Annotated in this window: 41 protein-coding genes (1 of these 41 running past the window's edge); 26 read left to right on the top strand and 15 right to left on the bottom strand. The window is 60.6% G+C overall.

Translation table 11 applies throughout. The features are described 5' to 3' along the window. Nucleotides 1–11,446 carry the final stretch of a fibronectin type III domain-containing protein gene (locus EDD78_RS05985; protein ID WP_132084320.1) on the top strand. Its footprint begins 18,866 nt before the window's first position, so 11,446 of the gene's 30,312 nt are visible here — the last part of the coding sequence; its start codon lies off the left edge, out of view; its stop codon occupies nt 11,444–11,446. A 270-nt stretch (nt 11,447–11,716) separates the two neighbouring features. On the opposite strand, the gene EDD78_RS05980 is transcribed toward EDD78_RS05985, so the two are convergent. Beyond that, a complete protein-coding gene (locus EDD78_RS05980) occupies nt 11,717–12,214 on the bottom strand; it encodes a COG2426 family protein (RefSeq protein WP_079698337.1) in 498 nt (165 codons plus the stop codon). A 12-nt stretch (nt 12,215–12,226) separates the two neighbouring features. Continuing rightward, nucleotides 12,227–13,075, bottom strand: coding sequence for a helix-turn-helix domain-containing protein (locus EDD78_RS05975; protein ID WP_286170761.1), 849 nt, complete (start codon nt 13,073–13,075; stop codon nt 12,227–12,229). Between the two features lie 186 nt (nt 13,076–13,261). On the opposite strand from EDD78_RS05975, the gene EDD78_RS05970 reads away from it, so the two are divergent. The 7 genes from EDD78_RS05970 to EDD78_RS05940 all read left to right on the top strand — a co-directional run bounded on the left by EDD78_RS05970 (nt 13,262) and on the right by EDD78_RS05940 (nt 21,344). Then, the gene (locus tag EDD78_RS05970) at nt 13,262–14,563 is read left to right on the top strand and encodes a galactokinase (protein ID WP_079698339.1); all 1,302 of its coding nucleotides are present in this window, start codon (nt 13,262–13,264) and stop codon (nt 14,561–14,563) included. A 15-nt stretch (nt 14,564–14,578) separates the two neighbouring features. Next, nucleotides 14,579–15,553: a galactose-1-phosphate uridylyltransferase gene (galT, locus tag EDD78_RS05965; protein WP_132084318.1), complete on the top strand. Its 975-nt coding sequence runs from the start codon at nt 14,579–14,581 to the stop codon at nt 15,551–15,553. A gap of 485 nt (nt 15,554–16,038) precedes the next feature. Continuing rightward, a complete protein-coding gene (gene ilvD, locus EDD78_RS05960) occupies nt 16,039–17,700 on the top strand; it encodes a dihydroxy-acid dehydratase (protein ID WP_132084317.1) in 1,662 nt (553 codons plus the stop codon). A 28-nt stretch (nt 17,701–17,728) separates the two neighbouring features. Then, nucleotides 17,729–18,220 (top strand): HD domain-containing protein, encoded by a 492-nt coding sequence (locus EDD78_RS05955; protein WP_132084316.1) that lies wholly within the window; start codon nt 17,729–17,731, stop codon nt 18,218–18,220. A gap of 312 nt (nt 18,221–18,532) precedes the next feature. Beyond that, nucleotides 18,533–19,933 carry a preprotein translocase subunit SecD gene (locus EDD78_RS05950; RefSeq protein WP_079698343.1) on the top strand — a complete coding sequence of 467 codons (1,401 nt, stop codon included), beginning with the start codon at nt 18,533–18,535 and terminating at the stop codon, nt 19,931–19,933. Continuing rightward, the gene (secF, locus tag EDD78_RS05945) at nt 19,930–20,859 is read left to right on the top strand and encodes a protein translocase subunit SecF (protein ID WP_079698344.1); all 930 of its coding nucleotides are present in this window, start codon (nt 19,930–19,932) and stop codon (nt 20,857–20,859) included. The genes EDD78_RS05950 and secF overlap by 4 nt, the downstream gene beginning before the upstream one ends. A gap of 80 nt (nt 20,860–20,939) precedes the next feature. Next, nucleotides 20,940–21,344, top strand: coding sequence for a hypothetical protein (locus tag EDD78_RS05940; RefSeq protein WP_079698345.1), 405 nt, complete (start codon nt 20,940–20,942; stop codon nt 21,342–21,344). Nucleotides 21,345–21,375: 31 nt separating this feature from the next. On the opposite strand, the gene EDD78_RS05935 is transcribed toward EDD78_RS05940, so the two are convergent. The 5 genes from EDD78_RS05935 to EDD78_RS05915 are packed head-to-tail and all read right to left on the bottom strand — an operon-like array spanning nt 21,376 to nt 26,857. After that, a complete protein-coding gene (locus EDD78_RS05935) occupies nt 21,376–23,391 on the bottom strand; it encodes a bifunctional 4-hydroxy-3-methylbut-2-enyl diphosphate reductase/30S ribosomal protein S1 (RefSeq protein ID WP_132084315.1) in 2,016 nt (671 codons plus the stop codon). Next, nucleotides 23,388–23,990, bottom strand: a complete 603-nt coding sequence (locus EDD78_RS05930) for a lysophospholipid acyltransferase family protein (RefSeq protein WP_132084314.1) — start codon at nt 23,988–23,990, stop codon at nt 23,388–23,390. Before EDD78_RS05930 ends, EDD78_RS05935 begins: the two co-directional genes overlap by 4 nt. Before the next feature lie 30 nt (nt 23,991–24,020). Next, the gene (cmk, locus tag EDD78_RS05925; protein ID WP_079698348.1) at nt 24,021–24,692 is read right to left on the bottom strand and encodes a (d)CMP kinase; all 672 of its coding nucleotides are present in this window, start codon (nt 24,690–24,692) and stop codon (nt 24,021–24,023) included. A 39-nt stretch (nt 24,693–24,731) separates the two neighbouring features. After that, nucleotides 24,732–25,973 carry a BaiN/RdsA family NAD(P)/FAD-dependent oxidoreductase gene (locus EDD78_RS05920; RefSeq protein ID WP_132084313.1) on the bottom strand — a complete coding sequence of 414 codons (1,242 nt, stop codon included), beginning with the start codon at nt 25,971–25,973 and terminating at the stop codon, nt 24,732–24,734. Between the two features lie 11 nt (nt 25,974–25,984). Then, complete coding sequence (locus EDD78_RS05915) at nt 25,985–26,857, bottom strand: MurR/RpiR family transcriptional regulator (RefSeq protein ID WP_079698350.1); 873 nt, start codon at nt 26,855–26,857, stop codon at nt 25,985–25,987. Between the two features lie 437 nt (nt 26,858–27,294). Here EDD78_RS05915 and EDD78_RS05910 point away from each other — a divergent pair, with 437 nt between their 5' ends. The 4 genes from EDD78_RS05910 (at nt 27,295) to EDD78_RS05895 (ending at nt 32,343) form a co-directional block, all read left to right on the top strand. Next, the gene (locus EDD78_RS05910) at nt 27,295–28,563 is read left to right on the top strand and encodes a hypothetical protein (RefSeq protein WP_132084312.1); all 1,269 of its coding nucleotides are present in this window, start codon (nt 27,295–27,297) and stop codon (nt 28,561–28,563) included. Between the two features lie 177 nt (nt 28,564–28,740). Further along, the gene (locus EDD78_RS05905) at nt 28,741–29,127 is read left to right on the top strand and encodes a GntR family transcriptional regulator (RefSeq protein WP_079698352.1); all 387 of its coding nucleotides are present in this window, start codon (nt 28,741–28,743) and stop codon (nt 29,125–29,127) included. After that, nucleotides 29,124–30,026 (top strand): ABC transporter ATP-binding protein, encoded by a 903-nt coding sequence (locus EDD78_RS05900; RefSeq protein WP_079698353.1) that lies wholly within the window; start codon nt 29,124–29,126, stop codon nt 30,024–30,026. The genes EDD78_RS05905 and EDD78_RS05900 overlap by 4 nt, the downstream gene beginning before the upstream one ends. Continuing rightward, complete coding sequence (locus tag EDD78_RS05895; protein WP_132084311.1) at nt 30,001–32,343, top strand: DUF6449 domain-containing protein; 2,343 nt, start codon at nt 30,001–30,003, stop codon at nt 32,341–32,343. The genes EDD78_RS05900 and EDD78_RS05895 overlap by 26 nt, the downstream gene beginning before the upstream one ends. Before the next feature lie 86 nt (nt 32,344–32,429). Here the strand turns inward: EDD78_RS05895 and EDD78_RS05890 are convergent, their stop codons facing one another. Next, a complete protein-coding gene (locus tag EDD78_RS05890) occupies nt 32,430–33,572 on the bottom strand; it encodes a hypothetical protein (RefSeq protein ID WP_132084310.1) in 1,143 nt (380 codons plus the stop codon). A 379-nt stretch (nt 33,573–33,951) separates the two neighbouring features. On the opposite strand from EDD78_RS05890, the gene ligA reads away from it, so the two are divergent. The 10 genes from ligA to EDD78_RS05840 all read left to right on the top strand — a co-directional run bounded on the left by ligA (nt 33,952) and on the right by EDD78_RS05840 (nt 45,690). Beyond that, nucleotides 33,952–35,937, top strand: a complete 1,986-nt coding sequence (gene ligA, locus EDD78_RS05885) for an NAD-dependent DNA ligase LigA (RefSeq protein ID WP_132084309.1) — start codon at nt 33,952–33,954, stop codon at nt 35,935–35,937. A gap of 25 nt (nt 35,938–35,962) precedes the next feature. Continuing rightward, nucleotides 35,963–36,232, top strand: a complete 270-nt coding sequence (gene gatC, locus EDD78_RS05880) for an Asp-tRNA(Asn)/Glu-tRNA(Gln) amidotransferase subunit GatC (RefSeq protein WP_079698357.1) — start codon at nt 35,963–35,965, stop codon at nt 36,230–36,232. Between the two features lie 15 nt (nt 36,233–36,247). Then, the gene (gatA, locus tag EDD78_RS05875; protein ID WP_132084308.1) at nt 36,248–37,711 is read left to right on the top strand and encodes an Asp-tRNA(Asn)/Glu-tRNA(Gln) amidotransferase subunit GatA; all 1,464 of its coding nucleotides are present in this window, start codon (nt 36,248–36,250) and stop codon (nt 37,709–37,711) included. Between the two features lie 14 nt (nt 37,712–37,725). Beyond that, entirely contained in the window at nt 37,726–39,171 is a 1,446-nt protein-coding gene (gene gatB / locus EDD78_RS05870) for an Asp-tRNA(Asn)/Glu-tRNA(Gln) amidotransferase subunit GatB (protein WP_132084307.1), read from the top strand. A gap of 26 nt (nt 39,172–39,197) precedes the next feature. Then, nucleotides 39,198–39,764, top strand: coding sequence for a hypothetical protein (locus EDD78_RS05865; RefSeq protein WP_132084306.1), 567 nt, complete (start codon nt 39,198–39,200; stop codon nt 39,762–39,764). A gap of 17 nt (nt 39,765–39,781) precedes the next feature. Further along, nucleotides 39,782–40,978, top strand: coding sequence for an aminotransferase-like domain-containing protein (locus EDD78_RS05860; RefSeq protein WP_132084305.1), 1,197 nt, complete (start codon nt 39,782–39,784; stop codon nt 40,976–40,978). 24 nt (nt 40,979–41,002) lie between these two features. Further along, nucleotides 41,003–42,028: a tryptophan--tRNA ligase gene (gene trpS, locus EDD78_RS05855; protein ID WP_079698362.1), complete on the top strand. Its 1,026-nt coding sequence runs from the start codon at nt 41,003–41,005 to the stop codon at nt 42,026–42,028. A gap of 112 nt (nt 42,029–42,140) precedes the next feature. Next, nucleotides 42,141–43,535 (top strand): MBOAT family O-acyltransferase, encoded by a 1,395-nt coding sequence (locus tag EDD78_RS05850; protein WP_132084304.1) that lies wholly within the window; start codon nt 42,141–42,143, stop codon nt 43,533–43,535. A 17-nt stretch (nt 43,536–43,552) separates the two neighbouring features. Next, the gene (locus EDD78_RS05845; protein ID WP_132084303.1) at nt 43,553–44,695 is read left to right on the top strand and encodes a DHHW family protein; all 1,143 of its coding nucleotides are present in this window, start codon (nt 43,553–43,555) and stop codon (nt 44,693–44,695) included. Nucleotides 44,696–44,712: 17 nt separating this feature from the next. Next, nucleotides 44,713–45,690 (top strand): type I phosphomannose isomerase catalytic subunit, encoded by a 978-nt coding sequence (locus EDD78_RS05840; RefSeq protein ID WP_132084302.1) that lies wholly within the window; start codon nt 44,713–44,715, stop codon nt 45,688–45,690. A gap of 86 nt (nt 45,691–45,776) precedes the next feature. On the opposite strand, the gene EDD78_RS05835 is transcribed toward EDD78_RS05840, so the two are convergent. The 3 genes from EDD78_RS05835 to EDD78_RS05825 are packed head-to-tail and all read right to left on the bottom strand — an operon-like array spanning nt 45,777 to nt 48,020. Next, the gene (locus EDD78_RS05835) at nt 45,777–46,199 is read right to left on the bottom strand and encodes a DUF2000 domain-containing protein (protein WP_132084301.1); all 423 of its coding nucleotides are present in this window, start codon (nt 46,197–46,199) and stop codon (nt 45,777–45,779) included. After that, nucleotides 46,183–47,097: a DMT family transporter gene (locus EDD78_RS05830; protein ID WP_132084300.1), complete on the bottom strand. Its 915-nt coding sequence runs from the start codon at nt 47,095–47,097 to the stop codon at nt 46,183–46,185. Before EDD78_RS05830 ends, EDD78_RS05835 begins: the two co-directional genes overlap by 17 nt. Further along, nucleotides 47,094–48,020: an AraC family ligand binding domain-containing protein gene (locus EDD78_RS05825; protein WP_132084299.1), complete on the bottom strand. Its 927-nt coding sequence runs from the start codon at nt 48,018–48,020 to the stop codon at nt 47,094–47,096. The genes EDD78_RS05830 and EDD78_RS05825 overlap by 4 nt, the downstream gene beginning before the upstream one ends. Nucleotides 48,021–48,297: 277 nt before the next feature. Here EDD78_RS05825 and EDD78_RS05820 point away from each other — a divergent pair, with 277 nt between their 5' ends. Together EDD78_RS05820 and groL are read left to right on the top strand one after the other, a co-directional pair. Further along, nucleotides 48,298–48,582 carry a co-chaperone GroES gene (locus tag EDD78_RS05820; protein ID WP_079698369.1) on the top strand — a complete coding sequence of 95 codons (285 nt, stop codon included), beginning with the start codon at nt 48,298–48,300 and terminating at the stop codon, nt 48,580–48,582. A gap of 41 nt (nt 48,583–48,623) precedes the next feature. Then, complete coding sequence (gene groL / locus EDD78_RS05815; RefSeq protein WP_132084298.1) at nt 48,624–50,252, top strand: chaperonin GroEL; 1,629 nt, start codon at nt 48,624–48,626, stop codon at nt 50,250–50,252. 89 nt (nt 50,253–50,341) lie between these two features. On the opposite strand, the gene EDD78_RS05810 is transcribed toward groL, so the two are convergent. Then, nucleotides 50,342–50,752, bottom strand: coding sequence for a helix-turn-helix domain-containing protein (locus EDD78_RS05810; RefSeq protein WP_132084297.1), 411 nt, complete (start codon nt 50,750–50,752; stop codon nt 50,342–50,344). A gap of 224 nt (nt 50,753–50,976) precedes the next feature. Between EDD78_RS05810 and EDD78_RS05805 the strand changes: the two genes are divergently transcribed. Continuing rightward, the gene (locus EDD78_RS05805; RefSeq protein ID WP_242942107.1) at nt 50,977–52,257 is read left to right on the top strand and encodes an HlyC/CorC family transporter; all 1,281 of its coding nucleotides are present in this window, start codon (nt 50,977–50,979) and stop codon (nt 52,255–52,257) included. Between the two features lie 71 nt (nt 52,258–52,328). Here the strand turns inward: EDD78_RS05805 and EDD78_RS05800 are convergent, their stop codons facing one another. The 3 genes from EDD78_RS05800 to rny form a co-directional block, all read right to left on the bottom strand. After that, entirely contained in the window at nt 52,329–52,673 is a 345-nt protein-coding gene (locus EDD78_RS05800) for a GIY-YIG nuclease family protein (protein WP_132084296.1), read from the bottom strand. 13 nt (nt 52,674–52,686) lie between these two features. After that, the gene (locus EDD78_RS05795; protein ID WP_079698373.1) at nt 52,687–53,169 is read right to left on the bottom strand and encodes a DUF6530 family protein; all 483 of its coding nucleotides are present in this window, start codon (nt 53,167–53,169) and stop codon (nt 52,687–52,689) included. 181 nt (nt 53,170–53,350) lie between these two features. Beyond that, a complete protein-coding gene (gene rny / locus EDD78_RS05790) occupies nt 53,351–54,913 on the bottom strand; it encodes a ribonuclease Y (RefSeq protein WP_079698374.1) in 1,563 nt (520 codons plus the stop codon). A 627-nt stretch (nt 54,914–55,540) separates the two neighbouring features. On the opposite strand from rny, the gene thrS reads away from it, so the two are divergent. Then, nucleotides 55,541–57,445, top strand: a complete 1,905-nt coding sequence (thrS, locus tag EDD78_RS05785; protein ID WP_132084394.1) for a threonine--tRNA ligase — start codon at nt 55,541–55,543, stop codon at nt 57,443–57,445. Nucleotides 57,446–57,671: the final 226 nt, after the last annotated feature.

Below are 57,671 nucleotides of genomic sequence, written 5' to 3'. Positions count from 1 at the left end.
CTCCGGGAACATCAAGGAATACAAGGTAGTGGTCAAGGCGGGTGGCACCCAGATCGCCTCGGCGACCAAGACCTTGGCCGCCGGCGCGTCCGGCGAGGTGGAGCTCAAGGAAGTCTATGACCACCTGAAGAACAACATCAATTTCAGCCAGAGCTATCAGATCACCATCACCAGCGTGTCCGGCAATACCAGCCTGAGCGCGGATTCCTCGCCGGCGACCAAGAGCGTCCCGATGGTGATCCAGAAGCTGTCCACACCGCAGGTCAAGATCACGGCCTCGGGCGACGGCCAGACCCAGGTGCGCGCCGAGTGGACCCCGCCCACGGCGGAGGTGGCCGACATTGACGGCTACACCGTGACGCTGAAGTATCAGGATAACAGCGGCGGCGCCGAAGTATCCACCGACCTGTCTGGTTCGGTTCTGACCGACGGCGACAAGCGGTACGTCGATCTGAGCGCCCTCACTGCCCAGCCGGGCAGCTACACCGTCGAGGTCACGGCCAAGATTCAGGTGACGGACGGCACCGGCCTGCTCAAATCCGATTCGGATATGGGATCTGCTTCCACCGCGCGTCTTGCGGCGCCGGGTAGCCTGAGCTTCACGCTGCCGGCCGCGGGCGCCAGCGGGGCTGACAATCAGATTAAGGCCTCCTGGAGCTGGGTTGACGGCAGCCGTGAAAACAGCGGCTACACCGTCAAGCTGCAAGAGAAGGACGGTGCCAGCTATGTGGACGTGGCGGGCGAGACGATCTCTGTGGCAAAGGCGCAGACGAGCGCCGACGTCACCCCGACGCTGCGCAAGAGCGCGATCGCGAGCGGTGTATATGCCGTCGCGGTGCGCGCCGAGGGCGACAGCGTAAGCTACGGCTACCTGAGCTCGGCCTGGTCCGAGAGCAGCCCGGAAGTGGAAATCTATAAGACCAAGGTGGAGAGCGATCCGCTGCCAACCATCAACGCGCCTCCCACCACCGAGAACATCACCGAGGCGAAATGGGCCTATACCCCGGCCGACGGCGGGCTGCCGGCCCCGGCGCCCTACAAGGTCGAGGTGCTGCGTGACACCGAAGTGACCGTCACCTATGAAAAGGCCACCGGCGGCACCTGGATCCTGGAAGATCAGGCGATCGACCAGGCGCGCGCCACCCTGAGCCCGTACACGGCACGGGTCACCGCGCAGGAGGATTTGAGCCGTGGGTTTATCCCGTTGAGCACCGCCCCGGTCTCCGGCACCGGGAAGGTCTACGGCGGCAAGCTGCCGCAGGTCGCCCCCTCGAGCGTCAAGCTGGCGCGGGGCGATGCAAATGAGGTCCTGCTCACCTTCTCGCCGGTTACCGATAACAGAGTGCTCGCCAATATCCAGGGCTACAGCGTGACCATCCAGAACAGCTCTGCCCAGACTCTCGTCGGGCCGCTCACCCTGGGGGCCTCGGACGGCGCGGGCTACGATGTGACGGAAGCGGTCATGGGAGACCTGAAAGCCCAGTTCGCGGCGAACCCGGGCCAAACCAGCGAGCAGTATACCGTGCTGATCACCGCCGAGCCTTATAACAGCCTGCTCAACGCCTCTTCCAATGAGAGCAGAATCAGCAGCGGCAACACCACCATCAGCGTGGCCAAGCGGGCGAAGCCCACCGTCACCCTCACAACCGATCCTCTTCAGGGGATTGATCGGACGACTACCGCTTCCTGGACCGGTATTTCCGGGACCACGCCCGCCGACTATAGGCTGAGCGTCAAGCTCGGGGAGAATACTGTGGCCGGCGTGGACTATGTCATCGAGAGCGATGGCAGCGATCCGCCCAAGTACACCTGTGACGTGACCGACGCGCTGAAAAACGCAGGCGAATATCAAGTCAGCGTGGTCGCGCTGGCCGATCCGGACAGCCTGACCGAGGTCGATTCCGACCCGGGCACCGCGAAGATCAGCCGTTACAAGAGGCCGGAGAACGTCTCGTTCACTTCGACCAAGACGAAGATTACCCTCGGCTTCTCGAACGGCTATGGCGATAATCTGCCCGGCCTGACCGAGCAGGATTTCGTTGTCACCCTCACCGAGGGGACGGGCGAAAGCGCTACCTCCCAGACCATTAAGACGGGCATCCAGAGCCTTGGCGGCGGCGCCTACAGCCTGGATGTCACCGATAAGATCAAGGCCGGCGGCGTAGGCAGCTACACCGCTACGGTCCGTGCGGTCAATCACACCAACAATAAGACCTATCTGCCTTCCGTGGAGTCCGTTGTAACCACGAGGCCTTACGTGCTGGGACGCTTCGAGGCGCCCACCAACGTGGAGGTGGATTCGCGGAAAAATCTCAACACCGCGATTGTCGCGGGCTGGACCGGCCCGGCCGGCTATGACCATGTCGACTATGTTGTGACCCGTTACAACTATGTCGGCGAGGGTACCGCCGGGACGCTGGCTGGAACCACGAGTTATAACGTGGCCAATGCCCAGACCAAGGACGTCAGCGGGAAGGGCACCGGCGGAACGGAGCCTAACCGTGTGGTCAATCCCACTGAAACCATGACCTACACCGTCGAGGTCACCATCGAGGAAGACCTCGCCGCGAAGGGCAACCAGGGCATGCTCGCGCCTGAAAACCCGGGCAAGAGCGTGGACAACACCGAGCCCACCAAGCAGCAGGCGGTCTCCGGCAAGCTCAAGACCCCGTCCGGCGGCTCGGCAACGCCTGAAAGCGACGATCTTTCAATTTCCGGCTTCACCACCGACGATCGCGCCGCGCGGTACGACGGCACGATCAGGCGCAACGAAGAAGCGCTTCCCGATGTGACCTGCACAGCGCCGCCGATGGTGTTCTTAGGCGCGGTTAAGACGGATCAGGCATATACCTACAATGTCACCCTCAAGTCGATCGCGCGCAACACCCACCTGAATACCGATTCAGATGTTGCCTCGCTCACCTATGAGATGGGCAAGCTCAACACGCCCGGCGTCACGGTGGAGGGGCTCGCTTCCGACAGCCACGCGACCGTCACGGCGAGCTGGACCGTTCCCGCCACGTTGGAGGAAGGCTTCGACCGCTATAAGGTCGAGCTGTACAACGTCAACGCAGACGGAACCGATGGCACGCAGGTAGCCAATCCTTACACCGGCAGCCTGGAAGCGGTTGCCGGAGGGGAAATTTCGATCAAGCTCAACATTGCGCAGGATCAGGCCGGCGGCGACTACCGGCTCAAGGTTCAGGCGATCTCGAATAAGGCCATAGTCAGCGATTCGGATGTGGCGATTGTCAACATCCGGCGGCTGGCTCAGCCCGCTGCGCCCGAATATGAGGCGGTTTCCGGCTCCAGCGGCCGCAAGATTTCCCTTAAGTATACCGGCGAGGCCGGGCAGAAGTACCAGGCGATCGTGACCTATACGGGTGCGGCCAACGCCGTGGTCGACGAGACCGCAACCGGCGGCGGCAAGATCGATATCACCTCTGACATGGTTGCAAATGCGGTTGAAGGCGTGACCACCCGGTACCTGGCCACTGTACGTGCGCTGGGCAGCCCGAGCACGGGCAGTTCCGCAAACCCGGAGAATTGGGTGATCCTCAATTCCCTGGACAGTGAGAGAGCCCAGCAGGATATTTATAAGGCTCCGGTCATTCCGAACGTAAAGATCGACACCAGCTATGCCGAGGGGCAGACTGCGGTCAACGCGACCTGGACCGGAAACAACAAAGCGCTGAAGTACGAATACAAGTTCGTTAAAAAGGACATCTCCGAGTCGACGGAGACTGGTACAATTAACGCCAAGGATGGCGAAAACCGGCCGGTTACCTCGTTCGACGTAAGCAGCTGGATTAAGCCTGGCGAGGTGCAGCGCGACAACACCTTCTATATCCGGGTGGCGGACGATCTGCCCGAAACCGAAGGTGCAACGAAGGCGGAGTGGATTCTCGGCTCGGCCTATCAGGAAGCTTCGACCCTGACCCCGGTGCGCAGCGGTAAGTTTAAACAGTTTGCACCCAATGATATTGTAACCGCGCTCGACCCCGATACCGGCAGAGTCATGGTCAAGTTCCCGACCGAGATGTCCACCGACAGCAGTAAGCCCTTGGATCCCAAGCAGGTGGAAAGCTATACGGTCAAAATTTATAAGCGCAATTTCGTCGAGGTGTTGGACAGCGTGACGGTGAGGACCGTTGATCCGGATGTGGGAGTCGATATCACCGATATCATCTACTCCCATGTCAACCCCACCTTGGGCGAAGGCGTCGCAGGCCCGGCCGCGGCTCCGGTCACCCAGTTTACGATCAATGTGATTGCCAATCCCTACAACCCGCTGATCAACGCGGCGAATGATTCGACCGATGTCTACTATGATCTGAGCGCCGATCCCTCGATCAAGCAGCTTGATGTACCTAATCTCTCGCTACACACCGAGGAAGCCAACCTCTACGAGAGCAGATCCACCCTGCGGATCGCCAACGGCACGGTTGTCAATGAAGCGATTGCGGCGGGCAAGTTCGGCGGCTACGAGGTGCGGCTCGGCGGCCAGAAGGTCGAGACGGTGAAGAATGCCGACGGCAGTTACTCGGCCGACATCACCGATCTGACCAAGACCGCGGGCGACTACTCGATCACGGTGCGCGCCTTGGCTCAGGAAGGCGATCTCAGCTACTATTCGTCTGCGCTGAGCAGCGTCTTCAAGGTCACTCGTCTGGCGGCGCCGACGCCGGCCGACCCCTGTTTCGTGGGCGACGACGGCAGAAAGACCATTACCATCAACTTCAGCGGCGAGCGCGTTCAGAAGTATAAAGTAAATCTGAGCTTTAAGAACGCGACGATCGGTATGTCCGAGAAGAATGCGGATACCGAAGGCAATGTGAAGTTCGAGCTGAGTGAGGAGACCATCCGGGCCAACGGCGCCGGGACCTATACGGCCAGCGCGGCGGCGGTGGGGAATAAGAGTACCCAGAGCGGTGCGACCCTGACTTCGGACAATTCTGCTACCAGGACCCAAGCGATCCAGAAGCTCGATGCGCCCAGTACGGCCAGCTTCGACATCACCTCCCTGGCGAGTGAGAGCAAGGCCAAGATCAGTTGGTCCGATCCGATCTCGCTGGCCGGCCATACCGGCTATACGCCGAAGTACCAGATGAGGGTCTACGCGCCCTCCGGCGAAAAGCTGAAGATCACCGACGTCCTCGGAGCGAGCAGCCAGTTTGACACCGAGACCGGCGGCGCGTCCTACACCTTCGGCCAGACCAGCCCGGCGATTGATCAGGAGTCGGCGACGAGGGAGAACTACCGCGCGGCGGTTTCCTATGTCGGCAGCTTCGCGCAGTTCCTGCTCGATTCGGACGAAAAAACCACCGGGCAGGTGGACGGCGGTAGACTCGTCAAGCCGGTGCTGACCGAGGCGAACATCAAGACCGACAACGGCATTAACCTGGTCTTTACCCCCGACCGGCGCGCGGCGAGCTACACCGTTGAGCTGACCGATTCTGATGCGGGCAAGAGCTATACCACTCAGCCGGTCGAGGTGCCGGATAACGGTAACATCTCGATCGACATCGCCAGAATCCTGCGCCAGGCGGCGGGCGACGGTATGTCGGCGCCGTATACCTTGAAGGTGAGCGCGACGCCGAAGAACGCGGCGGTCAACGCGACCTATGAGGGCACGGCGGATGTGGACTATACCCAGGACATTACGCCGTTTGAGGCACCGACCATTGTCGTGAACTTTGACCCGGACAACAATGCGACGATCCCGACCGCCAAGGCGACTTGGCCGGAGCAGGAGGGGCGCAGCGCCCAGCTCGAGCTCAAGGTTTATAACAAGGCGGATTACACCCCGGGCAGCTCGGAGGGCTCCGGCAATACACTCGGCACCGTGACCGTGGGTGCAAATGCGGGCGAAACGACCGCTTACCAGCTCACCGCTATGAGCGATCCGGGCGAGTATGTCATCACCGCCCAGCTTGTATTGGTCGGCAGCGATGCCAGCCACACCTCTTCGGCGGTGGTTGAGCAGTACGTCACCCGCCTGGCGGCTCCGCAGAATCTGGAGCAGAAGTGGACGAACACCGACCTGTCCCTCGAGTGGGCCGGCGTGACGGGCAACGGCGGTTATAAGATCGCCTTCTCAAAGCCTGCCATCAATCCGGTTTTGGTCAACAAGATCTCCGATGTGAAGGTAACCCGGTCGATCACCGAACAGCTCAAGCAGATGGACGCCGGCGTGGATACCGCGGTGGACAACACCGTTTCTGTCTTCGCCCGCGGCCAGAGGCCCGTTTCGGACAGCGGTACCATCATGCTGCCCTCAGCATCGGCGAGCACCAGCTTTAAGCTCAAGAAATGGCCGGCCCTGACTGACGTCAAGATCCGCACCGAGGCGCAGACAGATGCTGAAAGGCAGAATGGTGTGGTCAACGCGACTTGGACCCTGCCGGCGAACGTACCGGCCGGGACACAGTATAACCTGAATGTTTATAAGGGTACCCAGCAAGACCGCAAGGGTGAGCTGGTTGCCGGGTCCAGCCAGTTGGTTTCGTCCAATGACGAACCGATTGACAGCTGGGTCGACCCGGCTGTGACCAACCACTACTGCGTGGGCGTTTCCCGCGCCATGCAGCTGGTGGTGGACGGCAATCCCGACGAGCATTACCTCGCCTCCGACGAGGAGGTCAGCCCGACCGTGATGAGCGGTCCGCTGAATACCTTCACCGCGAAGGACGAGCCGGATATGGCCAACAATAAGGCTTATCTCGCCATCACCAACACCGAAGACACCGAGGCGAACCCGGTGGTGAAGAGCTACAAGGTCGACGTTACGGTCAATCCGAGCAGCCCGACCAATTACACGGCTACTCAGGTTACCGGCAACAAGAACCGCTTCGATATCACCGGCAGCGGCACGGCCGGTTTGAAGGCGGATACCGCGTTCAGCTGTACCGTCACGGCCAACCCGGTCAATCCGAAGCTGCGCTCGTCGGTGCAGATCAAGGCGCCGGACAACCGGACTTACAAGTATCCGTTTACCTATCTCGGAGAAAACAAGGCATCCGCGGCGAACCTCGCGCTCTCGGCGGCGGTGGGCGACACCTCCACGGACGATTACCTCAAGGTGACGTCTCCCGTCAATATGACGATGAAGCTCGAGGGTACCCCGAACGACGGCGCGGCCGCCATGCTCAAGGAGTACCGGATTTCCTACTCCGTTGACGGCGGAACGGAAACGACTTTCACGGTATCGCCTAAGGCCGACCTTGCGGCGACGGTAGAGAACATCCGCAGCAGGATCGCCGTCGAGACGCCCGGAATCTATGAGTTCAGTGTTACGGCGGTCCCGAAGGCGGAGAGCATCTTCTTCGTCGAGCAGAAATCCGATAAACCGCTCGCCGTTCAGCAGCTGAGCAAGCCGGCCAGCGCGACCCTCGGCTTCTCCGAGGACAGCGCGAAACTTTCCTTCGATCTGGACAGCGCATGGACCTACCAGGTCGACAAGGAAACCAGCGGGTCGCTGGCAGCCGAGATTGTTGAAAAGAACATCACGAGCACAACGGCCTATCCGATCGATGTGACGAGGCATATCTCGGAGGCTACCGGTTTCCGCCTCGGTGTGCGTAAGTCGGGCGATAAGCAGAGTGCGCCGGGTACCAGCCGGAGTATTATCAAGTTGACCTCCGACATTACCTACGCGAACGCGGCGACCTCCTTCTCTAAGGAAGCCACCCCGATCGATCTGTCCATCGACATCACCCCGCTGAACATCACCGGCGGCAGGGCGGTGGCCCATTGGACTCAGAGTGGCGCTGTGGCGCCGAGAAGTTACGAAGTTATCCTATATAAGGATGACGTTAAGTTCGGCGATCCGGTGACAGTTGCCAGCGGTGTGACCGAGCTCGACCTGACCACGGTCAGCGGCTACCTCGACAACCAGAACGAGCACAGCTACGGCTTCCAGGTCGTCGCCAAGGGCGACTTCACCAAGCAGACGGTGGATTCCGATCCCACTGCCTTGGCGCAGGAGGGTACCGCCGGCGCGCTGACTATGAACCCGGTGAAGTCAGTGCTGCTACCCAAGCCGGACGCTTTGGTGACGAATACCGACGAAAGTTATACCCTCAGTCTCACCAACACTGATAAACGGGTACATTCCTATGAGATTGTGGTCAAGGAACAGAATAACGATGCGGTCAAGTATACGATCAAGACCAGTGCCCATGTTGACAGCGTGGATGCAATTGATTGGACCGACTGGACCGATACAGCGGGTAAGAATATCACCATCGACATCAACAAGTACCTCGACCTGCCGGGCACCAAGACCTATGAATTCCATGTCACCCCTGTCGCGTATAACAGCGCGCTCTACGGCGTGCAGAAGGCGCAGACCAGTGTCGAGGTGACCCGCAACCCGGTCGCCAAACCGACTGACTTTACTCTGCAAAACGGCACCATCACCGATGACGGCTCTAACGCGAATACTCTCCCGAGTGTCACCGCGAGATGGAAGCCTGGCGTAGCCAGCGGCAATACTGCGGCAGCGGCCTCCCACGTAGTGGAAATCAGCTACGTCGTGGACGGCGATACAAAGACTGAAAAGGTAAGCGGACCTGCCTCTGCGGGCAGTGATGGCTACATGTCGGTGGACATCACCGCGCAGACGACGGCCGCGCGCGACTACAGCGTCAAGGTTGTCGCCCTACCGGACAGCAGCAACATTTCCCAGTTCAGAAGCGAGACGTTGCCCATCCGGGCGTTCCGCTACAAGGCACCTGTTGCCGCTGACCCGGCCTTCAGCACCGACGCTGACGGCAAGCAGTACTTCGTCAACTTCACCAGCGACGTGACCAACGGCAACAACGTCCTGGTCATGCGCCAAGGGACATCGAGTCCGATAGACAGTGCACGGAGCAGCGGGATGCACAGTCCGGCGCGGATCGATAACCTGATCTCCAACGCCAACCAAAGCGCAAGCATTGCGGCACCGTTCGACGTCTACCTGCGCACCATTGGCGATGCCACCCCGATTGAGGCCGGCGGAGAAATTCACCTGACCTCGGCGGCCGCGACGGTCACCACCGAAGCGCTGACCCCGGTCTCGCCGGTACAGAACCCGTGGTTCCAGATGACCAACAACGGCACAAACGACCAAGTTAAGGCGCAGTGGACCAGTACGGACAGCAACGCCACCCGCTTCAAGCTGACGCTGAGCGGGAACAGCGGCAAGGTGCTGGAGGAGGAACTCGAGAACGTCAGCGAGTTCGATCTCACGGACAGCGTGGATAACGGCTCGGCGGACGCCGGAAAATCGAACCACCTCTACACCTTCCAGCTCGAAACCCTGAATGACTTCAGGGCTGGCAAAGCCCACTTCGTGAGAACAGTCACCGGCCTGAAGGATACCTCTTCGAAGGTCCTGGACGGCAACACCGAGCTGACGATCGACGGCGTTGCGGCCGGCACCCTCGACGCGGGCCGTTTGGCCGCGCCGACGCCGCCTGCCGGTAAGACAATCGAGAAGGACGGCGCCAAGCTCAAACTGCCGATCACCACCGACCCGAGAGCCAAGAGCTATTCTGTTGAAATGCGCTTCAAGGCCCTGGACGGGGCAGACTATGGCGAATATGCGAAGATCGGCGAGAACATTACCAATGCGCAGATTTCCGCAGCCGGTAACTACATCGAGATCGACAATGTCTTCTCGCAGAAGGGCAACTATCAGTTCAAGGTTACGGCCCATACCTATAACAGTGCGGTCAACACCGAGAACGTCAGCGACGCCCACAACCGGCTGTACAACGCCACCACTCTTGAGGCACCGAAGAACGTCAACCTGACGGCAACCAACAACAACAAGAACGGCATCGCCGACTTTACGCCGGAGGTGAAGGTCAACTGGGATATCGTGGCCGCTAACGAGAATGAAATCACCGGATACGAAATAGTCCTCAAGTGGACCTCGGATGGCACAAATTGGCTCGATTACCAGACCATTCCGGTTGCCGGACAGGGCACCAAGCAATACGTGCTGCCGATTGCGGAGATGTTTAAGAATGCGGCGACTACGCCGAACCTGGCCTACCAGGTAAGCATGCGGACCAAGGCGGATACGGCGCTCAAGGATAAGTACGAGGATTCCGCCACGACCGCTCCGATAGGCCTTTCTAAGCTCAGCACACCGCAGATCAACGAGCCGGTCTATGAGACCGATAAGGTCACGCTGGGCTGGAATGCGATTTCCAATGTGGACGCTTCCAATTCCTACTACACCCAGTTGCAGCACAAAGCGAACGCAGAGTCCGGAACGACGGCCGACGAGGTCGTGGCCCGCAGAATTACAGCGACGAGCTACGATGCGGCGTCCGACATCGAAACCTATGCACAGCAGCATCCGGACGGCAGCGCGAGCGGCGTGTATGTGCTCAATCTGAGGGCGCTCGGTACGCCGGACAACACAGGCGTCACCACGGGCAACACCCTCTACTTGACCTCCGACCAGCGCAGCAAGACCACCAAGACGTTCGTCCAGCTCAAGGCAGCGGACATCACCTTCCCGGTCTACCCGCTTGACGACGCGAGCGCGGCGGTCAAGACCAGCGGCATCGACGGGTCTACCGATCCGGCGACAGCCAACTGGACGGTGGAATACACCGGATCCTTCGCGGGTAACTTCATGCTCAAGCTCTATAAGAGTATGGATGCCAAGGCAAACTTTAGTGTTGTAACCAATACGGATGGTTCAGAAGTCATCGTAGAGGTTACCAACGAGACCGATAAGAGCTACAGCATTCCGCTCAACGACCCGCAGAGGCAGTCGGAAGGAGTGGACGATGCCCGCACGAGCGGCCTCGACAGAGTGGGTAAGCCCAATGCCTCCGGCACGCACGACCCGTTCTACTACAAGTTCAGCGTCCAGGTGAAGGGAGACTACACCAAGGATCCGGCAGTTATCGGAACTGGTGAATTTGACTCCGGTTCGCCCGAAGCCCAGACCGGTATGCTCGACGACTTCTCTATCGGGGACATCTCGACGGGCACCGACTCGGCAAGCGCTGCGAGCTACAGCCTGCTCGATTCCCCGAGCTACAGCAGCCGTTCGCTGTATGTCTTCACGCCTCCTGAGGAAGAAATTCCACAGGAGGACGTGAGCAGCAGCTCGACGGACGAATCCAGCTCTTCCGGGGATGAATCCTCGAGTTCGCAGGACGAGAGCTCCTCGAGCTCCGGCAGTTCTTCGGACAGCAGCACATCCTCGGATGGCTCGTCCTCCGACAGCAGCTCGTCCTCGAGCGGATCGGAGAGCAGCTCCTCCGGTGGAGGCGAGAGCTCAAGCAGCAGTTCCAAGCCGGATGTGATCGTACCTGACGACATCTGGGACTTCGGCAGCAGCTCGAAGGACGAGGAGGAGGATTCCTCCTCCGAACCCGAGCCGCCGCCCGAGGAACCGCAAGACCCTGAAGACATCCCCGTCGCGCTGCCCTAGCGGCGGCGCGGGGGAACCCTCCTAAAACCATCCGCGGCGGTGTAAGCCGCCGCGGATGGGCGGGATGGGGCAACCATTGTTTCAAGGTACACTTCGGGTACATCCCCCCGTATCCGAAAACCCCGTACTTTGAAGATAAAAAAACCACCTGTAAGCTGCAGGTGGTTTTTTGTATGGATAGGCCCCCGGCAAAGCCGGGGGCCTACTTTGCGATGCAAAACCGCCGCCCTGATTACAGGGCGGCGGGCACTTTTAATCAATGATGTTGTTTTACGACAGCACGGCTTGCAGCACGCCGAGCAGCCCAAAGGAGGCGAAGCCCATGATCACCCCGGCGAGCAAGACCCCCAGCGCGATGGCGAAGAAGGCGTACAGCGGGCGCAGCCGCAGGAGGGTGGCGATCACCGAGCCGGTCCAGGCGCCCGAGCCGGGGAGGGGGATGGCGACGAAGATCATGAGCCCGAGCAGCTCCCATTTGCCGATCTTGTGGGCCTTTTCGTCCGCCTTGACGAGGATCCGCGAGAAGAAGCCGCCGATCTTGGGGAGCTTCGCACACCAGACCAGCACCCGCTCCCCGAAGAGGAGCAGGAAGGGGACGGGAAGGAGGTTGCCGATGACGCAGACGAGATAGGAGGAAGGGAAGGGCAGCCCGAGAGCCGTGATGGCTGCGATCATCCCGCCGCGCAGCTCGATGATCGGCAGCATGGAGATCAGAAAGACATAGAGATAGGGGTAATCCTGCAGGGAGCTGAGCAAAAAATCCAGCATGATGAAACTCCTTTATGTTTTGTTGGCCTGGCCGGCATGTCCTTTTTGATAGTCGCGTGGGGACAGCCCCATCAGACGCTTGAAGACGCGGGAAAAATAGAGCGGGTCCTCGTACCCGACCGAGCTTGCCACCGAGCCGATGGGGAGGCGGTGCCCGCCCAGCAGCTCGCAGGCCTTTTCGATCCGATAGCGGGTGAGATACTCGTTGGGGGTCACCCCAAGGTTCTGCATAAAAACGCGGTAGAGGTGGCTGCGGCTGACGCCGATCTCCCGGGCGATCTGGGAGACGTCGATCCCGGCGGAATAGTTATAGGCGATGTAGCGCACCGCGCCGCCCACATAGTCGAAGCCGTCCTCGGGACGGTCGGCGGTGCGCGAGAGCTCGAGCAGCAGGGCGAGGAATTCGTACAGCCGCCCGATCATCCGGGTCTGGTCGCACAGCCTGCTGCCCCGCGCCTCGATGATGGCGGCGAGTGACTGCGGGATCCGCCTGTCCTCATAGTGCAGCACCGGCTGCTGCGGGGAAAAGTCGGTGCGCCCGATGAGGAAGCGCGCCTCGCTGCCCGCAAAGCCCACCCAGTCGTATTCCCAGGGATCGACCTCGTCCGCCCAGTATTTGACGGTATGGCCGGGATAGACGATGAACAGGTCCCCCTGCCCGAGGGAATAGAGCGTGTCGCGGGCCTTGTAGTAGCCCTTGCCCGAGACGACGTAGTGGATCAGGTAGTGGTCCCGCACCCCTTCGCCCCAGCTATAGGCCCCGGTACACTTCTGCGCGCCGCAGTTGTAGACGCCCAGCGTCAGGCTCTCGCGGGTCTTGTCCTTATAGGAGAGCTTGAAATAGTCCTTTTGCTGCGCCAAACGCGCACCTCCTCCCGGCGGATACGGCCCCGCTTTTCTATTCTTTGCCATTATACACTATGAAATGCGGGTTTTGCAACAGAAATCCATATTCTCGGAACAATTTCAAATTGCATCTTCCCGGGCGGGAGGGTAGTATAGAATCAGATAACAGACGGGAGCAGACAGAAAAAGGGAGGAAGCGTTATGGAGAATCTGGAGCGGCTTAGCGGCAGGATCGGCGGCGGGGAGTACGACCGCGCCTTCAGCTACCTTTATGGGTGTGAGGAGCGGACCCTGCTCGCCCAGCGCCGGCGGTATCTCGACCTCATTCGCACCTTCGGCGAGCGGTACGGGCGGCAGGAGTGCGCGCTCTTCTCCTCGCCCGGGCGCACCGAGGTGGGGGGGAACCATACCGACCATCAGCACGGGCGGGTGCTCGCGGCGGGGGTGGACCTGGATGTGATTGCCGCGGCCTGCCCGAATGATGAGGGGATCATCCGGATCAAGTCGGAAGGGTACCCCGAGGACGTGATCGACCTGCGGGAGCTGGCGGAAAAAGACAGTGAGCGGGGCCGGTCCGCTTCCCTGGTCCGCGGGATCGCGGCGCGCTTTATGCAGCTGGGGCTGAAAATCGGGGGTTTTGACGCCTGCACTACCTCCGATGTGCTGGGCGGCTCGGGGCTATCCTCCTCCGCCGCCTTCGAGGTGCTGGTGGGGACGATCCTGTCCGGCCTCTATAACGGCGGCGCGCTCGACCCGGTGCTGATCGCCCAGATCTCCCAGTACGCCGAGAACGTCTATTTCGGCAAGCCCTGCGGCCTGATGGACCAGACCGCCTGCGCGGTGGGCGGGTTTGTGACCATCGACTTTGACGACCCGCAAAAGCCGGTGGTGGAGAAGGTGGACTTTGATTTCGCCCACAGCGGCAGCCGGCTGTGCATCGTGGACACCAAGGGGGACCACGCCGACCTGACCGACGACTACGCCTCGATGCCCGCCGAGATGAAATCGGTGGCGGCCCAGTTCGGGAAAGAGGTGCTGCGCGAGGTGCCGCCCGAGGAGTTTTATAAGGGCCTCGGCCAAATCTACGGCAAGGTGAGCGACCGCGCCATCGTGCGGGCCGTCCACTTCTATGCGGACAACGACCGGGTGCCCCGCCAGGTAGCGGCGCTGCGGGAGGGGGATTTCCCCACCTTCTGCCGGCTGGTCATCGAATCGGGCCGCTCCTCGGCGATGTACCTGCAAAACCTTTTTTCCTGCAAGGACCCGGCCCGCCAGGGGCTGACGGTGGCCCTGGCGCTATCCGAGCGCCTGCTCGCAGGGAAGGGCGGGGCCTGGCGGGTGCACGGCGGCGGGATCGCCGGGACCATTCAGGCGTTCGTGCCGGAAAGCCTGCTGGACGGATACCGCGCGATGATTGATGGGGTGTTCGGCGCGGGGAGCTGCCATGTGCTCTCCATCCGGCCGGTCGGGCTATGCGAAGTAACCACAGGTTTGGGAAGATAGATAGGAGAGTGTGATATGGCTGAACTGAGATGGCATCCGCTGATCGGAGACTGGGTGATGATCGCCTCCCACCGGCAGGCGCGCCCGCAGATGCCCAAAGATTGGTGCCCCTTCTGCCCGGGCTCGGGCAAGGTACCGCAGGACTATGAGGTTTACGAATACGACAACGATTTCCCGGCGCTCTCGCAGGACCCGCCGGCACCCGACGACGTGGCCACCGACTTTTTCAAGGTGAAGGAGGCCTATGGCAAATGCGAGGTCGTCCTCTACTCGCCCGGGCACACCACCGTGCTGCCCGAGCTGTCGGACCGGCATATGCGTAAGCTGGTCGAGCTGTGGTGCGAGCGGTTTGAGGCGCTCTCGCAGGACGAGAAGATCAAGTACGTCTTCATCTTTGAAAACCGCGGGGACGTGGTCGGGGTCACCATGCCCCATCCGCACGGGCAGATTTACGGCTACAGCTTCGTGCCCAAGAAGCTCGAGCTCGAGCTGCAAAACGCCAAGGCCTATCAGCAGGAGCACGGGGCCTGCCTCTTTTGCGATATGCTGAAAAACGAGCTGGACTTCCAAAAAAGGATCATCTTTCGCAACGAGCATTTTACCGTTTTCCTGCCCTTTTTCACCGAGTACCCCTATGGGGTTTACATCTTCCCGAACCGCCATGTGCAGTATATCACCGAGCTCGACGACGCGGAGCGCCAGAGCCTGGGGCTCACCATCCGGGACACGGTCGGCATGCTCGACAGCCTGTTCGACTACAAATTCCCCTATATGATGTGCATGCACAACGCCCCGGTCAACGGCGAGGACGCCGGCGGATATTATCATTTCCACATCGAGTTTTTCCCGCCGATGCGCAGCGCGGATAAGCAGAAGTTCAATGCCTCCAGCGAGACGGGGGCCTGGGCGCACTGCAACCCCACCTGCCCGGAGGATACCGCGCAGGAGCTGCGGGAGGCCTATGCGCGTTATATGGAAGGCAGGAAATAAGGAATTCTCAAGGGTCTAAAGCGCCGATGGCGCCATACCCTTCTGGCGGGTGCGGGCAGCTGGGTGCACGCATTTTTGGTGCCCGACCAAAAATGCTGCACGCTGGCGCGTGGTCGCGCGCGAGGGGTACATAAAAAGAGGGGGATACTTCCCCCTCTTTTTCGTCTTTTCGGAGCCCTTTTCTTTGAAAAGGGCTTAACCTTCTTCCACGTGGAAAAGAGGACTCGTCGTGCGGGGGCCGTTGCCTCCCTCGGAGGCATTCACCCCACAATCTCTCCCCGGCCTGCGGCCGGTGAAAAGGTGAGGCGCGCAGCCGGGTAGGCTCTGCGGCCACCGGCCGCCAAAAAACTGCCGCCTGCGGGCATGCAGGCAAACTTTTTGATTGACAAAGCCTCCCACAGGTTTTAAACTGAAAGAATAGAAATTTTGAGAAGTTTCGGCCCGGTGCGGGGTAAGCCCGCGGGGAAGAGTAGGGAGGAAGAAGTTTGAACAGCGATCAGATCAAAACAGGCTACCAGCGCGCACCCCACCGCTCGCTGCTGAAGGCGCTCGGCGTGACCGACAGCGAGATGAAACGTCCCTTTATCGGTGTGGTGAATTCCCACAGCGAGATCATTCCGGGACATATGCATTTAAACGCAATCGCAAGGTCGGTCAAGGACGGCATCCGCAACGCGGGCGGCGTCCCCTTCGAGTTTTCCACCATCGGCGTTTGCGACGGGATTTCGATGAACCACCGGGGGATGAAATATTCCCTGCCCTCCCGCGAGCTGATCGCGGATTCCATTGAAGTGATGCTCACCGCCCATCCGATGGACGCGGTGGTCTTTATCCCCAATTGCGACAAGATCGTGCCCGGCATGCTGATGGCGGCCTGCCGGATGAACCTGCCGTGTATCTTCGTCTCGGGCGGCCCGATGATGGCCGGCACCTTCCAGGGCAAGCGGGTCGGCCTCAACGAGACCTTCGAGGCCGTCGGCGCGGTCGCGGCCGGGAAGCTGGACGAGCGCGAGCTCGAATCCATGGAGAACACCGCCTGCCCGACCTGCGGCAGCTGCTCGGGGATGTATACCGCCAATTCGATGAACTGCCTGACCGAGGCCATCGGCCTGGCGCTGCCGGGCAACGGCACCATCCCCGCGGTGATGTCCGCGCGGCTGCGCCTGGCCAAGGAGAGCGGCGAGCAGGTGATGAAGGTGCTGGAACAGAATATCCGCCCGAGCGACATCATGACCCCCGAGGCGTTCGAGAACGCCCTGCGCTCGGACATGGCGCTGGGCTGCTCCTCCAACACGGTGCTCCACCTGACCGCCGTGGCGCACGAGGCGGGCGTGCCGATCAGCCTTCAGGACATCGACGCCGTCGGCCGCAAGACCCCGCAGATCTGCAAGCTCAATCCGGCGGGACAGGTCTTTATCCAGGATCTCGACGCGGTGGGCGGGATCCAGGCGGTCTTAAAGGAGCTCTACCGCGGCGGGATGATCCACGACACCCTGACCGTCAGCGGCAAGGTCAGCGAGCGGATTGCCGCCGCCCCCGCGCCGGACGGGAAGATCATCCACACCCTCGAGGAGCCGGTGCGAAAGGACGGCGGGATCGCCATCCTCTTCGGCAACCTCGCCAGTGAGGGCGCGGTGGTCAAGCAGGGCGCGGTCGCGCCCGAGATGATGACCTATACCGGCTGTGCCAAGGTCTACGACTGCGAGGAGGACGCCTCCGCCGCCATCCTGGCGGGGGAGATCGTCCCCGGGGATGTGGTGGTGATCCGCTACGAAGGGCCGAAGGGCGGCCCCGGCATGCGGGAGATGCTCGCCCCCACCGCCTCGATCGCCGGGCGCGGGCTGGACGCGCAGGTCGCCCTGATCACCGACGGGCGCTTCTCAGGTGCCACCCGTGGCGCCGCGGTCGGGCATATTTCGCCCGAGGCGGCGGCCGGCGGGACCATCGGGCTGGTGGAAAACGGCGACAGGATCCTCATCGACATCCCGAACCGCAAGCTCGAGCTGCTGGTGGAGGAGGCTACCCTCGCCGAACGGGCCGAGCGCCGCTCCCACCCGCAAAAGAAGGTGGAGGGGTATCTGGGCCGCTATGCGCATTTCGTCACCTCGGGCAGCCGGGGCGCGGTCTATGGGGACGAGGAGAAATAGGCCTGATCAAGAGACAGGGGGATATTTCATGACAACCGGCGCGCTTGTGGAAAAGATGATCGCGTTTTATAACGGGAATCTGCATGACATCAATCATTTTTTGAAGGTCCACGCCTATGCCAAAACGATCGGCGAGCTGGAGGGGCTGGACCCCCTCATGCAGCGGACATTGGAAGTCGCCGCCATCGTCCATGACATCGCCTGCCCGCTCTGCCGGGAGAAGTACGGCAATACGAACGGCAAACGCCAGGAGGAACATGGGGAGGCCCTTGCCCGGGAGTTTCTGGATGGGACGGGCTGCCCGGACGGGTTGGTGGAGCGCGTCTGCTATCTGGTGGCCCACCACCACACCTATACCAATGTGGACGGCATGGATTATCAAATCCTGCTGGAAGCCGATTTTTTGGTCAATGCCGATGAGAGCGGGATGGGCGAAAAAGCGATTTTAAACACCTTGCAAAAGGTGTTTAAAACGAGGAGCGGCATCCGCCTGCTGAAGGAAATTTACCAAGTGGCATAGAAAACGGGCTTGGCGGGAGCAGGAAAGCCGATTTAATTGGGCCGGAATGGATTAAAAGATTGACAGAATGTGCAGATTTTACTATAATAAACTTTATGAGTGTCGCATCTTTATGGCTCCTGAAGGGGAGCGGTCCCCACAGTGGAACCGCTTCGCGGCGGGGCTGCGGGAGGTGTGTCGCCGCGCCAAAATGGACAACCCGTAAAAGGGGCGGCCAATTTCCAGCTGGGCGCGGCGTCCTTTGGCGTTTATGCGCCCTTGGACGATTCTAAAAATATATGGGAACCCCATATATCAAACGGAGGCTTTCAGATGAAAAAAGTTGGCAAACCCGTGTTTTTCATAGTCGCTTTGCTGATTGTGTTTCTGACGTACACCTCATTCTTCGGTATCTCCACCCAATACGGCGACGTGACCAAGACCTGGATCAAGGGCGCGGACACGATTCGCTGGGGGATCGACATCCGCGGCGGCGTGGATGTCACCTTTACCCCGCCCGAGGGAGTGGACGCGACCGAGGATGAGCTGGCGGCGGCGCAGGCGGTCATCGAGACCCGCCTGATCAATCAGAACATCGCGGACTATGAGGTCTACAAGGACACCGCGAAAGACAGGATCATCGTCCGTTTCCCCTGGAAGGAAAACGAGACCGACTTCAACCCCGAGGAAGCGATCCAGGAGCTGGGCGAGACCGCGCTGCTTTCCTTCCGCGAAGGGATGGAGACCGATGAAAACGGCCTTCCCGCCGGGATCACCGCCGAGAATGTGATCCTCTCGGGCAACATGGTCGAGAGCGCGCAGGCGGTGGTGGACCAGCAGGGTCTGCCGCTGGTTTCCCTAAAGCTCACCAGCGAGGGGGCCAAGGCGTTCGACGAGGCGACCGGACGGCTCTCGCAGGAGAGCCCGAAGGGGCGGATCAGCATCTGGATGGACGAGCTGATGATCAGCGCGCCCGAGGTGCAGGCCCACATCACCGACGGGAACGCCGTCATCTCGAACATCGGGGACATCGAAGAGGCGAAGGATCTTGCCAATAAGATCAACGCCGGCGCGCTGCCCTTCAAGCTCGAGACCGAAAACTACAACTCCATCTCGCCGACGCTCGGCATGGGCGCGCGGGATGCCATGGTGCTGGCCGGGGTGATCGCGTTCATCCTGATCGCCATCTTCATGATCCTTTACTACCGCCTCAACGGCGTGGTCGCCGTGATCGCCCTGATGGGCCAGGTGGCGGGCATCATCATCGGCGTGACGGGGTACTTCCCGGCGATCCCATCCTTTACGCTGACGCTGCCGGGCCTTTGCGGTATGATCCTCTCGATCGGCATGGGCGTTGACGCCAACGTCATCACCGCCGAGCGCATCAAGGAGGAGGTCCGCGCGGGCAAGACGCTCGACGGCGCGATCGACAGCGGCTTTGAGCGCGGCTTTGCGGCCATCTTCGACAGCAACATTACCATGATCATCGTGGCCGTTATCCTGATGGGCTCGTTCGGCCCGACCGACAGCCTGTTCGCCAAGATGCTCAGCCCCATTTTCAGCATGTTCGGGCCCGCGACGGCCGGCAATATCTATTCCTTCGGCTACACCCTGCTCGTCGGCGTGATTCTCAACTTCATCATGGGCGTGACGGCGACCCGCCTGATGCTCAAATCCATTTCCAAATTTAAGCCGTTCCGCAAGCTCTGGCTCTATGGGGGGGTTGACGAATGAAACAGATAGCATTCATGAAAAACCGGAAGATTTATTTCGGTATTTCCATCGGCCTTGTCGTCCTGACGGTGCTGGCCACCCTGATCTTCGGGGTCAATCTCGACATCCAGTTTAAGGGTGGTACCATCATCACCTATTCGCATGCCGGCGACCTCGACGGGGGCGCCTTCCAGAAGGCAATTGAGGAGAAGCTCGGCCAGAAGGTCAATATCCAGGAGCAGACCAACGTGGCCACCGGGAATATGAACTACGTCGTGTCCCTGACCAGCGCCGACGGCCTCTCGGTCGAGGACCAGGGCGCGCTGACCGAGTCGCTGCAGCAGCAGTTCCCGGACAATGCCATTGAGACCTTCGCGGTCAACAATGTCAACCCCACCATCGGTAAGGAATTTTTCGCCAAGTGCCTGGTGGCCGTGGCGATCGCGGCGCTGCTGATGGTCGTCTATATCGCCTTCCGCTTTAGGCGGATCGGCGGCTGGAGCGCGGGCGTGATGTGCGTGGTTGCCCTGCTGCACGACGTGATGATCGTCTATCTGACCTTCGTGCTCTTCAAGTTCCCGATCAATGACAACTTCATCGCGGTGGTGCTCACCATCCTGGGTTATTCGATCAACGCGACCATCGTCATCTACGACCGGATCCGGGAAAACAAGAAGCGCTACGGCTCCAAGGCGAACATCGGCGAGCTGGTCGACAAGTCGATCAACCAGTCGATGACCCGTTCGATCAACACCTCGCTGTCCACCGCGACGGCGATGATCGTCATCTGCATTGTGGCGGTCGTGCGCGATGTGAACTCGATTCTGACCTTCGCGTTCCCGCTGCTGATCGGCATTATCGCCGGCTTCTATTCCTCCACCTTCCTGTCCGGCCCGCTGTGGGTCTGCTGGCAGGAGTATAAGAAGGCGAAGAAGGCTGCGAAATAACCCGAGCGTTGTATAAGTAGAAAAAGGGCCGGTTGAAAACAACCGGCCCTTTGTTTTTCCTCAATGGAAGGGGGAGGCATATGAAAAAATATCTGCAGGCGGCCGGGATCTGGGCTTTGATCATCCCGCTGGCGATTCTGAACGGAGGGCTGCGGGAGGTTGTCCTGGCCGGGCTCGGCAGGCTAGCACTTCCGCTGAGCGGCCTTATCCTGAGCGGGGCGATCCTTCTGGTCGCCCGCCTCCTCATCCCCCGGATCGCCGGGTGCAAACGGAGGGACTATCTTGTTTTCGGGATCCTCTGGTGCGCGCTTACCAACCTGTTCGAGCTCGGCATGCTCCTGATGGCGGGCGGCGGGCTTTCGGACTACCTGGAATCGTTTAACTTTCTCGATGGGAACCTGTGGGCGCTGGTGGTGTTGACCACCCTGCTCGCCCCTCTGGCGGCCCAAAGGTGGAAGGAAAAAGACAGAAAAGAGGCGGTGTGATGAATCACACCGCCTCTTTTTTAATTGTAAATTATTCGGCGTCCTCAGCCGGAGCCTCTTCCTTCTTTTCAGAGGGGGGAGCCGCCTCATAGACGGTGGGAGCCGCATCCTCGTTTTCCTGCTCCTGCTCGGCATTTTCCTCCAGCAGGGCGCGAATCGAAAGGCTGACGCGCTTGTTCTCAAAGTCGATCTCGGTGATCTTGACCTGGACCTCCTGGCCGACCGACAGCACGTCGGAGGGCTTGCCGATCCGCTCATTGGCGATCTGGGAAACGTGGATCAAACCGTCCACACCCGGGATCAGCTGCGCGAAGGCGCCGAAGGTGGTCATCGAAACGATCTTGACGGTGGCGACGTCGCCCACCTGGTACTTGTTCTGGAGAATGACCCAGGGATTGTCCTCGGTCTTCTTGTAGCCCAGGGAGATCTTCTTCTTCTCGGGATCAATGTCCTTGACGTAGACGTCAACCACATCGCCCTCCTTGACGACCGCAGACGGATGCTTGATCCGCTGCCAGGAGAGCTCGGAGATGTGGATCATGCCGTCCACACCGCCCAGGTCGACGAACGCGCCGTAGGAGGTCAGGCTCTTGACGGTGCCCTGGTAATGCTTGCCGACCTCGACCTCGGTCCAGAACTTCTCCTCGAGCTCCTTGCGCTTCTCGGCGCTGACGGCACGGATCGAGCCGACCGCACGGCGGCGCTGGCGGTTGACCTCGAGAATCTTGAACTCGACTCTCTGCTTGAGAAGAGTGTTCAGGTCCTGGCCGCGGGACATGGTGGCCTGGGAGGCCGGGATGAACACCTTAACCCCGTTGGTGAGCGCGAGCACGCCGCCCTTGACGACCTCCACGACAACGCCCTCGAGAACCTCGCCGGTGTCGACCGCGTTCATCACCTTCTCAAAGCCCGCGATCGCATCGAGGCGCTTCTTGGAGAGCATGACGGTGCCTTCCACGTCGTTGACCCGGACCACCATCAGTTCGAGCTCATCGCCCTTGTGTACCAGTTGGGAAATGTCGGCCTGCGGGTCGTCGGTAAATTCCGATACCGGCAGGTATCCGGCGTGCTTGGTGCCGATATCGACCGAAATTTCATTCGGCGCAATGCCGGTCACAACGCCTGTGACCTTCTCTCCCGTGTATGTACTTTTAAAGGACTGGTCAAGCAGCTCCTCAAAGCTCAGTTCTTCCTGGTTGTTCTGGTTCTCACTCATTGTTTTTTGTACCTCCTTAATAATGCAGGCCGGTGTGGACGCCCCCGCCGTAATCCCTACCTTACGGACGCCGGCCATGGTAACACCCGAAAGCTCGTTTGCATCCTCGATGAGCACCGCGCGGGTAAACTGTGAGGCGATCTCATAGAGCTTTTTGGTGTTTGAACTATGCCTGCCGCCGATCACGACCATCAGCTCGCTCTCGCGCGCCAATGATTCGGCCTCCTGCTGACGCATAGTTGTAGCACTACATATTGTATCAAAAATTGTGAAGCGTGTACATACCTTTTTTAGAATTTCTTCGCATTTCTGCCATTCGTTGCGGTTAAAAGTTGTCTGTGCGACCATTATTTTGGGGGCATCGGGCGGAAATTTACAATTTGTTAATAAATCTGCGAGCTCCTGCGCGCTCTGGAAGACAAACGCCTCGGAGGAAGCGTGCCCCACGATCCCCTGCACCTCGGGATGCTGCGGGTCCCCGGCCACCAGGATGACGGTGCCGGGTTCCTGGGAGGAGACGATCTTATGGATCTTGCCAACGAATGGGCAGGTCGCGTCCACCGTCTCGATCCCAAATTGCGCAAGTTTACGGTAAACGTCCTTCCCAACGCCGTGGGAGCGGATGACCACCGTGTAGCCGCAAAGGCTTTCGTCAATTTTGTCGGCTACCAGCACGCCCCGGCGGCGGAACTCCGCCACGATCTGGGGGTTGTGGATGATCTCCCCGAGGGTCGCCACCCGCTTTCCCGCGCCCAGCTCGCTTTGCACCATGCGCACCGCCCGGTCCACCCCAAAGCAGAATCCCGCGCTCCCCGCCACCGTGATCGTCATGGGCGGTCCTCCGCACTGTCGAGCAGCTCCTGGATCCGGCTCATGATCAGCCGGCTGGCCGCCTTGATGGTGGCGGGGGAGGAGGCCGAAACGCCCAGCTCTTCCCGGGAAATCGGTTTCCCGAATTTGACGGTAATATGACTGCGGAAACGCAGCTTCTCCCCAAAGCAGACGGCGGTCGGCACCACGTCGGCGCCGCTGGCCCCGGCGATCAGGGCGCAGCCGGACTTGGGGCGCAGCAGCTTGCCGTCCAGCGAGCGGGTCCCCTCGGGGAACATGGCGAGGATCTTCCCCTCCTCCACCGTTTTGATGGCGAAGTCCACGGCCCCGGTGTCCCCCTTGCCCCGCTCGACCGGGAAGGCACCCAGCCAGTAGAAGAGCCGCCCGATCACCGGGAGCTGGAACAGCTCGATTTTGGCCATGAAGGTGAGGTTGGGCTTTAGCATTACCCCGATGAAGATCGGGTCGCAGTTGGATCGGTGGTTGCTCGCCACGATGAAGCCCTTGTCTTTCGGCAGGTTTTCGCGCCCCTCGGCGTCGATTTTAAAGGCAAACCAGAAGAAAAAGTGCAGCAGGTTGCGGGCAAAACGGTAAAACATAGACTCGACTCCTTTGTGTTTTCATAAAGCCTAGAGTGCGGCGAGCTTCTCCTCGATCACGCTCCGCAGCTGCGACACCGACTGCTCAAAGTCGTTGCCGGTGGTGTCCACCGTCACCGCATCGGGCGCCGGACGCAGCGGGGCGATGGCCCTGGTCGAATCGTTGCGGTCCCGCTCGATCACGTCGGCGAGCACCTGCTCATAAGCCACGTCCTTGCCCTTCGCCAAAAGCTCCTGGTACCGGCGCCGGGCGCGCTCCTCGCTCGAGGCGGTGAGGAAGATTTTGACCTGCGCGCCCGGGAGCACCACCGTGCCGATGTCCCGCCCGTCCATGATGACGTTCTGCTTCGCCGCGATGCCTTGCTGCAGCTCGAGCAAAAAGGCGCGCACCTCGGGGATGGCCGACACGCCCGAGGCCGCCATTGAGACGGCGGGGGTGCGGATCTCTTCTGAAACGTCCCGGCCGTTTAGATAGACGTGCTGCCCGTCCTGCCGGTGGCGCAGCTCGAGCGTGATCTGCGGCAGCAGGGCGGGCACCTTCTCCCGGTCGGTGGGCTCGACCCCGTGCTCGAGGGCGTACAGCCCGATCGCGCGGTAGAGCGCCCCGGTGTCGATATAAACATAGCCCATCTGCCCGGCCAGGGACCTGGCAATCGAGCTCTTTCCGGCGCCGGACGGCCCGTCGATGGCAATTGCGATCATATTGTTACCTCCTGTTATTTTTGTATGCAGTCCCCGCCCTTATGCACCGAGGATGTCCTGCGCGGCGAGATAGGCGGTGGAAAAGGCAATTTGCAGGTTGAACCCGCCGGTGAGCGCATCCGCGTCGATCACCTCGCCGGTAAAGTAGAGCCCTTCCGCCAGCTTGGAGCGCATGGTGGAGGGCGCGATCTCGGAGAGCTTGACCCCGCCGCGGGTGATGATCGCTTCCTCGAGCGGGCCCGGGGCCTTGATGTGCAAGGTCAGCCCTTTGACGGGCCCGATTAGCGCTTCGCGCTGCGTGCGGGTCAGCGAATGGACCTTGGTCTCGGGCGGAATGCCCGTCAGCCGCACGATCACCGGGATCAGGCTGCGGGGCAGGAGCGCGTCCAGGGCGTTGCAGAAGTCCCGGTTCTGCCGCTCCTCGAAGTCCCGCAGCAAGCGCCGGTCCAGCGCCGTCCGGTCCAGCCCGGGCTTCAGGTCGATCGCCACCGAAAAATCCGAGGCGCGCGCAGGGTCGAGCAGGCTGCAGGCGGTGAGCACCAGCGGCCCGGAAAGCCCGGTATGGGTGAAGAGCAGCTCGCCCAGCTCCTGAAAGACCGGCTTCTTCGGCTTTTTTTGGTCCCAGAGCGAGAGGGTCACGTTGCGCAGGGAAAGCCCGGCGAGCTCGCGCACCCACGGCTCTTTCGTATCCAGCGGCGCCAACGCGGGCGCGGGCGGCGCCACCGTGTGCCCGAGCGCGCGAGCGAAGCGGTAGCCGTCGCCGCTCGAGCCGGTCGCCGGATAGCTCATCCCGCCGGTGGCGATCACGATATTATCAGCATAATAGCGCTCCCCGGCGGCGGTGCGCACCCCGCGCACCCTGCCCTCCTCGCAGAGGACCTCCGCCACCGTGGCGCAGCGTATCTGCGCCCCCGCGTCCTTGACCGCGCGCACCAGCGCGTCCACAACATCCATCGCCCGCTGCGAGGCGGGGAAGACCCGCTGGCCCCGCTCGGTCACCAGCGGAACCCCGAGACCCTCGAAATAGGCCATGGTGTCCTGCGGGGTGAAGGCGGCGATGGCGCTGTACAAGAAGCGGCCGCCCCGTATGCAGTTTTGCAAAAAGGCGTCCCGGTCGCAGTCGTTGCAAAGGTTGCACCGGCCCTTGCCGGTAATCAGCAGCTTGCGGGCGGGGCGCTCGCGCTTTTCCAGCACCAGGGTGCGCTTGCCCCCGGCGGCCGTATGGGCGGCCAGGAAGAGCCCGGAAGCGCCCCCGCCCACCACGATCACATCATATTCCAAAGTTTCTCTCCTCACTGGGCGGTTGGCTGGGGCTTCTCGTAGACGTCGTATTCCTCCCAGATGTTTTCCAGGTCCTGATAGGTTTTGAAAATCTCGCCCCGCTTGCGCATCCCGACCGCGACGATCAGGGCGTTGATCAGGCTCAGGGGGGCCACCAGGGAATCGACGAAGGAGACCATGTCGCTGCGCGCGCAAAGCAGGTTGTCGCAGTACGGCGCGATGGGGGAGTGGTCGCTGTCGGTGATTCCGATCACATGCGCGCCGGTGGACTTGGCGAACTCGGTCGCCTTGATCGAGCGGCGCGAATAGCGCGGGAAGGTGATGGGGATGAAGACGTCCCCCTTGCCCATGTGGTAGATCTGCTCGAAGACCTCGCTGGCGCTGCTCGCGCTCACCAGGCGCAGGTTCTTGAAGATGTGGTTGAAGTAAAAATAGAGGAAGTTGGCCAGAGAGGCCGAGGAACGTATCCCCAGGATGTAGATTTCCTGCGCGTCGAGGATGGCGTCCACGGCGGCCGAAAAGCTCTCGGGGTTGACCGACTCGGCGGTGCGGCGGATGCGCTCGATGTCCAGTGAGAGGACCTTTTGCAGGATGTTGCTCTCCCCGATCTGGTCGCTCGTAACCTCCATGCGCTGGGCGGAGGTCAGCCGGTTGCGGATCAGCTCCTGCAGCGCGCGCTGCAGGCGGGGGTACCCGTCGAAGCCGATTTCATAGGCGAAGCGCACCACGGTGGATTCGCTCACCCCGACGGCGGCGCCCAGCTTTTGCGCGGTCATGAAGGCGGCGCGCTCATAGTGGTTGACGATGTAATGGGCGATCAGGCGCTGCCCTTTCGAGAGCTTGCCGTTCATCGCACTGATTTTGGTCAGCAGGTCCTGTGTCAAGATGTACCCTCCCACCGCCGGGGGAACCCCCGGCGAAACGATGAATAACCGCCCGCGCTTTTTGCGCAAATTGCCCGGCACATTGAAAGAAGGGGCGCGGCGGCTTTCTTCCTATATCTTATTATAGTCCCCGGGAGGCAAAAATCAATCGGGAATATCCCCAAAATGCAGCGTCAGTTTGCAGGAATTGCAGCATGAAGGTGCAAACCGGATGCTTTTACGTTCAAAAAGACCGCAAGCATAACCAGCTTGCGGTCTTAATTTTGTGTTTTTTCGCGTCAGGGTGGAGCAAATGTTCCAATCCCTCCCATTGTTTCCCTAATTATATCCTGTTTTGGCGAAAAATGCAAGGGGAAATAGCGGTTTAAGAGGGCGTCCCGCAGGGGATCGGACCCCCAGCTGGTTATGCTGGCGGTCTTTCTTGGGAGGGTGTAAATATGAAAAAGAAAGGGTTGCCGGCAATTTGGGCCGCGCTGGCGTTTATTCTGCTGTTGGCCCGCACGGGATACGCCGCGCCGAGCTCTTCCGGGGTAACGGTTGCGCCGGAGGGCGGCTATCAGTGTGATTACGGGGTGGATATCCCCTTTACCCGTTCGCCGCTCACAGGCAGCTACACCTTTGCCCTCTATCCGGGCGAAGGCGTCGCCGGACCGCCTGAGATGACGGCCAGGGTGGAGGTTGTCCCCGCCTCGCAGGTCAACGTCCACCTGCCGCTACAGTTTGATCCTGCGGCGCCCAGCGCCTGGACGCTGAGGGTAACGGCGCATGCCGCGCCGGGCCGGGAGGGGCTCGACCGGGAAGCATCGGCTGTCAAAACCTTTACCACCAAGCCGGCCTGCGGGTGCCCCGCCGGGACGGCGGGGGTCTACTATGCGGGGGCGGGTACGGCGCAAAACCCGTTTTTGGTTGCCACGCCCGGGCAGCTGCAGCATATTAACACCCACTTGCAGGGGAAGCATTTTAAGCAGGCGCGCGATATCGACCTGTCCTCCTGGGGGCAGTGGACCCCGATTGGGGATTTTGTTACCGGCGTTGTAAGCAATCCCTTCACCGGATTTTACGACGGCGACGGAAAAACAATAACGGGCTGCAAAATAAACGGCAGCTTCCTGCGCGGCTCGCTTTTTGGCTGTGTCAGCGGCCCGGGGGCCGGGGTCAAGGACCTGTCCGCGCAGGATTTCTCCATCGACGTTTCCGGCGTTAAAGCCAGCGATGCCGGTGCGATCGCCAACTATCTGCGGGACGGGGCCGCCGTCTCGGGATGCCGGGTGCTCGGCTCCACCATTTCCTGCCAGCTTTCCGGAGCGGGGGTCGTTGCCGCCGTCTTCGAGGGCGGCAGGGTGGAAAACTGCTATGCCGACGGCAACACGGTTACGGGAGCTAGCGTGGGCGGCATCACCAGTTGGATGGAAGGGGACGGAACCGTTAAAAACTGCTTTTCCTATTCCAACCGGCTGGCCGACACCGGCGGCGCGTGCGGTGGCATAGCGGCGAACACCTACAGCGGCGCGCCCGTCCTATCCGGAAACTTTTTCCTTGGCACCACCGCCTCCTGCGGCGGAGGCAACCCCGCCATCAACACGGGCGCCGCTCCGATCACCGCCGGGGCGTTCAAAAATTCGTCCACCTTCTCCGGATGGGATTTCTCCGACGTCTGGTATATGCCCCCGGACGGGGACTATCCCATGCTCCGGTGTTTTTCGTGATTGACCAGCGCCCCGGCCTAAAAGCAGGCCGGGGCTTTTTTCTTTTTTTCGGGAAAAACCTTTCTATGGCTGTTGACAACCCTTCTGGGATATGTTAACATGAGACTGTACTAATACACATAATACGGTTAGTACGGTTTGGTGATACGGAATTATCAAACGAAGGGGTGAATGATTTTGATTCGGATCGATCCGTACAGCCGCTCGCCGATCTACGAGCAGGTGATCCACCGCATTTCAGAGCTGATTATGGTGGGGGATCTGAAAAACGGCGACAAGCTGCCCAGCGTGCGCACCCTGGCAAGGGACCTGGGCGTCAACCCCAACACGGTACAAAAGGCGTATGCGGAACTCGAACGCCGCCGCATCATCTATACCGTTTCCGGCAAAGGGAATTTTGTGGGGGAGCGCGACGTCGTCTCCCGCCAGGTGAGCGACCGGCTTTTGGAAAGCCTGCGCGAGGCTGCGGTGGCCGCGCGCAACAACGCGATTCCCTATCAGACGGTGGCGACGCTCGTCGAGCGCGTCTATGACGAAACAGACGGGGAGGGGAAGGACGAATGATCAAAGCGGCAAACGTCGTCAAGTTCTTTGACGACACCCGGGCGCTGGACCACTTTTGCACCACCATCGAGGACGGGTCGATCTACGGCCTGATCGGCTCGAACGGGTCGGGCAAATCGACCTTTCTGCGGCTGATCGCCGGCGTCTACCGCCCGGACGAGGGGCAGGTGGAGATCGAGGACGCCCCGGTCTTTGAAAACCCGCTGATGAAGGACAAGGTGTTCTTCGTTTCGGACGAGTTTTACTATTTTCCGCAGTCCACCATGGACGAGATGGCCGCCTTCTATGCGAAGATGTACTCCGGGTTTTCGTGGGAGCGCTACCGCAAGGTGGGCGGCATGTTCCCGATCGACCCCTCGCGCAAGATTAACACCTTTTCCAAGGGCATGCAGCGCCAGACCGCCCTGATCCTGGGGCTCAGCTCCCAGGCGCAGTATCTGCTGCTGGACGAGGCGTTCGACGGGCTGGACCCGATCATCCGCACGGCGCTGCGCAAGATCCTGGCCGACGACGTGGCGAGGCGGGGGGCGACGGTGATCATCACCTCGCACAACCTGCGCGAGCTCGAGGACATGTGCGACCACGTGGGCCTCATGCACAAGGGAGCGATCGTCTTCGAGCGGGAGCTCGACGAATTAAAGCTCGGCTTTTGCAAGGTGCAGGCGGCCTTTAAGCCCCTGCCCGACATGGACCGGCTGCGCGGGGAACTGGAAATCCTCCAGCTCGAGACGCGCGGCAGCCTTCTGAATATGGTGGTGCGCGGCGAAAGCGGGCGGGTGCTCGAAAAGCTGTCGGCCTACGATCCGCTCTTCGCGGAGAGCCTGCCTCTCACACTGGAGGAAGTATTCATCAATGAAATGGAGGCGATCGGGTATGATTACAACAACGTCATCTTCTAATCGCGGTAAACTTTCCGGCCTCTACCTCTCCATTCTGCGGCGCAACTTCGGCGTTACGCTGTTGTATTTTATCTTTCAGTTTTTGTTTTTCCCCCTGCAGTACATCCTGAGCGCGACCGACGCGCTGAAGAACCAGAACGCGGCGGGCCGCATCCATTTCATCGGGATGGGCGGGATCTACACCGGGATTTCCCTGTTCTTCTTCACCGCAATGGTGATCGTGGCGCCCATCCTCTTCACCATGATGCAGTACAGCTTTTTGCATCAGAAGCGCTCGACCGACCTGTTCCACGCCCTGCCGATCCGGCGCGAGCAGATGCTGCTGGTCAATTTCGCGGCCTCGGCCACCATGATCCTGGTGCCGATGGCGCTCAACTATGCCGTCACCATCATCGCGGCGGCCTCCTTCGGCTTCCCCGGCTTTTCGCTGCTCGGGGCGCTCGCGGATGCCTTCTCGGCCTTCTGCCTGACGCTTGGGCTCCTGGCCGTCACCACCCTGGTCTCGGTCTCCACCGGGACGGTGTTCGACAACCTGGTCTACACGGTGGGGCTACTGTTCGGGGTCCCTTCGGCGATCTTCCTTTGCTTGGGGTATGCGGCGAACGACCTGTTCGGCTGCACCCTGCCCGACTGGTCCCAGTACCTCTTCCTGGCCTCCCCGGCGACCGCTCCGGCTTATCTGCGGATCGCGGCCCAGGGGGAATTGGAGCAAATCACCTCCACCCCCGGCTTTCTGCTCGGCGTATCGCTGGGGTGGCTGGCGCTCGCGGGAATCTTTTTGCTGGTGGACATCGGGGTCTACCGCCGCCGGGGGAGCGAGCTGGCGGGCAAGACCGGCTACAGCAGCGTGCTCACACAGCTTGTCAAGCTGACCGGCGCGCTGATCGGCGGGGTCTGCTTCACGCTGCTGGTGCGCTCGGTGGCAAACTCCGAGGGCCTGCTGCTCAGTGCCGTTTCGGCGGCGGTGGGCGGGGCGCTCATCTACTGCGTGGCTGAATGCGTGATGTCGCGCGGCTTCAAGACAATCAAAACATCCGCCCCCTACCTGGGCGCGGGGCTGGCGCTGCCGGTGCTCTTCGTGCTGATGGTCGGGCTCGGGTGGTTCGGCTATGAAGGCAGGGTGCCCACGCTCGATAAGATCGAGAGCGTCGAAATCAATTTTACGGACCGCTACGGCTTTACCCACTATGATTTCGACGCCAGCCGCAAGAGCCTCGAGCGCATGCAGAAAAACGGCCGCAACGCATACGATTACTATTCGCTCGAGACCATCAACGAGATCCTGCTGGCCGACGAAAAGGCCAGGGAGCTGGTGCACGACATCCACCAGGACATCGTGAACGGGCATGAGCAGGAGGAAAAGAACGTCTCCGGCGCATACATTACCCTGGAATATAAGCTCAAGAGCGGCGGCTCGCTCAAGCGCAGCTATTACGGCATGCCGCTGCTGGCGGGGGAGAAGTACAACGAGCTCAACGCCTGCGAGGAGGTCAAGGTGCAGACCCACCCGGTCTATAGCCTGAAGCCCTCCGATGTGCGGGAGATTACCCTGCTCAACCGCCTGATGGGCAATGTCACCCCGGTTTCCTTCTCGGAGGGACAGATTGGCCGGCTGATCGAGGCGCTGCGCGAGGACATGAGCGCCGAGACCTATGAGCAGATGGAAAACGGGCGGGAGCTCGGCTATCTGGTGCTCACCCCCAAATACGGCGCCGAATACTTCAGCTACACCTCCATGCGCAAGCCGGGCTTCGTCCTGCCCGACGAGAGCGACGGCTACGACGCCTGCTACGTCCTGTTGACCGAAAACTATGAGAGCACCCTGGCGCTGCTCGGCGAATTCGGTTACGACGGGTTTGAGCGGGTGGATTACGACAACATCGAACGGGCATATATCACGCTCGACGCCTACTACAACCGCGACAACGTCATGCGCATCCAGGGGCCCTACGGCTTCGACCGCTCGGATCTTGCGCAGAACGAGGAGATGCTCAGCTATAACCGCGGCAATACCGAAATCACCGATCCGGCCGTGCTGCGCATCCTCGCCGAAGCGGTGCGCGGCAACGCGCAGAACGCCGTCGTGCAGGTGGACGGAAGCGACAAGCAGCCCTCCTGGGGCGGCTCGATCACTTTGATGGTCACCTTCGTAAGCAAAGACGGCAGCAACCTGATCCACACCTTCGCGGTCAACCCGAAGGTGCTCCCCGAGGCGACGCTCCTGGAACTCAAGGACAGCTTCAACCGCCAGTGGAGCGATGAAAACGTGGAGGACCCCTTCACCCTGGTGCTTGAGCGGATCCGCTCGGAGCAATAAATCTGCGTATCACTTAAACCAAACCATAAACCGCCCAAGGGCCCGGCAGCGAAAGCTGCCGGGCCCTTGGGTAATCTGGCTCCCTGTTAAAACCCCTTGAGAGCGGGATAGCTGCCGTCGGCGATCTCCCAAACGGAGGTATCCCAGTTTTGGTAGGTCGAGGCGGCTTTGAGCTGTGCGTCGGACAGGGCGGTGCCCTTTCCGTTGTTCCAGGCGGAATTGCTCAGAAAATAGCAGTCCGTGACCGTTCCGCTGAACGCCTCGTCCCCCACGATCCCGCCCGGCTGAATCGGAGAGGAGAGCGCGGCCGGGACTGACCAGCAGTACGAGATTGTGCCGCCATGGCAGGAGCCCACGATTCCGCCCGCGCTGTGGTCCGGAGTGGGCGCGCGGAAGGTGCAACCCAGAGAATAGCAGTTGCGTACGGTGGCTCCTGCCTGTAAAACGCCCACCAGCCCCGCCGCGAGGCTAGAATCGACGGTACAGCCGCTGACATAGCAGTTTTCGATCAAGCCGCCCTTGGTCAGGTGACGGGTGATTACTCCGCTGGAATAGCCGTTGAGAGCGGAGACGGTGAAATTTTCCAGCCCCAGGTTTTTCACCGTGCCCGAAATTTCCATCATCCAGGACGGACTGGTCTTGGCGTTTCGCACCACATGGTAATCCCCGTCGTACACTCCGCTGAAGGTGCCGCTGGGGGAGGCGAGCGCTTTTTCGTCGAAATCGAAGTCGCTGCATTGGATGAAGTGGGCGGTCAGATGGCTTTTAATATGATCGAACTGCGCGGGCGTCGCGACCAGATAGGGCGCGGCGGCACTGCCGTCCCCCGCGAGGAATCCCCCGGCGGCGGGGGTGTGCCCGCAAGAGCTTGTTTTTCCGGTGGTGAAGGCGCTCGTGCGGCTGGCGGCGGAATCCAACCCCTCCCGCCCCGGCAGGGGGTAGGCGGTCACCCGCAGGGTATAGTCGTGCTCCCCGGCGGGGTCGTAGAGAAAGGGGAGAAAGACCGAGGACTGGTCCGGCTGTGCCTGCAGCTCCCGGCTGGCGAGCGGCTGGTCGGATGAAAGCTGGGGGTCAAAGACCTCGAAGCGGTAGCGGGTGGTGCGTGAAGAGGGGGTAAAGGCGATATTTATGCCATAGCTGCCCAGTTCCTCGGCCCGTGCGGCGGATACGGGCAGGCTCAGCAGGGCGCAAAGCGCGGTGCAAACGAAGGCGCGGCTGATTCGGTTCATGATATTTCCTCCTTTGGTAACCGGAAAAAGACCTATAGCAAAGCTATCTGGCGGTCCGCCCGCCCGGGCGCAGGGGTGGGAAAACGGGGGATTCCCTTGCAAAAGGAGGAAAAACAGGGTATAATTAAGGTAACTTTTCCAGGACTTGGGATACTTCTGGAAGGGACAGGAAATTTAAATAAGACCGGTGACCGCCAGATAGCTTTTCTGGCGGTCATTTTGCTGAAAGCGGCGTTTTCCCGAAAAAAAGAGGCCGCTCTTTTGCGCCCGGAAGGCAGAAAAACTTGGCATAAGCGGTACAAAACAGGTGAAGGATATGCTATAATAAAATGTACATGCGCGGGGGCAGTCCCTGCGCGGGAAAGGGCGGTCGTTTTCTGTGGAACTCAAGGAAGCCGAAAAGCGGGTCCGCCAGCTGCGGCGCGAGATCGAGCGCTGCAACCGGCAGTACTATCTGCTGGATGACCCGGACATTTCGGATTATGAATATGACAAGTTGACATTGGAGCTGCGCCGTCTCGAAGCGCAGTTCCCCTCTCTCGATTCCCCCGACTCTCCGACCAAGCGGGTGAGCGGGGTGGCGAGCAGCACCTTCGAGAAGGTGGAGCACACGGTCCAGATGGGCTCGCTGCAGGATGTGTTCAGTGTCGAGGAGGTGCGCCAGTTCGTCGAAAAGGTGCTGGATGCAGAGCCCTCGGCGCAGTTTGTGGTGGAGCCCAAGATCGACGGGCTCTCGGTCTCGCTGGAGTACCGCGACGGGCTCTTCGTGCGCGGGTCCACCCGCGGGGATGGGCAAGTCGGCGAGGATGTGACCGAAAACCTGCGCACCATCCGGTCGATCCCCGTGCATCTGAGCGAGGAGCTGCCCTATCTCGAGGTGCGCGGCGAGGTCTATATGCCAAGCACGAGCTTCGAGCGGCTGCTAAGGAGCCAGGAGGAAAAAGGCGAGAAGCCCTTTAAGAATCCGCGCAACGCGGCGGCGGGCTCGCTGCGCCAGAAGGACCCCAAGGTGACCGCCAGGCGGGAGCTGGATGTTAAAATCTTTAACCTCCAGCAGGTGCAGGGGCGGGAGTTTTCGTCCCACACCGAGACCTTCGACTTCATGAAGGGGCTGGGACTGCCGGTCAACGTTTCCTACAACCGCTTTTCGGACGCCGATTCGGTGGCCGACGAGATCGAGCGCATCGGCGCGCAGCGCGACAGCTACCCCTTCGACATCGACGGCGCGGTGGTCAAGGTCGATTCCCTCGCCCAGCGCGAAATTCTGGGTGCGACGAGCAAGTTCCCCCGCTGGGCGGTGGCCTTCAAGTATCCGCCCGAGGAGCGGGAGACCGTGCTCAAGGACATCGAAATCAACGTCGGGCGCACCGGCGCTTTGACTCCCACCGCGGTCTTCGACCCGGTGCCGCTGGCCGGGACCACCGTCTCGCGGGCGGTGCTCCACAACCAGGACTTCATCGACGAGAAGCAGATTTCGATCGGGGATAGGATCGTGGTGCGCAAGGCGGGCGAGATCATCCCCGAGGTGGTGCGCGTCGCCTGGCACGACGGGACGAAGCCTATTTATCACATTCCCGAATACTGCCCCTCCTGCGGGACCAGGACGGTGGTGGACGAGGAGCAGGCGGCCATCCGCTGCCCGAACCTGCACTGTCCGGCGCAGCGCTACCGCTCGATCGTGCATTTCGCCTCGCGGGACGCGATGGACATCGACGGGCTGGGGCCGGCCATTGTGGACCAGCTCCTAAATGAAAAGCTGATCGCCACCCCGGCGGATCTATATACCCTGGAGTTCGACCAGCTCAGAGACCTCGAGCGCATGGGCGACAAGAGCGCGCAGAACCTGCTCGACGCCATCGAGCGCAGCAAGGGGCAGGACCTCGGGCGGCTGCTCTTCGCGCTGGGGATCCGCAACATCGGCGCGCGGGCGGCCTCGCTGATTGCTAGGCACTTCGGCAGCCTGCAGGCCGTGATGGAGGCCGGTGAAGAGGAGATCGCCGCCATCGACTCGGTAGGGGAGGTTATGGCCAGGAACGTCACCGAATTTTTCGCGGATGAGCGCAACCGCGAGGAGGTGCGCCGCCTCATGCAGTACGGGGTCAACCAGCGCTCGCTGGCGGCCCCGGTGGCCGATACCCTCGGGGGGAAAACCTTCGTGCTGACCGGCACCCTGCCCACCCTGTCCCGCGCGCAGGCAAAGGCGCTGATCGAGGCGCAGGGCGGCAAGGTCAGCGGCAGCGTTTCGAAGAAGACCGACTACGTGGTGGCCGGGGAGGACGCGGGCAGCAAGCTGCAGCGCGCGCAGCAGCTCGGGGTGGCCGTGATTGATGAAGATGAGCTGCAGGCGCTGCTGGGACAAAAATAGGAACACCGAAAGGAGTCAGACATAGATGAAGATTGACATTGAAAAGATCGCGCGGCTTGCGAAACTCAAGATCGAGCCGGATAAGCGGGGGATGTTTGAGACCCAGATGGAGCAGATTGTCGCCATGGTGGAGAACCTGCCCGAGATGAGCGAGCGCTACGTCGGGGTGGACCCGGAGAATCCCATGCGGCTGCGCGAGGACGAGGTTCGCCCCTCGATGCGCCGGGACGAGCTGCTCCAAAACGCCCCCAAGGTTCAGGCGGGGTGCGTGGTCGTGCCCAGGACCGTGGAATAGGGAGGGGGAGCGAAAATGCAGTTATATGAAAAGACCGCCGGCGAGTTGCACGATATGCTGAGAAAGAAGGACTGCAGCGCCAGCGAAGCGGTGGAGTCCCTCATAGAGAGGATCGACGCGGTGGAGGGCAAGGTGCACGCCTACCTCACAAAAACGCCCGAGCTCGCGCGCGAGACGGCGAAGAAGGTCGACGAGCGCCTGGCCGCCGGGGAGGAGCTTTCCCCGCTCGCCGGTATTCCGATCGCGATCAAGGACAACATCTGCACCAAGGGGGTGCGCACCACCTGCGCGTCCAAAATGCTTGAAAACTTCGTGCCGCCCTACAGCGCCACGGTGGTCCATAAGCTCGAGCACGCGGGCACGCCGGTGCTCGGGAAGCTCAATCTGGACGAATTCGCCATGGGGTCCTCGTGTGAAAATTCCCATTTCCAGAATACCGCCAATCCCCACGACCTCGGCCGGGTGCCGGGCGGCAGCTCGGGCGGCTCGGCCGCCGCGCTCGCGGCGGGGGAGTGCACCCTGGCGCTCGGGTCGGACACCGGCGGCTCGATCCGCCAGCCGGCCTCCTACTGCGGGGTCGTCGGGCTCAAGCCTACCTATGGCTCGGTTTCCCGCTATGGGCTGGTGGCCTTCGCCTCCTCGCTCGACCAGATCGGGCCGATGGGGCGCAGCGTCGAGGACGTGGCGCTGCTCTACGAGGCCATTAGAGGAATGGACGAGCGGGATTTGACCAGCGCACAGCGCGAATATGAACCGCTTCACGGTCAGCTGGACGGCGGGGTGCGCGGCATGCGCCTGGGCGTGCCCGAGGAGTACTTCGGCCCTGGCGTGGAGGATGAGGTCAAGGAGGCGGTGCGCGCGCAGATAGGGGAGCTTGAACGCAGCGGCGCCGTCATCGTGCCGGTGAGCCTGCCGAGCACCGGCTATGCGCTGTCGGCCTATTACATCATCTCCTCGGCCGAGGCCTCCTCCAACCTCGCGCGGTACGACGGGGTCAAATACGGCTACCGCAGCGAAAACGGGAGCTCGCTCGAGGAGCTCTACCTCAATACCCGCAGCGAGGGCTTCGGCGACGAGGTCAAGCGCCGGATCATGCTGGGGACCTTTGTGTTAAGCTCCGGCTACTTCGACGCCTATTATAAAAGGGCGAAGATTCTGCAGGGACGGATCGGCCAGGAGTTTGCAAGCGCCTTTGACGCGTGCGACGCCATCCTGACCCCGACCGCGCCCGACACCGCCTTCCGGTTCGGCGAGCACACCGCCGACCCGCTCAAGATGTACGCCAGCGACATCTGCACCGTGACGGTGAACATCGCGGGTCTGCCCGCGGTGAGCGTGCCCTGCGGCAAGGATAAGAATGGCCTGCCGATCGGTATGCAGATCATCGGGCGCAAGTTTTCGGAAAAGACCATCCTCACCGTCGCCAAGGCGGTCGAGACGCTGCGCGGGGGCTATCACTCCCTCCCGCAGATCGGTTAAGGAGGTGCGGGACAATGAGTAAAACGGATTACGAGATGGTGGTGGGCCTGGAGGTCCACGCGGAGCTTAGCACCGACACCAAGATATACTGCTCCTGCAAAAACTCCTTCGGCAGCGAGGTCAACTCCAACTGCTGCGAGGTCTGCACCGGCATGCCCGGCACCCTGCCCACCCTGAACCGCAAGGTGGTCGACTACGCCATCAAGATGGGGCACGCGCTGCACTGCAAGATCAACAACGTCTGCAAGCAGGACCGCAAGAACTATTTCTATCCCGACCTGCCCAAGGCCTACCAGATTTCCCAGTTCGACATCCCGCTGTGCGAGCACGGCTATGTCGATGTGATCCTGGACGAGGAATGTCATCAAAAGCGGATCGGGGTTACCCGGATCCATATTGAGGAGGACGCGGGCAAGCTCATCCACGACGACAGCTTTTCGGGGTCGCTGGTGGACTTCAACCGCTGCGGCGTGCCGCTCATCGAGATCGTCTCCGAGCCCGACCTGCGCTCGCCGCAGGAGGCCAAGGCGTATCTCGACACCATCCGCTCGATTTTGCAGTACCTGGACATCTCGGACTGCAAGATGCAGGAGGGGTCGATCCGCTGCGATGTGAACGTCTCGGTGCGCAAATGCGGCAGCGGGGAGTTCGGCACCCGGTGCGAGATGAAGAACGTCAACTCCTTCTCGGGCGCCATGCGGGCCATCGAATACGAGGCCAACCGCCAGATCGAGGTGCTGGAAAGCGGCGGGACCATCACCCAGGAGACGCGGCGCTGGGACGATCACAGGGGGCAGAACTTCCTGCTGCGCTCCAAGGAGGACGCGCAGGACTACCGCTACTTCCCCGAGCCCGACCTGCTGACCATCGTGGTGCCCGAGGAACGGGTACAGCAGCTGAGGGAGGAAATCCCCGAGCTGCCGGGCGAGAAGCTGCTGCGGTATGTAAAAGACTTCGGGCTGCCGTATTTCGACGCCAATCTCCTGTGCGAGAGTGGGGAGAAGCGCGCGCTCTTCGAGGAGATCGCGGCGAAGGGCGGCATTGACCTCAAGGCCGCCGCCAACTGGCTCAACGGCGATATCACGCGGATTCTCAATGAAAAAAACAAGACGCTAGCCGAGAGCTCTCTCTCCGCCGACAAGCTGATCGGGATGATCTCGATGATCGAGCAAGGGACCATCTCGAACACCGCGGCCAAGACGGTGCTCGAGGAGATGTTCTGGCAGGATAAGGAGCCCTCCGAGATCGTGGAGGAGCGGGGCCTCGGGCAGATCAACGACGACAGCGCGCTGCAGGCGATCGTGGGGGACGTGCTCCAAAAGAACGAGAAGGTCGTCATGGACTATAAAAACGGAAAGACAAATGCATTGGGCTTTTTGGTGGGCCAGTGCATGCGCGCGACCAAGGGGCAGGGGAACCCGGCGGCGCTGCGCGAGCTGCTTTTAAAGCAGCTGGGCTGAGGGGATAGAAAAGTAGGGGGATATCATTGAAAAGGATTTTGGCAGTATTGGCGGTGCTGTGCGTATTGGGCGGGTGCGCGCGGGTGGCGACGCCGGTTGACCCGCAGGCCACCATCGAGGACCCCCTGCTGCAGGAGGAAGATTCTTTTGCATCGCAGGACGATGCGCAGGCATCCGTGCCGCAGGAGGAGTTCGGGGTCAACGAGGCGGGGGAGTACCAGTATCAAAACGGCGCCATGGGCTTTAAGATCACCGTCTACGGCGACATCGCGCGCAATTTGCAGGTGCTCAAATCCACCGCCACGCGCTACGACGCGGTGGTGCCGCAGGTCCAGTTCGACTACACCACCGCCAACGGCGACATCACCACCATCCTCACCATCCAGAAGCTGCCCAATTCGGTCTATTACCGGATGATCAAGGACGCTTCGATCGACGAGGGGATCATCCCCTTCGACAAAACCACCGACACCCATGTGTTTATCTACTACGCCATCGGCAACGCCATGCTCGAGGACGAGCGGGACAGCCTGTACATCAAGGGCTTCCTCGACAACCTCGATGAGACGGTGGCCAGCTTCGAGTTGATTTAAGAAAGGTGTGAACCGATATGAATTATACGTTTTCAAACAAGATTTCCGGCGTCAAGCCCTCGGCCATCCGTGAAATCCTCAAGATGTCCTCCGACCGCTCGGTGATCTCCCTGGCGGCGGGCAACCCCTCCCCGGATGCGTTCCCGGTGCAGGCGGTGCAGAAGATCAGCGCCGAAATTCTCAGCGAGGACCCCATCCTGGCGCTGCAATATTCGGTCAGCGAGGGCTACACCCCGCTGCGCGAGAAGCTCTGTACCCTCGCGCGCGAGCACTACCACGCCATGGGCGCGGAGGACGATCTGATCGTCGTCTCGGGCGCCCAGCAGGGGCTGGAACTCAGCTGCAAGGTGCTGTGCAACGAGGGGGACACCCTGATCTGCGAGGACCCGAGCTTTGTGGGCGCGCTCAACGCGTTCCGCACCTACGGGGTCAACCTGGCGGGCGTTGCGATGGAGGAGGACGGCATCTCGATCGGGAAGCTCGAGGAGGCGCTGAAAAAAGAGAAGAACGTCAAGGCCCTTTATGTCATCCCCAATTTCCAGAACCCGTCGGGGATCACCATGAGCCTCGAAAAACGCCGGGCGGTCTACGAGCTCGCCTGCCGCTACGACGTGATCATCCTCGAAGACAACCCCTATGGGGACCTGCGCTTTGAGGGGGAGGCGCTGCCGCCCATCAAGTCGATGGATACCGAGGGGCGGGTCATCTACTGCGGCAGCTTCTCGAAGATCCTCTCGCCCGGCCTGCGCGTCGGGTTCGTGTGCGCCAACAAGGCGATTATCGGCAAGCTGGTCGTCGCCAAGCAGTGCGCCGACGTACATACGCCCATCCTCTCCCAGCTGATCTGCGACCGGTTTTTAAGCGAATATGACCTTGGCAAACACATCGAAATGCTGCGGGATATCTATCGCAAAAAGTGCGCGCTGATGCTCGGCGAGATCGAAAAGCACTTCTCTCCCAAGGTGGCCTATACCCGCCCGCAGGGAGGGCTCTTCGTCTGGTGCACCCTGCCGCAGGGGAGCGACATGCCCGAGTTCTGCCGGCGCGCGGTGACGGATTACAAGGTCGCCGTGGTGCCCGGTACCGCTTTTTTGGCCGACGAGAGCGCGCCGACCACCTCTTTTAGGCTCAACTACACCACCCCGCCCGACGAGCAGGTGGTGCGGGGGGTCGAAATCCTCGGCAAGCTGACCCGCGAATTCTGCGCGGATTGATTTTATCTTTAAGGGGGGCTCGGCATGTCTGAGCAGGTCGCGCCGCAGGAAGCGGCGCAGAAAAAGAAAATCATCTTTTCCGGGATCCAGCCCACCGGCGTGATGACGCTGGGAAACTATCTCGGGGCGGTCAAAAACTGGGTGAAGCTGCAGGAGGACTACGACTGCATCTACAGCGTGGTCAACATGCACGCGATCACGGTGCGGCAGGACCCGAAGGCGCTGAGAGAGAACACCCTGCGCGCCTTTGCGCTGCTGCTGGCCTGCGGGCTCGACCCGGAAAAGTGCCTGATGTTCATCCAAAGCCACGTGAAGACCCACGCGGAGCTCAGCTGGGTCCTCGGCTGCCACACCCAGTTCGGCGAGCTGTCGCGCATGACCCAGTTCAAGGACAAATCGCAAAGGAACGCTGACAACATCAACGCCGGCCTCTTCACCTATCCGGTGCTGATGGCGGCGGACATCCTGCTCTACCAGGCGGATATGGTGCCGGTGGGGGCGGACCAAAAACAGCATCTCGAGCTCAGCCGGGACATCGCCATGCGCTTTAACAACCTCTACGGCAACACCTTCCGGGTGCCCGAGCCCTACATCCCGGAAAATGGTGCGAGGATCATGTCCCTGGCCGAGCCGCAAAAGAAGATGTCCAAGTCGGACGACAACCAAAACGCCTTCATCGCCATCCTGGATAGCGAGGACACCATCATCAAGAAGTTCAAGCGCGCCGTCACCGACAGCGATATGGAAGTCGCCTACCGCGAGGGGAAGGATGGGATCAACAACCTGATGACCATCTACTCCGCCGTGACCGGCAAGAGCTATCCCGAAATTGAGCGGGAGTTCCAGGGCAAGGGCTACGGCGACTTCAAGGTGGCCGTGGGCCAGGCGGTGGCCGACCACCTGCGCCCGGTGCGGGAAAACTTCGAGCGCTTCTACGCCGACAAGGCGTATCTGAAGGAAGTCTATACCGCCGGGGCCGAGCGGGCGCTGCGTCTGTCCGGGCGCACGCTGGAAAAGGTCTACAAAAAGGTCGGATTCCTGCCGGCGTAATGCCGGGCCCCCGCGCCTTCCTCGGCCCGTGTGCATAGGAAAGACGGACCGAGCCAAACATGATAGACGTAAGGCCGCCCGGCGGCCAAGTGACAATAGGAGGTAGCGCCCCTTGCTGTTCAGCAGTCTGCTGTTTTTGTTCCGGTTCATCCCGGTGGTTTTCCTCGTTTATTACATCCTGCCCTTTCGCTATAAGAATTTCTGGCTGCTGCTGAGCAGCCTGTTCTTCTATGCCTGGGGGGAGCCGAAGTATTTCCCAATCATGCTCTCCTCCATCCTGGTAAACTACGTTGCCGCCCTGCTGCTCGAGCGCTTCCGGGAGCGGAAGAACCTGCGCCGGGGCGTCTTTATCGTCTCGCTGATCTTCACGGTCGGGTGGCTGCTGCTCTTTAAGTACACCGACTTTTTCATCCAGAACATCAACGCCGTCACTGGGCTTGCCATCCCGCCCTTCCTCTCAGGGCCCGGCGGCAAGGTCATGCTGCCGCTGGGGATCAGCTTCTACACCTTCCAGATCCTTTCCTACACCATCGACGTCTACCGCGGAAAGGTACGGGCCGAGCACAATTTCGTGAACTTCGGCACCTTCGTCACCCTCTTCCCGCAGCTGATCGCCGGGCCGATCGTCAAGTATACCGACATCAATGAGGAGCTGCATACCCGCACCGTCACGCCCCAGATGCTCGGCGACGGGGTGCGCCTCTTCATCATGGGGCTGGGCAGCAAGGTGCTGCTGGCCAACAATGTGGGCGCGCTCTGGGACACCGTCACCCGCCTGGGGTACGCCGAGGTCTCCACGCCGCTTGCCTGGCTTGGGCTGATCGCCTATTCGTTCCAGATTTATTTCGACTTTTCCGGCTATTCGCTGATGGCCATCGGCCTTGGGAAGTGCCTCGGGTTTAACTTCCCGCAGAACTTCAATTACCCCTATATCTCGAAGAGCGTGACCGAGTTCTGGCGCCGCTGGCACATGACGCTGGGGTCGTGGTTCCGCGAATACGTCTATATCCCCCTGGGCGGCAACCGGGTGGGGCGGGTAAGACTTTACCTCAACCTGTTTGTCGTCTGGTTTTTGACCGGCTTCTGGCACGGGGCCAACTGGAATTTCATCTTCTGGGGGCTCTATTTCCTGGTGCTGCTGGTCATCGAAAAGACCTTCCTGCTGCGCCGCCTGGAGCGCAGCCGCGTCCTGTCGCGCTGCTATCTGCTTTTTGCGGTGGTGATCAGCTGGGCGCTCTTCGCGGTCAGCGACCTCAGTAGCCTCGGGGCCCTCTTCGGACGGCTCTTTTCGCTGCACGGCGGGGAGGACTGGGTTTATTACCTGCGCAACTACGGCGTGACGCTGCTGCTGTGCGCCTTCTTCTCCACCCCGCTGCTGAAAAAATGGTACGAGCGGATCCAAAACCGCCGCTGGCTCATCACCGCGGGGCTTGCCGCGGTGCTGAGCCTGTGCGTGGGGTACCTGGTGGACGCGACCTACAATCCGTTCTTGTACTTTAACTTTTAGACGAGGAGGTACCCGCCATGCTCAAAAAGACCCTGCGCGCGCTGAGAGAATACCCGTGGGTGATCCTCTTCGCCCTGTTTATCCTCTCTTATACGGTGCTGGACATGTCCTTCACCAACAAGAGCTATTCCGAGCTCGAGAACCGCCCGCTCAAGACCCGGCCCAAGATGAGCTTCTCCGCCCTGATGAGCGGGGACTACGACGAGAAGTTCGACGCTTACATCAACGACCAGTTCTTCGGACGGGACGGGTGGATCACCCTCAAGTCCCGCACCGAGTCGGCCCTGCTCAAGACGGAAAACAACGAGATCGTCTATGGGAAGGACGGCTACCTTTTCAAGAAATATGACCGGATCGACGGGGAGAAGTACCAAGCGAACGAGCGGTACATCCGCGAATTTTTCGAGAAATACCCGCAGCAGGAAATCACCTTCTGCGTGGTGCCCAATTCCTATGAGATTTTAAAGGACAAGCTGCCGGCAGGCCTCTCGCTGGTGGACGAGGCCGCCGAGATCGAGCGCCTCTACGCCGGGCTGCCGGATAATGTCACGGCGCAAAACGTTTACCCCACCCTATGGGAGCACAGGGACGACTACATCTACTACCGCACCGACCATCACTGGACCACCTACGGAGCCTATCTGGCGGTGTGCGCCTACGCCGGGGAGCGGGGGATGATCCCGCCGCCGCTCGAGGCGATCGACTCGCAGAAGGTGCCGAACTTTTACGGCACCTACTTCTCCAAGGCCAAGAAGGCCGGGGCCAAGGCGGATGTGATCACCTATTACGAGGTGCCGGTCCGTTCGGTCACGGTGGCGGATGAGGAGCGGGACGGGCTTTATGACCTGCAAAAGTTCGAGACGCGGGACAAATATGCCGCCTTTTTGTGGGGGAACAACAACCGTACCGTGATCGAGAGCGACCAAAATCTCAATAAGGTCGAGGGGAAAAAGACCCGGGTGCTGCTGATCAAGGACAGCTATGGCAACTGCTTCGCGCCGTTTTTGTGCTACCTCTACGACGAGGTGGTAATCGCCGACCTGCGCTACCTGCCGAAGGCGAGTGACCTGATGGAAGACGGGCAGTACGACGACGTGCTGCTGATGTATAACTTTGAGTCCCTCGCGAGCGACGGCTATCTCGCGAAGCTGCGCTACTAAAAGAGGAGTGTGACGACATGGAGCCCTTCAAGCTGATCCCGGCCTACAAGGACTATCTCTGGGGCGGGAGCCGCCTGCGCGACGAATACCACAAGGAAACCGGCCTTTTCCCCCTGGCTGAGAGCTGGGAGCTCTCCTGCCACCCCGACGGGCCCAGTGTAGTGGGGAGCGGCCCCTGCGCCGGGACCAGCTTCCCCGAGCTGCTGAGCCGGCGGGGGGAGTCGCTGTGCGGCGCGCGCTGCGCACGCTTGCCCTTCTTCCCGGTGCTCATCAAGCTCATCGACGCCAAGGCCCCGCTCTCGATCCAGGTACACCCGAGCGATGGGTACGCCCTGGAGCATGAACACAGCTACGGCAAGACCGAGATGTGGCTGATCCTCGACGCCGAGCCGGGGAGCTATATCTACTACGGCACCGCCCGCGAGCTCCAAAAGGACGAGGTGCGCGCCGCTGTCGCCGCCGGGACGATGGAACGCCTGCTGCAAAAGCGGGCGGTAAGGCCCGGGGACGTGGTCTTTATCCCCGCCGGGACCCTGCATGCGCTGGGGGAAGGAGTGGTGCTCTGCGAGATCCAGCAGAACTCCAACCTCACCTACCGGGTCTATGACTACAACCGCCGGGGGAAGGACGGCAAGCTGCGCGAGCTGCACCTTGAAAAGGCGCTGGAGGTAGCGGACCTTCATCCCGCCGCGGGCAGCTTCGCCCCGAAGAGGGAGGCGCAGGAGCTGGGCGGCGGCGCGATCGTCACCGGGCTCGCCGCGTGCGAATACTTCCGTGTGCGCCGCCTGGCGCTCTCACACGGCCGCTACGAGGCGGCGGCGGATGGGCAGACCTTCTGCTGCGTGGTCTGCATCGGCGGCGAGGTGGAGCTCGTCTGCGGCGGCGAGACGCTTACGCTGCGAAAGGGCGAGAGCGCCTTCATTCCCGCCGACGCGGGGACATACGCCCTATGTGGGAGCGGGGAATGCGTGCTCACCGAAATGCCGGAACAATAAAGTGCCGAAGGGCCGCGCCCTTCATGAACGAGCGGGCTGTAGATACTTCTACAGCCCGCTCGTTTGTTCCCGCAGGAAAACGGATTTTATCTCAGCAGCGGCAGGTTCCCGGTCAGCTTGTTGACGAGCTTTTTATCGCCGCAGATCCCGAGCCCGAAGTAGGCGAGCGCGCCCTCCTCGGTGTTGGCCGCCTTCTCGGTGAACTCGCCGTAGTTCTTGCAGCCTTGCGCCACGTCGGAAAAATCGACCGCCGTCAATTCCGAGAATTGGGGCTGGTAGAGCTGCTCCCGGATCGCCCGGATTTTCTCCCCGTCGGCTTTTAAAACGGGCACCGGCAGCGCGACGATCCCGAGATGGGCCCGGCCGCTCTGGTCCTGGACGTCCGGCCCCACGGTTTCGGGATTCAGCTTCCCCAAGGTCATCCCCAGGATGCCCGCCGTATTGGCGATCAACCCGAGCGGCAGGGCTTCGTCGATGATCATGACACATTTTTTATTTTGCAGTTCCAACGTGTTCGCACTCCTTTTTTGCTCCTTTGTTTTCCGATAAGAACAGGCCGGCCAGGGTCAGGACGATGCCGCATACCATGCGCAGGGTGATTTCCTCGTGAAGGACCAGGGCCGAGGTGGCCGCCGTGACGACGGGCACCATGTAAATATAGGCGCTCGTTTTGACGCAGCCCAGGATTTTCACCGCGAAATTCCAGGTCACGAAGCAGAGCGCGGAGGCGCCCAGTCCCAAAAACAGGATGTTCAGCAGGACGGCGGGCTCGCAAAACTCTGAGAGGCTGACCTCGAACCCCATGAAATACAGGGCCGGGAGCATGAGGAGCAGGCCGTAGAAAAAGGTGCGCCGCGTCGCCTGGATCGTGTTGCAGCCGAAGGTGCTGATCCGTTTGGTGAGGGTGGAATAGGCGGCCCAGATCACCGCGGCGATGATGGCCAGCAGGTCGCCCAGCGGCCCCAGCCGCAGCGCGCCGCCCTTCCCGAAGTGGATCAGCGCAATGCCGGCCATCGCGATCAAAAAGCCCAGGAAGAAGCGGGCGCCGGGGCGGGGGGCGCGCAGGAACAGGCAGGAGAAGATGGCCGTGAAGAACGGCGCGATGGAGATGATCACCCCGACGTTGGAGGCCAGCGTATAGGTGAGGGCCATATTTTCAAACAGGTAGTACAGCGTCACGCCGCAGAGCCCGGCCGCCAAAAAACAGAGCTCCTGGCGCCTGTCCTTGATGGCCAGCGGGTGCGGGAAGGCGCACCACAGCGCAAAATAGCCGATGGCGAAGCGCAGCAGCAGGATTTCGCTTGGGGTGAAGACGCGCAGCAGCACCTTGGTCGAGATAAAGGTGGTGCCCCAGATCAGGGTGGTGACGAAGGCTGCCGCATGCCCGGCGAAAGGGGAGCTTTTCATTTTTGTGACCAATCCTTTTTCATAAGTTTTTTGCCGCGGCACAGGCCGCCGCGAGCCCGGCGGGTGGATTGTTGGGGCGCTTGCCCATCCGCGCCGGGCGGCGCGTCGGTGAATATCCGCTGGTACTGCTTGGGCGTCAGGCCGATGAATTCCTTAAAGAAGTTGGTAAAATGGCTCTGATCCGAAAAGCCGGCCATGCTGGCCGCATCGATGGGCGCGACCCCCTGCTCCAGGAACCGCTTCGCCCGCTCCAGGCGCACGGTCTGTAAATAGCGGTAGGGGGAGACGCCGACCTGCCGGGTAAAGGTGCGGATCAGGTAGGACTTGCCGAAGCTCGTCATGGAGAGCAGCTCGTCCAGCGTGACGTTCTCGCTAAAATGCTGCTCCATATAGGCGCAGAGCGCCTGGACGGTCTGGTCGGGGCCGGGGGTGGCGCTTTCGTCCAGGGGCGCTGCATAATCCCGCAGGACCTGCTCGAGCAGGAAATAAAAGGCCTCCTCCTTTTGCAGCCTCGGGGCCTGGGAGAGGATCGCGCCGTAAACCTCGCCGACCGATTGGGCGAGCTCGCTTTGAAAGACGACGTTCCTGGTAAAGACCGGGGTAAAGGCCGTCCCGGTGATCTCTTGGGCCGCGGCGCGCATCACCTCGGGCTGGATGTTGAGGGCCCGGTAATCCAGAACCTCGCCGCCGAGCGGCGCGCAGAAGTGGTTGTCCCGGGGGCTGAAGAGGATCAAATCCCCGGCTCCCAGGTCGTATTCCTTCCCCTTGCACCAGAGATGCCGCTTCCCGCCCTCCACGAAGCCGATCACATAGAATTCGTGAAAGTGGTTGGGGAATTTCTGAACGATGCCGCTCAGGTTATAGGCCTCGATCCGAAGATCGCGGTCGAAATAGGCGTGCCGCTGTTCCTGTTCGATGGGCATCCGGCGTCCCTCCTTGCTGAATGTTCTGACTGTTATTCTACCACCTTACAGCAAATTTTTCTTGAAGGATATGACACAATGATACCAAAACGGCAGGGGAACTTCCTTCCAGTATTTGAACAATTTGTTAATATTGCGGTGTTGGGCCGGGTTTTTTGCAAAAGGTACTTGATTTTTTTCAAAAAATCAATACAATAGTATTTAGCACTCAGGTTATTTGAGTGCTAACAAAATGTTCATAATTCTCATAGAATCATTTTACAGGAGGTAGTTTATCATGACAATCAAACCACTTGCGGACCGTGTTGTAATCAAGATGGTTGAAGCGGAGGAGACCACCAAGAGCGGGATTATCCTGGCGGGCGCCGCCAAGGAGAAGCCCCAGGTCGCCGAGATCATGGCAGTCGGCCCGGGCGGCGTGGTCGACGGCAAGGAGATCAAGATGGAAGTCAAGGTCGGCGATAAGGTGCTTATCAGCAAATATGCCGGCACCGAGGTCAAGATCGACGATGTGGAGTACACCATCCTGCGCCAGTCCGATATTCTGGCGGTCGTAGACTAACGAAGGAAGCAAGATTAGAGATTGGAAAGGGTTGATTTATCATGGCAAAGCAGATCATCTACGGAGAAGAAGCCAGAAAAGCGCTGCAGATCGGCATCGACAAGCTCAGCGATACCGTTAAGATTACACTCGGACCTAAGGGCAGAAACGTTGTTCTTGATAAGAAATTCGGCGCGCCGCTGATCACCAACGACGGCGTGACCATCGCCAAGGAGATCGAGCTCGACGAGCCGTTCGAGAACATGGGCGCCCAGCTGGTCAAAGAGGTTGCCACCAAGACCAACGACGCGGCCGGCGACGGCACCACCACCGCGACCCTGCTCGCCCAGGCGCTGGTGCGCGAGGGGATGAAGAACGTGGCGGCGGGCGCCAACCCGATGGTCCTCAAGAAGGGCATGAAGAAGGCCATCACCACCGCGATCGACACCATCGTGGGCAATTCCAAGAAGGTCGCCGGCTCGGACGACATCGCGAGAGTCGCCACCGTATCCTCGGGCGACGAGACGGTCGGCAAGCTGATCGCCGAGGCGATGGACAAGGTTTCCGCCGACGGGGTCATCACCATCGAGGAGTCCAAGACCGCCGAGACCTACAGCGAGGTCGTCGAGGGCATGCAGTTCGACCGCGGCTACATCTCCCCGTATATGTGCACCGATACCGACAAGATGGAGGCCGTGCTCGACGACGCCTACATCCTGATCACCGATAAGAAGATTTCCTCCATCCAGGAGATCCTGCCCTTGCTCGAGCAGATCGTGCAGTCCGGCAAGAAGCTGCTGATCATCGCCGAGGACATGGAGGGCGACGCGCTGGCCACCCTGATCGTCAACCGTCTGCGCGGTACCTTCACCTGCGTTGCGGTCAAGGCTCCGGGCTTCGGCGACCGCCGCAAGGAGATGCTGCAGGATATCGCCATCCTGACCGGCGGCCAGGTCATCAGCGAGGAGCTCGGGCTCGAGCTCAAGAGCGCGACCATGGAGATGCTCGGACGCGCCCGCCAGGTCAAGGTCCAGAAGGAGAACACCATCATCGTGGACGGCGCCGGCAAGAGCGAGGACATCAAGGCGCGCATCGCCCAGATCAAGACCCAGATCGAGACCACGACCAGCGACTTCGACCGCGAGAAGCTGCAGGAGCGCCTGGCGAAGCTGTCCGGCGGCGTTGCGGTGATCAAGGTCGGCGCGGCCACTGAGGTCGAGATGAAGGAAAAGAAGCTGCGCATCGAGGACGCGCTCTCCGCGACCAAGGCGGCCGTGGAAGAGGGAATTGTCGCCGGCGGCGGCGTGGCCTTCGTCAACGCCATGCCCGAGGTCGAGAAGGTCATGAACGGCCTTTCGGGTGATGAGAAGACCGGCGCTGCCATCGTGCTCAAATCGCTCGAGGAGCCGATCCGCCAGATCGCGCTCAACGCCGGCCTCGAGGGTTCGGTCATCATCGATAAGATCATCTCCTCCGGCAAGGTCGGCTACGGCTTCGACGCTTACAACGAGAAGTACTGCGACATGATCCAGGGCGGGATCGTGGACCCGACCAAGGTTTCCAGAAGCGCTCTGGAGAACGCTTCCTCAGTCGCCTCGATGGTTCTGACCACCGAGAGCCTGGTCGCCGACATCAAGGAGAAGGCCCCGGCCGCTCCCCCCATGCCCGACGGCGGCATGGGCATGATGTAAGCCCCCTGAATATGTGAGTAAGAAGGCTGCAAGCATAGCTTGCAGCCTTCTTTGCGTGCAAAATGAAGCGCCTGCGCGAGGCATTCGGGTCAATCACTTTTACTTTTATCGGAAAGAAGGGAGATTCCCACACAGCTTAAACCAAGCCCCAGCATGAAAAAGCCGGAATACAGATCAATGGCTTTTAAAATGGACAGGACCATAACCGCGATTCCCATGGCCAGGGAAACCGCTTTGAAAACAAGGGGGATTATGGCGTTTGCGCCCTTCCTGCTCGGACCGGTCTGGTCTTTCAGTTTGATTTGCATGAGCTGGTCCACCGACACGCCAAAAATGTCCGCCAGCTTCGGCAAGGAATTGATATCCGGATAGGATAAATCCCGTTCCCATTTGGACACCGCTTTATCGGTAACCCCCATTTTTTCGGCCAATTCCAGTTGCGTCATCCCATTTTCTTTCCTCAGTGATGCGATCATTGCTCCAAGTGTTTGGTTTTTCACCGGGCCACCTCCGTTTGTCTGATAACTGTATAGTACCACCCGCTCTTAGTTTTCTCAACCGACCGGTGGTTTAGTGTGATAAACCTGTAGTTTACCTGCCGTATACGCATACATGGCGCAGCAATACCCGACGAAAAAGGGGGGAGTGGCCGGCCGCTTGATTTTTAAATTCCTTTTTGCTATACTATTCCATAATATTTTGAACATATGGAGTTGATCGCACTTTGGACAGTACCGGCTGGCTATGGATCACACTAATCGTTTTGCTGGCATTATCCGCCTTCTTTTCCTCGAGTGAGACCGCATTTTCGACCATCAACCGCATCCGGATGAAGACCCTGGCCGCCTCGGGCGATAAGCGTGCCCAGAAGGCGCTGGACGTGTCCGAGGACTACGACCGGATGATCTCCTCCATTCTGGTGGGGAACAACGTGGTGAACATCGCCGCGGCCTCGATCGCGACGCTGCTGGCCACCCGTTTCCTGGGCGAAAACCTCGGCGCGGCGGTTTCCACCGTGGTGATGACCGTTCTGGTACTGATCTTCGGCGAGGTCAGCCCCAAGTCTTACGCCAAGTGCAACGCCGAGAGGCTGGCGCTGCGCTTTGCCGGTCCGCTCGGGTTCGTGATCAAGCTGTGTACCCCGGCGACCTTCCTTTTGACCCTGCTCACCAACCGGATCAACCGCGCTTCCCAGAAGGACAACGGCCCCTCCGTCACCGAGGAGGAGCTCAAGTATATCATCGAAACCACCGTTGAGGAGGGCGTCTTCAAGGAGGACGAGAGCGAGCTGCTCCAGTCCGCCATCGAGTTCGACGACATCAAGGTGCAGGAGATCCTGACCCCGCGGGTGGACCTCGTGGCGGTGGACGTGGCCGACGATGCGCAGACCGTGCTGGAGATGGTGCTCGCCGAGCGCTTCTCCCGTCTGCCGGTCTACGAGGAATCGCTGGACAAGATCATCGGGGTGCTGCACACCCGGGAATTCCTTGAGGAGATGGCCGCCGGTAAGACGCCGGACGTGCGCTCCCTGCTGACCGAGTGCCTCTATGTACATAAGAACAAGAAAATATCCTCGCTGCTCGGGGACTTTAAGCGCACCAAGATCAACATGGCCGTGGTGATGGACGATTACGGCGGCACGATGGGGATCGTGACCACCGAGGACATCCTCGAGGAGCTGGTGGGAGAAATCTGGGATGAGGACGAGGAAATCGTCGACGAGTTTGTGGACCTGGGCGAAGGGCGTTATGAAATCGCAGGGGAGCTGACGGTGCGGGAGATGCTCGAGCAGCTGGACCTGCCGGAGGATCTGATCGACACCGACTCCAATACGGTGGGCGGCTGGGTGCTCGACGAGCTCGGAAGGATTCCCGAGGCAGGGGACAGCTTCACCTGCTCGGGGCTGAACGTCACGGTGCAGCAGGTGGAGGAGCAGCGGGTACAGAAGCTGCTGCTCGAGCTGCCCAAGCCGGGGGAGCCGGACGAAGAAAACAAAGAGGATTAAATCAAAAGCCGCGGGGAAACTTCCCCGCGGCTTTTCTTATCCAAGGGCGCTTGTCCAGTCCGGCCTTTCCGTTAATAGAGCGCCTGCCCCTGCAGCTTTTCGAGCCAGAGCTCGTAGAGGGTGTCGATGTCCTCGCGAAACTGGCGGTCGGTCTGCTCCTCCTTCTTCTCCAGCGCCTCGTACAGCTCGAAGCAGAAGGCCTGGCCGCCGTACTTCGCCCAGTCCTGCTGCACCTTGGAATAGGTGCAGCTTCCGGTCATCTGGGAGAAGCGAAAGCGGTTCTCACACCCCTGCAAGTCGGCGGTGGAGAGCAGCAGGATTTTCCCGCTGACGGTGTTGCGGATCCCGAACACTCCGCCGCGCACCTTGCGCCCCTTGTAGGCGGCGATCAGCTCCCTGCGGTTTTGCCTGTCCATTTTCTCATCCCTTTCAGTAGCCCATGTCCCGCAGCAGCCTCGCCAGGGTGCGAAACCGCTCGCTGAGCAGCTCGTCGTCCTCGCTGAGCGCTTGGGAGAAGAGCTTGATGTCCTGGTCGATCATCGGGTTCTGGGTGCAGACCGAAACGGTCATCGCATCCCCCTGCAGCCCGATCCTCTCCAGCGTGGGGTGCTGCGGGTCGTAGAGCCCGGGATAGCGGTAGGCGTCCTCCCCAAAGTACCGCTTGGCCCGGCAGATCAGGATCGCCAGGTCGATCACCCGGTGGATCGGCAGCTCCTCCGACTGGCGGGACCACTTTTCCCCGGTGTGCCGCCAGACCTTGGCTGAAATGTCCACCTTGCCGCGGTCGTTCCATTGCGCGAGCCCGAGGGAGAGGCCCTTGGCGTCCGAATGATAGGCGCTGCGCCCGTCGATGTTTTCATAATTCTCCGATACGATGACCGGCTTGTGCTTGAGGGTGGTCGGTATCTCCATGATGCTTCATCCTTACTTTTAAATTAGTAATTTACTAAATTACTAAATGAGTATACCCCGTCTGCCTCCTTTTGTCAAGCCCTCTGTTTTGGCGCAGGCCGGCGCACCCCTGCGCAGGGGTGACGCGCACGAAGAAAGGGCCCGCCGCAGAAAATTCTGCGGCGGGCCCCCAACGGTCCTTTTATTTTGCGTACTCGATCGCGCGGCTCTCGCGGATGACGTTGACCTTGATCTGGCCGGGGTAGTCGAGCTCGCCTTCGATCTTTTTGACGATCTCGCGGGCCACGACCACCATCTCGTCGTCGTTGACCTGGTCGGGCTTGACCATGATCCGGATCTCGCGCCCGGCCTGGATGGCGAAGGATTTCTCCACCGCCTCGAAGGAGTTGGCGATCTCCTCGAGCTTCTCGAGGCGCTTGATGTAGTTTTCGAGGTTCTCCCTGCGTGCGCCGGGGCGGGCGGCCGAGATGGCGTCCGCCGCCTGGACCAGGCAGGCCACGATGGTCTTGGCCTCGATGTCCCCGTGGTGGGCCGCGATCGCGTGGATGACCTCCTTGCTCTCCTTGTACTTCTTGGCGATGTCCACGCCGATCTGTACATGGGAGCCCTCGATCTCGTGGGTCATCGACTTGCCGATGTCATGCAGCAGGCCGGCACGGCGTGCGAGCACGGCGTCCGCGCCGATCTCGCTGGCCATCATCCCGGCGAGCTGGGCCACCTCGATGGAGTGGTTGAGCACGTTCTGCCCATAGCTCGAGCGGTAACGCATGCGCCCGAGCAGCTTGACGAGGTCGGGATGCATGCTGTGGATTCCAAGGTCCATCACGGCGCGCTCGCCGTCCTGCTTGATCTTCTGGTCGACCTCGCGCTTGGCCTTGTCCACCATCTCCTCGATCCGCGCGGGATGGATCCGCCCGTCCTGGATCAGCCGCTCGAGGGCGATACGCGCGATCTCGCGGCGCACCGTGTCGTGGCAGGAGAGGGTGATCGCCTCGGGGGTGTCGTCGATGATCAGGTCCACCCCGGTCAGGGTTTCGAGGGTGCGGATGTTGCGTCCCTCGCGGCCGATGATCCGGCCCTTCATCTCGTCGCCCGGCAGCGGCACCACTGAAACGGTGATCTCCGCGACCTGGTCGGCGGCGCAGCGCTGGATGGCGCAAGAGATGATTTCGCGCGCCTTCTCCTCGCTCTCCTCGCGCAGGTAGGTTTCATACTGGCTGATCTTGAGCGCCTTTTCGTGGGTCAGCTCATTTTCCAGGTTCTGCAGCAGGTACTCCTTGGCCTGGGTGGCGGTGAAGCCGGAAATTTTCTCCAGCATGTCGAACTGGTGCTGCTTGACGGCCTCGGCCTCCTCCAGCTTCTGCTGGGCCTCCTTGACCTTCTGGGAAGCCTGTTCCTCTTTCTTCTCCAGGTTTTCCAGCTTGCGGTCGACCGATTCTTCCTTTTGCTGCACTCTGCGTTCCAGGCGCTGCACCTCGCTGCGCCGCTCCTTGTTCTCGCGCTCGGCTTCGGTGCGCAGCTTGTAAATTTCGTCCTTGGCTTCTACCAGGGCTTCCTTTTTCTTGCTCTCGGCATTTTTAATGGCGTCGCTTACGATTCTCTTGGCTTCCTCTTCGGCGGACCCGATGTCCGATTCCGCAACCCGTTTTCTATATGAAACGCCTACGAAAAAAGCGATGACAAATCCAATAATAAACGCTACCAGAACAGCCGCTGCGATAAATATTATTTGTCCTGTGCTCATGACGTGCCGCAATACCTCCTTCTGTAAAAATTTTTCTAAGAGTAAAAAATCATCAGATGGCGTATTGCACATATCCATGGCTTTTCCGGGCAACCTGCAAATAGCGCGCGGGCTGCCGCTCAGAGGATAAGCCGGTTCCCCATCGTTATGCGGGGAATACCCTTTTATTTGTAAACAGAAAATGGAAGATTCTGTACAAAAATACAACAATACACCAATACTATTTTAGTAGCAATGGGCCATCCTGTCAAGAAATTCTTTTCTGAGGAAAAAATACCGCTCAGACATTGGTTGACTTCTGGGACGCAAGGTGGTAAGATACCTTTTAAGAAACCAGATCAATAGTGGCAAAAGCGATGACGAGGACACGCTTTGGACCAATCGTTCCGGCAAGAGAGGCGGGGCCGCCGGCTGAAAGCCCTGCCGCGGAATCGGGCCATAGTACCACCTTCCGAGCGGATGTGAACCATCCCGTCCCTGCCGCGTTAAGGCAGCAACGAGCGGCGCGATTTTGCGCAATCCGGGTGGAACCGTGGAGCGTACAGCTTCATCCCAGTTATTTGGGATGGGGCTGTTTTTGTTTTTGTCAAAGATGAAACGACCATGTGATAAAGGAGATTGATGATGATGGTAAAATTGACCCTCAAGGGCGGTACTCTCAAGGAGTTCGAGAGCGGCGTCACCCCCGCCGAGGTGGCGAAATCCTTGGGCTGCGGCCTTTACAAGGCGGTTTGCAGCGCCAGGATCGACGGCGAGGTGTGCGATCTGCGCACTCCGATCGAGCGGGACTGCGCGCTCGAGCTGCTGACCTTCGACGACCCGGACGGCAAGCGCACTTTCTGGCATACCGCCTCCCACATCCTGGCGCAGGCGGTGCAGCATCTCTACCCCGATACCAAATTCGCCATCGGCCCGGCGATCAAGGACGGCTTCTATTACGATTTCGACCTTCAGAAGCCCTTCTCTCCCGAGGACCTCGAAAAGATCGAGGAGGAGATGAAAAAAATCGTCAAGGAGGGATTGCCGCTCGAGCGCTTCGAGCTCGAGCCCGCGCAGGCCAAGGAGCTGATGAAGGACCAGCCCTACAAGCTCGAGCTGATCGAGGAGCATTCGGGCAAGGGGGAGAAGATCAGCTTCTTTAAACAGGGGGATTTCTGCGACCTGTGCGCGGGGCCCCACCTGCTCGACACCTCCAAGGTCAAGGCGTTTAAGCTGACCTCCTCCACCGGCGCCTACTGGCGGGGGGATTCGAGCAAGGCCATGCTCTGCCGGGTTTACGGCACCGCCTTCCCCAAACAGAGCGAACTGCAGGCCCACCTCGACGCGCTCGAGGAGGCAAAGAAGCGCGACCACCGCAAGCTCGGGAAGGAGCTCGGCCTCTTCGCGCTGATGGACGAGGGCCCCGGCTTCCCGTTCTTCCTGCCCAAGGGGATGATCGTCAAGAACACCCTGATCGACTACTGGCGGGAGATCCACACCCGCGCGGGGTATCAGGAGATTTCCACCCCCATCATGCTCAACCGTGCGCTTTGGGAGCGCTCGGGGCATTGGGATCACTATAAGGACAATATGTACACCACGGTGATCGACGACACCGACTTTGCCATCAAGCCGATGAACTGCCCCGGCGGCCTGATGGTCTATCAAACCCAGCCGCGTTCCTACCGCGACCTGCCGCTGCGCATGGGCGAGCTTGGGATCGTGCACCGGCACGAGCTCTCCGGCGCGCTGCACGGCCTCATGCGGGTGCGCTGCTTCACCCAGGACGACGCGCACATCTTCATGACCCCCGAGCAGATCAAGGACGAGATCAAGGGGGTCGTCGCCCTGATCGACGAGGTCTATTCGCTGTTCGGCTTCAAGTATCATGTCGAACTGTCCACCATGCCCGAGGACCATATGGGCGAGCTCGAGGATTGGGAGCACGCGACCGATTCGCTGCGCGCGGCGATGGAGGAGATCGGCATGCCGTTCGTGATCAACGAGGGTGACGGCGCGTTCTACGGGCCGAAGCTCGATTTCCACCTTGAGGACTCGATCGGGCGCACCTGGCAGTGCGGCACCATCCAGCTGGACTTCCAGCTTCCCGAGCGCTTTGAGATCGAGTACACCGGCGCGGATGGGGAAAAGCACCGCCCGGTGATGATCCACCGCGTTGTGTTCGGGTCGATCGAGCGCTTCATCGGCATTCTGATCGAGCATTTTGCCGGCGCCTTCCCGGCCTGGCTGGCGCCCGTGCAGGTCAAGGTGCTGCCCATCAGCGAGGACCAGAGCGCTTACGCCAGTGAAATTACCGAGAAGCTCAAAGCGAAAAGAATACGGGTCGAGTGCGACCTGCGCCGCGAGAAGATCGGCTATAAGATCCGCGAGGCGCAGCTGGAGAAGGTGCCCTACATGCTGGTTGTGGGCAAGAAGGAGCAGGAGGACGGCACGGTAGCGGTGCGTTCCAGGAACAAGGGCGACCTCGGCGCGCTGCCGCTCGAGCAATTTATGGCGGACCTGGGCGAAGAGATTGCAACCCGGGCAAGATAAGACAGTAATAGGCAGTAAAAGCGCCCGGGCCGCAAGGCCCGGGCGCTTTTTTGAGAGTACAAAAGACCGTTAGTATAGGTTACTAACGGTCGTCTTTTTGCTGTTTTTTAAAAGGAGTGGCAGGTTTTTAACCCGCCCCTTCCGAATTTATCCTAATTATATCCTGTTTTGGAACGGATTTCAAGTCGAAACGGCTTTTTTCGCCGAATCCCTCACAATGGAAGAC

It is taken from the genome of Harryflintia acetispora (genome assembly GCA_004340125.1).
GTDB lineage: Bacteria > Bacillota > Clostridia > Oscillospirales > Ruminococcaceae > Harryflintia > Harryflintia acetispora.
This window is presented reverse-complemented; position numbering and strand designations above follow the sequence as displayed.

What these genes read in the sequence shown, in the direction of transcription:
- EDD78_RS05840 (WP_132084302.1), top strand. Translation starts at nt 44,713, where the DNA reads ATGGAGCCCTTCAAGCTGATCCCGGCCTACAAGGACTATCTCTGGGGC.
- EDD78_RS05980 (WP_079698337.1), bottom strand. Translation starts at nt 12,214, where the DNA reads ATGCTGGATTTTTTGCTCAGCTCCCTGCAGGATTACCCCTATCTCTAT.
- EDD78_RS05900 (WP_079698353.1), top strand. Translation starts at nt 29,124, where the DNA reads ATGATCAAAGCGGCAAACGTCGTCAAGTTCTTTGACGACACCCGGGCG.
- EDD78_RS05830 (WP_132084300.1), bottom strand. Translation starts at nt 47,097, where the DNA reads ATGAAAAGCTCCCCTTTCGCCGGGCATGCGGCAGCCTTCGTCACCACC.
- EDD78_RS05940 (WP_079698345.1), top strand. Translation starts at nt 20,940, where the DNA reads ATGAAAAAATATCTGCAGGCGGCCGGGATCTGGGCTTTGATCATCCCG.
- EDD78_RS05820 (WP_079698369.1), top strand. Translation starts at nt 48,298, where the DNA reads ATGACAATCAAACCACTTGCGGACCGTGTTGTAATCAAGATGGTTGAA.
- EDD78_RS05930 (WP_132084314.1), bottom strand. Translation starts at nt 23,990, where the DNA reads ATGTTTTACCGTTTTGCCCGCAACCTGCTGCACTTTTTCTTCTGGTTT.
- thrS (WP_132084394.1), top strand. Translation starts at nt 55,541, where the DNA reads ATGGTAAAATTGACCCTCAAGGGCGGTACTCTCAAGGAGTTCGAGAGC.
- EDD78_RS05950 (WP_079698343.1), top strand. Translation starts at nt 18,533, where the DNA reads ATGAAAAAAGTTGGCAAACCCGTGTTTTTCATAGTCGCTTTGCTGATT.
- EDD78_RS05910 (WP_132084312.1), top strand. Translation starts at nt 27,295, where the DNA reads ATGAAAAAGAAAGGGTTGCCGGCAATTTGGGCCGCGCTGGCGTTTATT.
- EDD78_RS05795 (WP_079698373.1), bottom strand. Translation starts at nt 53,169, where the DNA reads ATGGAGATACCGACCACCCTCAAGCACAAGCCGGTCATCGTATCGGAG.
- trpS (WP_079698362.1), top strand. Translation starts at nt 41,003, where the DNA reads ATGTCTGAGCAGGTCGCGCCGCAGGAAGCGGCGCAGAAAAAGAAAATC.
- EDD78_RS05860 (WP_132084305.1), top strand. Translation starts at nt 39,782, where the DNA reads ATGAATTATACGTTTTCAAACAAGATTTCCGGCGTCAAGCCCTCGGCC.
- secF (WP_079698344.1), top strand. Translation starts at nt 19,930, where the DNA reads ATGAAACAGATAGCATTCATGAAAAACCGGAAGATTTATTTCGGTATT.
- cmk (WP_079698348.1), bottom strand. Translation starts at nt 24,692, where the DNA reads ATGATCGCAATTGCCATCGACGGGCCGTCCGGCGCCGGAAAGAGCTCG.
- EDD78_RS05895 (WP_132084311.1), top strand. Translation starts at nt 30,001, where the DNA reads ATGATTACAACAACGTCATCTTCTAATCGCGGTAAACTTTCCGGCCTC.
- gatA (WP_132084308.1), top strand. Translation starts at nt 36,248, where the DNA reads ATGCAGTTATATGAAAAGACCGCCGGCGAGTTGCACGATATGCTGAGA.
- EDD78_RS05890 (WP_132084310.1), bottom strand. Translation starts at nt 33,572, where the DNA reads ATGAACCGAATCAGCCGCGCCTTCGTTTGCACCGCGCTTTGCGCCCTG.
- gatB (WP_132084307.1), top strand. Translation starts at nt 37,726, where the DNA reads ATGAGTAAAACGGATTACGAGATGGTGGTGGGCCTGGAGGTCCACGCG.
- EDD78_RS05845 (WP_132084303.1), top strand. Translation starts at nt 43,553, where the DNA reads ATGCTCAAAAAGACCCTGCGCGCGCTGAGAGAATACCCGTGGGTGATC.
- galT (WP_132084318.1), top strand. Translation starts at nt 14,579, where the DNA reads ATGGCTGAACTGAGATGGCATCCGCTGATCGGAGACTGGGTGATGATC.
- EDD78_RS05800 (WP_132084296.1), bottom strand. Translation starts at nt 52,673, where the DNA reads ATGGACAGGCAAAACCGCAGGGAGCTGATCGCCGCCTACAAGGGGCGC.
- EDD78_RS05955 (WP_132084316.1), top strand. Translation starts at nt 17,729, where the DNA reads ATGACAACCGGCGCGCTTGTGGAAAAGATGATCGCGTTTTATAACGGG.
- groL (WP_132084298.1), top strand. Translation starts at nt 48,624, where the DNA reads ATGGCAAAGCAGATCATCTACGGAGAAGAAGCCAGAAAAGCGCTGCAG.
- EDD78_RS05825 (WP_132084299.1), bottom strand. Translation starts at nt 48,020, where the DNA reads ATGCCCATCGAACAGGAACAGCGGCACGCCTATTTCGACCGCGATCTT.
- rny (WP_079698374.1), bottom strand. Translation starts at nt 54,913, where the DNA reads ATGAGCACAGGACAAATAATATTTATCGCAGCGGCTGTTCTGGTAGCG.
- EDD78_RS05970 (WP_079698339.1), top strand. Translation starts at nt 13,262, where the DNA reads ATGGAGAATCTGGAGCGGCTTAGCGGCAGGATCGGCGGCGGGGAGTAC.
- gatC (WP_079698357.1), top strand. Translation starts at nt 35,963, where the DNA reads ATGAAGATTGACATTGAAAAGATCGCGCGGCTTGCGAAACTCAAGATC.
- EDD78_RS05935 (WP_132084315.1), bottom strand. Translation starts at nt 23,391, where the DNA reads ATGACGATCACGGTGGCGGGGAGCGCGGGATTCTGCTTTGGGGTGGAC.